This window comes from Paractinoplanes rishiriensis (assembly GCF_016862375.1).
GTDB classification, from domain to species: Bacteria; Actinomycetota; Actinomycetes; order Mycobacteriales; family Micromonosporaceae; genus Actinoplanes; species Actinoplanes rishiriensis.
On the sequence record NZ_BOMV01000034.1, the window covers coordinates 113,875 to 171,545 of the forward strand.

The 57,671-nt window shown below is 70.4% G+C and carries 43 protein-coding genes and 1 pseudogene (2 of these 44 only partly in view); 18 read left to right on the forward strand and 26 right to left on the reverse strand.

Going from position 1 to position 57,671, the window contains the following annotated elements; all coding sequences use genetic code 11:
* Nucleotides 1–1,236, forward strand: the 3' portion of a protein-coding gene (locus tag Ari01nite_RS15480) for a Xaa-Pro dipeptidyl-peptidase (RefSeq protein ID WP_239162778.1). It extends 474 nt beyond the left edge of the window; 1,236 of the gene's 1,710 nt are visible here — the last part of the coding sequence; the start codon falls outside the window, past its left edge; its stop codon occupies nt 1,234–1,236.
* 22 nt (nt 1,237–1,258) lie between these two features.
* Here Ari01nite_RS15480 and Ari01nite_RS15485 read toward each other — a convergent pair whose 3' ends face one another.
* From Ari01nite_RS15485 to Ari01nite_RS15500, 4 genes are all read right to left on the reverse strand, one after another.
* Nucleotides 1,259–3,964 carry a M48 family metalloprotease gene (locus Ari01nite_RS15485; RefSeq protein ID WP_203781932.1) on the reverse strand — a complete coding sequence of 902 codons (2,706 nt, stop codon included), beginning with the start codon at nt 3,962–3,964 and terminating at the stop codon, nt 1,259–1,261.
* Nucleotides 3,961–4,617, reverse strand: a complete 657-nt coding sequence (locus Ari01nite_RS15490; protein WP_203781933.1) for a hypothetical protein — start codon at nt 4,615–4,617, stop codon at nt 3,961–3,963. The genes Ari01nite_RS15485 and Ari01nite_RS15490 overlap by 4 nt, the downstream gene beginning before the upstream one ends.
* Before the next feature lie 19 nt (nt 4,618–4,636).
* Nucleotides 4,637–5,800 carry a glycoside hydrolase family 12 protein gene (locus tag Ari01nite_RS15495; protein ID WP_203781934.1) on the reverse strand — a complete coding sequence of 388 codons (1,164 nt, stop codon included), beginning with the start codon at nt 5,798–5,800 and terminating at the stop codon, nt 4,637–4,639.
* 433 nt (nt 5,801–6,233) lie between these two features.
* On the reverse strand, nt 6,234–7,388 hold the full coding sequence (locus tag Ari01nite_RS15500) for a winged helix DNA-binding domain-containing protein (protein WP_203781935.1): 1,155 nt from the start codon (nt 7,386–7,388) through the stop codon (nt 6,234–6,236).
* Nucleotides 7,389–7,479: 91 nt separating this feature from the next.
* On the opposite strand from Ari01nite_RS15500, the gene Ari01nite_RS15505 reads away from it, so the two are divergent.
* Nucleotides 7,480–8,847 (forward strand): TrpB-like pyridoxal phosphate-dependent enzyme, encoded by a 1,368-nt coding sequence (locus Ari01nite_RS15505; RefSeq protein ID WP_203781936.1) that lies wholly within the window; start codon nt 7,480–7,482, stop codon nt 8,845–8,847.
* A gap of 20 nt (nt 8,848–8,867) precedes the next feature.
* Nucleotides 8,868–10,754 (forward strand): alpha-glucuronidase, encoded by a 1,887-nt coding sequence (locus tag Ari01nite_RS15510; RefSeq protein WP_203781937.1) that lies wholly within the window; start codon nt 8,868–8,870, stop codon nt 10,752–10,754.
* On the opposite strand, the gene Ari01nite_RS15515 is transcribed toward Ari01nite_RS15510, so the two are convergent.
* From Ari01nite_RS15515 to Ari01nite_RS50910, 14 genes are all read right to left on the reverse strand, one after another.
* Nucleotides 10,748–12,745, reverse strand: a complete 1,998-nt coding sequence (locus tag Ari01nite_RS15515) for a beta-galactosidase (protein ID WP_239162779.1) — start codon at nt 12,743–12,745, stop codon at nt 10,748–10,750. The two genes, Ari01nite_RS15510 and Ari01nite_RS15515, sit on opposite strands and share 7 nt — an antisense overlap.
* Nucleotides 12,742–13,407 (reverse strand): hypothetical protein, encoded by a 666-nt coding sequence (locus Ari01nite_RS15520; protein ID WP_203781938.1) that lies wholly within the window; start codon nt 13,405–13,407, stop codon nt 12,742–12,744. The genes Ari01nite_RS15515 and Ari01nite_RS15520 overlap by 4 nt, the downstream gene beginning before the upstream one ends.
* Before the next feature lies 1 nt (nt 13,408).
* Nucleotides 13,409–15,055 (reverse strand): ABC transporter substrate-binding protein, encoded by a 1,647-nt coding sequence (locus Ari01nite_RS15525; RefSeq protein WP_203781939.1) that lies wholly within the window; start codon nt 15,053–15,055, stop codon nt 13,409–13,411.
* A gap of 44 nt (nt 15,056–15,099) precedes the next feature.
* Nucleotides 15,100–16,008 (reverse strand): carbohydrate ABC transporter permease, encoded by a 909-nt coding sequence (locus Ari01nite_RS15530; protein ID WP_239162780.1) that lies wholly within the window; start codon nt 16,006–16,008, stop codon nt 15,100–15,102.
* Nucleotides 16,005–16,994: an ABC transporter permease gene (locus tag Ari01nite_RS15535; RefSeq protein ID WP_203781941.1), complete on the reverse strand. Its 990-nt coding sequence runs from the start codon at nt 16,992–16,994 to the stop codon at nt 16,005–16,007. Before Ari01nite_RS15535 ends, Ari01nite_RS15530 begins: the two co-directional genes overlap by 4 nt.
* 223 nt (nt 16,995–17,217) lie before the next feature.
* Complete coding sequence (locus tag Ari01nite_RS15540) at nt 17,218–19,563, reverse strand: beta-L-arabinofuranosidase domain-containing protein (RefSeq protein WP_203781942.1); 2,346 nt, start codon at nt 19,561–19,563, stop codon at nt 17,218–17,220.
* A gap of 155 nt (nt 19,564–19,718) precedes the next feature.
* Complete coding sequence (locus tag Ari01nite_RS15545) at nt 19,719–21,401, reverse strand: CotH kinase family protein (protein ID WP_203781943.1); 1,683 nt, start codon at nt 21,399–21,401, stop codon at nt 19,719–19,721.
* Nucleotides 21,401–22,078 (reverse strand): DUF4956 domain-containing protein, encoded by a 678-nt coding sequence (locus Ari01nite_RS15550; RefSeq protein WP_203781944.1) that lies wholly within the window; start codon nt 22,076–22,078, stop codon nt 21,401–21,403. Before Ari01nite_RS15550 ends, Ari01nite_RS15545 begins: the two co-directional genes overlap by 1 nt.
* Before the next feature lie 4 nt (nt 22,079–22,082).
* The gene (locus Ari01nite_RS15555) at nt 22,083–22,886 is read right to left on the reverse strand and encodes a polyphosphate polymerase domain-containing protein (RefSeq protein WP_239162781.1); all 804 of its coding nucleotides are present in this window, start codon (nt 22,884–22,886) and stop codon (nt 22,083–22,085) included.
* Nucleotides 22,887–23,055: 169 nt separating this feature from the next.
* A complete protein-coding gene (locus tag Ari01nite_RS15560; RefSeq protein WP_203781946.1) occupies nt 23,056–25,305 on the reverse strand; it encodes a M4 family metallopeptidase in 2,250 nt (749 codons plus the stop codon).
* 114 nt (nt 25,306–25,419) lie between these two features.
* Nucleotides 25,420–26,853 (reverse strand): RICIN domain-containing protein, encoded by a 1,434-nt coding sequence (locus Ari01nite_RS15565; RefSeq protein ID WP_203781947.1) that lies wholly within the window; start codon nt 26,851–26,853, stop codon nt 25,420–25,422.
* 138 nt (nt 26,854–26,991) lie between these two features.
* Nucleotides 26,992–28,044 (reverse strand): tartrate dehydrogenase, encoded by a 1,053-nt coding sequence (locus Ari01nite_RS15570; protein WP_203781948.1) that lies wholly within the window; start codon nt 28,042–28,044, stop codon nt 26,992–26,994.
* A gap of 4 nt (nt 28,045–28,048) precedes the next feature.
* Nucleotides 28,049–29,656, reverse strand: a complete 1,608-nt coding sequence (locus Ari01nite_RS15575) for an SLC13 family permease (RefSeq protein ID WP_203781949.1) — start codon at nt 29,654–29,656, stop codon at nt 28,049–28,051.
* A gap of 100 nt (nt 29,657–29,756) precedes the next feature.
* Nucleotides 29,757–32,015: a rhamnogalacturonan lyase gene (locus Ari01nite_RS50910; RefSeq protein ID WP_203781950.1), complete on the reverse strand. Its 2,259-nt coding sequence runs from the start codon at nt 32,013–32,015 to the stop codon at nt 29,757–29,759.
* A 184-nt stretch (nt 32,016–32,199) separates the two neighbouring features.
* On the opposite strand from Ari01nite_RS50910, the gene Ari01nite_RS15585 reads away from it, so the two are divergent.
* On the forward strand, nt 32,200–32,955 hold the full coding sequence (locus Ari01nite_RS15585) for an SDR family NAD(P)-dependent oxidoreductase (RefSeq protein WP_203781951.1): 756 nt from the start codon (nt 32,200–32,202) through the stop codon (nt 32,953–32,955).
* Here Ari01nite_RS15585 and Ari01nite_RS15590 read toward each other — a convergent pair.
* From Ari01nite_RS15590 to Ari01nite_RS15600, 3 genes are all read right to left on the reverse strand, one after another.
* Nucleotides 32,952–33,875: a hypothetical protein gene (locus Ari01nite_RS15590; protein WP_203781952.1), complete on the reverse strand. Its 924-nt coding sequence runs from the start codon at nt 33,873–33,875 to the stop codon at nt 32,952–32,954. The two genes, Ari01nite_RS15585 and Ari01nite_RS15590, sit on opposite strands and share 4 nt — an antisense overlap.
* A 129-nt stretch (nt 33,876–34,004) precedes the next feature.
* A complete protein-coding gene (locus Ari01nite_RS15595; protein ID WP_203781953.1) occupies nt 34,005–35,444 on the reverse strand; it encodes a family 43 glycosylhydrolase in 1,440 nt (479 codons plus the stop codon).
* A gap of 13 nt (nt 35,445–35,457) precedes the next feature.
* Nucleotides 35,458–36,807, reverse strand: a complete 1,350-nt coding sequence (locus Ari01nite_RS15600) for a glycoside hydrolase family 43 protein (protein ID WP_239162782.1) — start codon at nt 36,805–36,807, stop codon at nt 35,458–35,460.
* A gap of 127 nt (nt 36,808–36,934) precedes the next feature.
* On the opposite strand from Ari01nite_RS15600, the gene Ari01nite_RS15605 reads away from it, so the two are divergent.
* Both Ari01nite_RS15605 and Ari01nite_RS15610 read left to right on the forward strand, forming a co-directional pair.
* Nucleotides 36,935–37,594, forward strand: a complete 660-nt coding sequence (locus tag Ari01nite_RS15605) for a response regulator transcription factor (protein ID WP_203781954.1) — start codon at nt 36,935–36,937, stop codon at nt 37,592–37,594.
* Between the two features lie 19 nt (nt 37,595–37,613).
* Nucleotides 37,614–39,020, forward strand: a complete 1,407-nt coding sequence (locus Ari01nite_RS15610) for a sensor histidine kinase (protein WP_203781955.1) — start codon at nt 37,614–37,616, stop codon at nt 39,018–39,020.
* Here Ari01nite_RS15610 and Ari01nite_RS15615 read toward each other — a convergent pair.
* Nucleotides 39,010–39,957, reverse strand: a complete 948-nt coding sequence (locus tag Ari01nite_RS15615) for a TAXI family TRAP transporter solute-binding subunit (RefSeq protein ID WP_275410853.1) — start codon at nt 39,955–39,957, stop codon at nt 39,010–39,012. The genes Ari01nite_RS15610 and Ari01nite_RS15615 overlap by 11 nt on opposite strands.
* A 124-nt stretch (nt 39,958–40,081) precedes the next feature.
* On the opposite strand from Ari01nite_RS15615, the gene Ari01nite_RS15620 reads away from it, so the two are divergent.
* From Ari01nite_RS15620 to Ari01nite_RS15650, 7 genes are all read left to right on the forward strand, one after another.
* Complete coding sequence (locus Ari01nite_RS15620) at nt 40,082–40,711, forward strand: hypothetical protein (RefSeq protein ID WP_203781956.1); 630 nt, start codon at nt 40,082–40,084, stop codon at nt 40,709–40,711.
* Nucleotides 40,712–40,875: 164 nt separating this feature from the next.
* Entirely contained in the window at nt 40,876–42,063 is a 1,188-nt protein-coding gene (locus tag Ari01nite_RS15625) for an ABC transporter substrate-binding protein (RefSeq protein WP_203781957.1), read from the forward strand.
* Between the two features lies 1 nt (nt 42,064).
* Complete coding sequence (locus Ari01nite_RS15630; protein WP_203781958.1) at nt 42,065–42,835, forward strand: ABC transporter ATP-binding protein; 771 nt, start codon at nt 42,065–42,067, stop codon at nt 42,833–42,835.
* Nucleotides 42,832–43,497 (forward strand): ABC transporter ATP-binding protein, encoded by a 666-nt coding sequence (locus Ari01nite_RS15635; RefSeq protein WP_203781959.1) that lies wholly within the window; start codon nt 42,832–42,834, stop codon nt 43,495–43,497. Before Ari01nite_RS15630 ends, Ari01nite_RS15635 begins: the two co-directional genes overlap by 4 nt.
* Complete coding sequence (locus tag Ari01nite_RS15640) at nt 43,497–44,336, forward strand: branched-chain amino acid ABC transporter permease (RefSeq protein WP_203781960.1); 840 nt, start codon at nt 43,497–43,499, stop codon at nt 44,334–44,336. The genes Ari01nite_RS15635 and Ari01nite_RS15640 overlap by 1 nt, the downstream gene beginning before the upstream one ends.
* Nucleotides 44,336–45,289 (forward strand): branched-chain amino acid ABC transporter permease, encoded by a 954-nt coding sequence (locus tag Ari01nite_RS15645; protein ID WP_203781961.1) that lies wholly within the window; start codon nt 44,336–44,338, stop codon nt 45,287–45,289. The genes Ari01nite_RS15640 and Ari01nite_RS15645 overlap by 1 nt, the downstream gene beginning before the upstream one ends.
* Nucleotides 45,290–45,291: 2 nt before the next feature.
* Nucleotides 45,292–46,773, forward strand: a complete 1,482-nt coding sequence (locus Ari01nite_RS15650; RefSeq protein ID WP_203781962.1) for an acyl-CoA synthetase — start codon at nt 45,292–45,294, stop codon at nt 46,771–46,773.
* Nucleotides 46,774–47,218: 445 nt separating this feature from the next.
* Here Ari01nite_RS15650 and Ari01nite_RS15655 read toward each other — a convergent pair whose 3' ends face one another.
* A complete protein-coding gene (locus Ari01nite_RS15655) occupies nt 47,219–48,247 on the reverse strand; it encodes a polyprenyl synthetase family protein (protein WP_203781963.1) in 1,029 nt (342 codons plus the stop codon).
* On the reverse strand, nt 48,244–49,539 hold the full coding sequence (locus Ari01nite_RS15660) for a ThuA domain-containing protein (protein WP_203781964.1): 1,296 nt from the start codon (nt 49,537–49,539) through the stop codon (nt 48,244–48,246). Before Ari01nite_RS15660 ends, Ari01nite_RS15655 begins: the two co-directional genes overlap by 4 nt.
* Before the next feature lie 23 nt (nt 49,540–49,562).
* On the opposite strand from Ari01nite_RS15660, the gene Ari01nite_RS15665 reads away from it, so the two are divergent.
* From Ari01nite_RS15665 to Ari01nite_RS15685, 5 genes and pseudogenes are all read left to right on the forward strand, one after another.
* Complete coding sequence (locus Ari01nite_RS15665; RefSeq protein ID WP_203781965.1) at nt 49,563–50,306, forward strand: AAA family ATPase; 744 nt, start codon at nt 49,563–49,565, stop codon at nt 50,304–50,306.
* A gap of 410 nt (nt 50,307–50,716) precedes the next feature.
* Nucleotides 50,717–51,979, forward strand: a pseudogene (locus Ari01nite_RS15670) (M14 family metallopeptidase); the annotation flags it as partial.
* A gap of 117 nt (nt 51,980–52,096) precedes the next feature.
* On the forward strand, nt 52,097–52,660 hold the full coding sequence (locus Ari01nite_RS15675) for an AMIN-like domain-containing (lipo)protein (RefSeq protein ID WP_203781967.1): 564 nt from the start codon (nt 52,097–52,099) through the stop codon (nt 52,658–52,660).
* A gap of 37 nt (nt 52,661–52,697) precedes the next feature.
* Nucleotides 52,698–53,168 carry a TspO/MBR family protein gene (locus Ari01nite_RS15680; protein ID WP_203781968.1) on the forward strand — a complete coding sequence of 157 codons (471 nt, stop codon included), beginning with the start codon at nt 52,698–52,700 and terminating at the stop codon, nt 53,166–53,168.
* Nucleotides 53,169–53,272: 104 nt separating this feature from the next.
* Entirely contained in the window at nt 53,273–53,554 is a 282-nt protein-coding gene (locus Ari01nite_RS15685; protein WP_239162786.1) for a hypothetical protein, read from the forward strand.
* Here Ari01nite_RS15685 and Ari01nite_RS15690 read toward each other — a convergent pair.
* Both Ari01nite_RS15690 and Ari01nite_RS15695 read right to left on the reverse strand, forming a co-directional pair.
* Nucleotides 53,551–54,675 (reverse strand): Kelch repeat-containing protein, encoded by a 1,125-nt coding sequence (locus Ari01nite_RS15690; protein WP_203781970.1) that lies wholly within the window; start codon nt 54,673–54,675, stop codon nt 53,551–53,553. The genes Ari01nite_RS15685 and Ari01nite_RS15690 overlap by 4 nt on opposite strands.
* An 83-nt stretch (nt 54,676–54,758) precedes the next feature.
* Nucleotides 54,759–57,671: the 3' portion of an AfsR/SARP family transcriptional regulator gene (locus Ari01nite_RS15695; protein ID WP_203781971.1), read on the reverse strand. 54 nt of this gene lie beyond the right edge of the window; only the last 2,913 of its 2,967 coding nucleotides appear in the window; its start codon lies beyond the right edge, outside the window; its stop codon occupies nt 54,759–54,761.

A 57,671-nucleotide genomic window follows, 5' to 3' on the forward strand; every position in this document is an offset into this window, starting at 1 on the left:
TCGACCGGGCGTACCGGAATGATCGGGGTTTCCTACAACGGCACCCTGCCCAACGCGGTGGCCGCCACCGGGGTCGAGGGGCTCGAGACGATCGTGCCGATCGCGGCGGTGTCCAACTGGTACGACTATTACCGTGCCAACGGTGGCGTCGTGGCGCCGGGCGGCTACCAGGGCGAGGACACCGACGTGATGGCGCGGGCCGTGCTGACCCGGGCGACGCCTGAGATCTGCGCCGAGGTGATGGCCGGGCTGACGCGCAGCCAGGACCGGGCGACCGGTGACTACAACGACTACTGGGCCGAGCGGAACTACCTGAACGGCGCCGGCTCGGTTCGGGCCAGCGTGTTCCTGGTGCACGGGCTGCACGACGACAACGTGCGCACCCAGCAGACCGGGCAGTGGTGGGAGGCGCTGGCGGCGCACAACGTACCGCGCAAGATCTGGCTGCACCAGGCCGGGCACACCGATCCGTTCGCGGTGCGGCGGGACGCCTGGCTCGACGCCCTGCACCGGTGGTTCGACCAATGGCTGTACGGGATCGACACCGGGATCATGAACGAGCCGATGGCCGACGTGGAGACCGCCCCGAACCAGTGGCGGACCGCGGACACCTGGCCGGTGCCGGGGACGCGGCGGGTCGTGCAGCCGCTCGGGTGGGGGCGCACGCGGCAGACCTTCGTCGACAATCCGTCGCGTACGGCCGCGCAGTTGGTGGCGAACGGCACCCAGGCCGACCCGAACCGGCTGGCCTATCTCTCGCCGCCGCTGGCCAAGGAGACCCGGCTGTCCGGCACCGCCGAGGTGACCATCCGCGCCGACATCCGCGGTGAGTCGCCCTACCTGACCGCGTTGCTCGTCGACTACGGCACCGGCGTGCGCTACGCCGGGACCCGGGCGCTGGCCGAGCAGGACTGCGTCGGTCCGAGCGTCTCCGGCGATTCGGGCTGTTTCAGCAAGCAGGAGTACGCGACCACGACCACACCGTACGAAATAGTCACCCGCGGCTGGCTGGACGTGCGCAACCGGCTCTCGCTCTCGCGCTCGTCGCAGGTGGTGCCCGGCCGCGCGTACACGTTCCGCTGGAAGCTGCAGCCCACCGACTACGTTTTCGCGCCGGGGCACCGGATCGGGCTGGTGCTGCTGTCCACCGAGCGCGACCACACGCTGCGCTACCCGGGCGGCACGGTGATCGGGGTGCGGCCCGGCGGCTCGTCGCTCACGCTGCCGCTGTCCTGACGAGGCGGGAAGTTCGTGGCCGCTATGACATCCGGGTCAATATCGTCTCGTCGGTATTGCCCGGATCGTCCTGCTGCGTCAGTCTCAGCGAGTCGCCCGAGCAGTGCGCGGTCTCTTTCCTGGGTACCCGCGGCGTGTGCCGTTCCGGACTCGTCTTGTCCCCGATGATGACGTCGTACCAGGCGTCGGCGTTCGGTCTCCCGTACCGGATCAAGCCGTTGTCGTGTTCGAAGCGGACGACGACCGCGCCGTGGTGCACGAGGCGGAGCTTCCCGCCGTTGATCGGGACGGCCGTCCGTTCCGGATCCGAGGCCACTACCACGGCGACCGCCGACTCGACGGTCGACTCACCGAAGTCGACGACTGCCATTCCGTCGGCGCGGAACTCGTGCACGACGCCCTCCCGGCGAAGTTCCACGACCAGACCTTCGACAGGGAGGAAGGAGCGGTGTGCGGTCTCCCGCCATTTGCCGAGGAGACAGTCGGTCCGCCGGTTGGGGCTGGCATCGCCGGCGAGCACCAGCCAGTTGGTGTGGTTGAGCGTGGCCGCGGCGCCGAGCGTGCCGATCAGTGCCACTCTGGCCACCACCTGGCGAAACTCGTGGAAGCGCATCGTGGAGGTGGCTCGTCGTTTCGTTCGACGACCGCGTACCAGGTGGCCGGCCGCGCGCCCGACGAGCATCGCAGGTATCGCCGCGACCGTGCCGAGCACGACGCTGAAATGCCAGAAAGTCTGCGAGGCCTGCATGTCGACCGGCTGCCAGCAGCCGATCGACAGGAAGGCGGCGCAGTAACCCGGAGCCGACCCGAATGTCACGATGACCGTGCTGATTGTCGACGTGACGCAGAGCGCTGCTACCGCGTGCACCACGCGCATCCGGCCGGCGACTGCCATTGCCGTGGCGGCGGCCAGCGCCCCGACGGCCACGGTGACCGCGAGAAAGACGTCCGGGCCGCTTCGCATCCACTCGTCGATCGCGTCATTGCCGCGATCGGGCTGGTAGGCCGAGTGGATCGCGGCGAAGTGCAGGCCGAAGCAGAGAGCGAAGGCCGCCGCTCCCGCGAGGCCGAACCGGACCCCGCGGCGGCCCGGCGGCCGGGCCAGCATCAGCGGAGCCACCGCGGCGAGCAGGATGCCGAGGACAACCCAGGGATACGACCAGGTGGCGACGAAAAACAGCTGGCTGCGCGGCCACAGCGCAACCGCTTGGAGGAACTCGACCGCGTTGGCGTACCACCGGCCGGCCTCCCCCGGGAGTGGCGCAACAGTGAGCGCCGGGCGCCCGAGAAACCCCTCCACGGACAGGGCCATGCGGCCACCGCGGAGGGTGAACCACATATTCAACCAGGGCGTCGCCGCGACGGCGGCCACGGCGGTGACCACGTACCACGTGCTGCGGGCGTGCAACGGCACGCCGGTAGCCGCCGATCGGGCCCAGGCGGTCACCAGCAGAGCGCCGATGATCAGCGGAATAGCGGTAACGACGAGGTCTGCCACGGACGGCGAGTCCTGACGGAAACCGAGAAGTACCCAGCCGTCCCCGGACGTGTTGACGAGCGCCACCGCGTCACCCACCAGGAAGCCCGCCATGAGCACGAGGGGATACGTCGCCGTCCGCAGCGGTGACCGGTCGCCGAGCAGCTGCGCCCGGAACACCGCGTACACCAGGGCCAGACACATGAAGCCGGCGACGAACAGCACATTCGTCAGATCCGCGAGGTGGGTGGCTCCGGGCATCGCGATGAAGAAGAAGATGGAGTTGTTCTGGAGGCAGACCGCCGCCGCGATACCGACACCGAAAAGTTGACCGAGTCTCGGCCGGGACACCTGCGCGGGGTCGTCGAGGACGGCGATCCTGGCCTTCGGTTTCGGATGTTTCGACGTCAGCAGGTCGACCACGGCAAGCCGGCCGCGGTCACGCTTGCCGGCCTGGTCGAACAACTCGTGCAACGCAGATCGGGCCGCTGGGTCGAGCGTGCCCTGCCTCGACTCCCATTCGGCCGAGAGGATGTCGGCGTGGTGTTCCCGGAGCCTCAGGATCGCGTTGCGGGTCAGAAACACGAGCAGCGTCAGAACGACGAATGAGACGGTGTTAGGGACGGCCTCGGCCAGCTCTGCCGCCAGGCCATGCCGGCCGACCACGATCGACAGGGTCGTCATCGCGACCATCAGCGGCAGGGCGGTCACGGTGAAGGCACGCCAGATCGCGACGGTCCACATGGCGATGTCCACGTCCCGGTGCCGGAGGTGCGCGAGCTCGTGCAGGACGACGGCCCGGAACGTCGCCGGAGTCAGCACGCTCGCCTTGGCCAGTCCGGCGTTGACCTGCACATAGCGGCGGCCGGCGTGCCCGAACGCGACGGCCCGGGTGCTCTGCCGCCGGGCCGCGAGGAGGAACACCGGCGTGCGCACGCCGGCGACGTCGCAGAGACCCTGCAGATCCTCGATCAGCTCCGGGGCGCTGGACGCATCGATCCGGCGGAGCCTGCGGCGGCGGCGTATCCACCACGGAGCCGCCAGGTACAGCAGGCCCGCCACACCGAACACCGCGAGCAGGCCGCCCGCGACGGTCTCGGTCCTGGTCAGGTTGAGGTCGAGAAACGTCTCGCGGACAGCGAGGAACTGTATCGAAGAGGTCGCGCTGACCGCCGTGACGAGCAGGACGAACAGGGAGGTCGTCCCGGCCGGTCCGGTGTTCCGGCCGTCGGGAGGCACCGCCGTGGTCATGCTTTCGGCGCGTCCTCGTTCGCCCCGGCCCCGATCGTGAGGTCCGTGATCATGCGGATCATGTCCTCCGACACCTGCCCTTTCACCGAGATCTCGGTGACGATCCGGCGGACGGTGACCTCGGTGCCGGGCGGGAGGTCCAGAACGGGTGTCTGGTCCGCGGCAGTCTTGCGAGGTCTGATCATACGCTGGACGGCGGCCCGGGCGGCGTCGAGCGAACGGTTCGCCGCCGCCTGGACGACGCTGTCGCTGAGGTATCTGACGACCTCGGCAGAGATGGCCAGCACGATCGGGGTCACCACCGGCAGCACATCCCCGACCCCGATGCCGAGCATGTCGTCGCTGTCACCGTCGAGCCGGAAGGCGTTCCTCGGATCCTCGAAATACTCGTCCGCCTGGAGCGAGAACATCCGCAGCTCCTCGGGCGCCACCGCGGCTACGATCTCCTTCGCGAGGGTGCGGACGGCCGTCTCGTCGATGTCTCCACGCATGGCACGGAACTTAAACACATGGGGGGTACGCGCTGACGTCGCTCGCGGTGTCTGGTTTCGGTCAGGCCGGCGGTCGAACCCGGACAGTGGCCCGTTCGTCGGATGCGTGACCGGGCAGACGACGCGCCGCCCGGCCGGCGAGCCGGACGGCGCGTCATTCACACCGTTTCTCGGGAGAGCCCTAGCTGACGTTCAGCGTGTAGTTGTTGACGGTGAAGTTGGACTGACCGGCGGTGCCGGAGATCTCGAAGCCGTACTGCAGCTCACCGACCGTCACGTCGCCCCACCAACCGGCGGTGTTCCGCAGCCAGTTCATGAGCGCCAGCAGGTCGATGTTGCCGGAGTTGGTGTCGCTGGTGCGCAGGAACGAGAACACCGCGTTGGCGCCGTTGGAGCCGCGGTAGACGTTCCAGGTGTGCCCGCCCAGGTTGACGTTGCGGTAGTTGGGCACGGCGCCGTTGGCGTCGTAGGACTCGGCGATCGGGCCGACGTTGCCCTGGTAGTTGGTCCAGATCATGACCTCGTACGCGTGGTTGTTGGCCCAGATGTCGTAGGTGGCGGAGAAGTCGCCGTCGCCGGGGACGGTGGTGTTGAACGAGCCGGTGACCGAGCCGAGGGAGCTGAGGGTGCGGTTGAGCGTACGGCTGACGTTGGGGTAGGTCTTGACTCCGCTGGTGCGCGGGTGGTTCGCCTCGACGCCCCAGTTCTGCCAGCTGCGGGCCCAGATGGTCTGGGATCCGGCGCCGCCGCCCCACAGGTTGTTGTAGAGCGTGTAGTTGCCGCTGGTCCAGTTGTCCCACTGGCCGGAGGCGACCCAGACCGCATCCGACGGCACGCCGTTGGTGGGCGGCGGGGTGGTCGGGTTGCCGGTCGGCGGCGGGCTGGTGGTGGGCCGGGTGGTCGGCGGCGTGGTGGTCGGGCCGGTGGTCGGCGAGACGCCGCCGGTGCAGGTGGTGCCGTTGACCGCGAAGCTGGACGGCACCGGGTTGCTGCCGGTCCACGAGCCGTTGAAGCCGAACGACGCGGTGCCGTTGGTGGCGATCGAGCCGTTGTAGCCGGCGTTGCGGGCGGTGACGGCCGAGCCGCTCTGGGTCACGGTGGCGTTCCAGGCCTGGGTCACCGTCTGGCCGGCCGAGTAGGACCAGGTCAGCGTCCATGAGCTGAGCGGGTCGCCGACGTTGGTGATGGTGACGTTGGCGCCGAAGCCGCCCGGCCAGGTGCTGCTGATGGTGTAGGCGACCCGGCAACCGGCAGCGGCGGACGCCGGGAGGGCGGTGAGGACGCCGGCCGCGGCTGTGATGGCCGTCGTAGTCACCAGGGCGAGCGCGAGATTACGTCTGCGCATGTCGGTCCAATCTGGAGGGCTGTCCACATCGCGGTCATCGAAGCGCTTCGACGGTGGCATCGCGGAGTTCATGAACGTCAATGTGGTATTGCGCAGATGTTAAGAGCCGCCGCTGCGAAATCGCAACATCCCGATTAACTCGACTTCGGCCATCTTCCGAGTTGTGCCATTCCCGGGTGCCGCTCTCCCGGGACACTGGTTTCCGCCGATCAGCCACCATTGCCGGCGGCCGGTCCCCCCGCACCTCCCACCCTGCTAAACGCCGTCGAACGCTCATTACGAGTGCCTGGTTAGAGGTACTTTTCGGATATGTTCCGGGTGGGTTGCCGCATCGCGGGACAGTGGGGTCAAGGGCTGAGATGGTGAGCCGCCATCGGGTCGCGGCGATGCCAGGAGTCTGACAAATCGCCCACCGCGACGGCTGGGTGCTCCACTATTGCGGATGGCTCACGACCACCTTGCCGGGTCCGGTGTGCCAGGCCAGGAGGCACTCGCCCTCGGCCACCGCGGCGTCGACCTGCTCCGGCGCCGGCCGGGTGAGCAGATCGATCCGAAGTTCCGGCGAGGCCGCGTCGATGGTCCAGGTGCCCGCCACCCGGCCGTCGATCAGCAGGAACCGGGCGCCCGCCACGCTGAGCGAGCGGTGTGCGTCGCCGATGATCCGGCTGCGGTCGTCAAAACCCAGGACCGCATTGTCGAACGCCGGCAGGAAGCGCGGCGGTACCGCGATGTCCGGATCGGGCAGCACCCCGTCCGGAATGTCGAACAATTCCCGGCCGCGCAAATCCCGGAATGTCCGCAATTGAGGCCGCAGCCGGTTAAAGGATTCGCGCAGTCCGGACAACCCCGACCACGCGCGCATATCGGAGCTGGTAGCCGGCCCAAATGCCGCTAAATAGCGCAATAAAAGCTCGTCCATTACGGCCGAAAGGGATGGGCTCAGGGCGGCGGAGGGCGCGGCGGTGTCGGAAGGCGCGGTGTCGGCTGCCGGCGGCGGCGTTGTGGGGGCGAGGGCCGGGGCGGTGCCGAGCCAGGCTTCGATGGTGGTGTTGCGGGCCGGGGCCTTCTGACCCCAGACCCCGCGCGGGGGCACCTGCACCAGCGGCACCAGGGAGCTCAGCGCGTCGCCGAGCACCCGGGCCGGCACGTCCGGCCAGCGGTCGCCGACCGCGCGGCCCACCTCGGACAACGTGCTCGGCGTGCGCGCGAAATGCGGACGCCCGGCGGCGGTCAGCTCGGCCGGGTCGACGCCGGTCAGGTCGCGCTTCAGCACCGCGAGCATCCGGGCGGCCAGCATCGGCTGGTGCAGTTCGCGCAGTGCCAGGCAGTCGGCCGCGGTGACCAGGTGCAGCGTGCGCCGCATCAGCAGGGTCCGCACCGCCCGCCGTCCTTCGAGTTCCGCGACCAGGTCGTCCGGGCGGAATCCGGTCAACCGGCTCCAGAGACCCACGTACGGCTCCATCGGCTCTTGGGCTTGCAGGCCGACCAGGTGGGTGAGCGCGCCGGCCACCGGCAACTCGCGGCGTGAGAGGAGCAGCTGGCGGTGCATCAGTGCCCGGTTCAGGGTGCGGTTGTCCAGGACGGTCATCCGGTCAAGTTATCCGCCATTGCGGTCAAGAACCGACCGCTATCGGCGGAATATGTGGAGCGGGACGGCCCGTGTGCTCCATGATCGGGCCATGACCGCCGACGCGACCAAGATCCTGTTGTCCGAATCGGAGATGCCCCGGCGCTGGTACAACATCGTGCCGGACCTGCCGAGCCCGCCACCGCCGCCGCTGCACCCGGGCACGCTCCAGCCGGTGGGCCCGGACGACCTGGCCCCGCTGTTTCCGATGGCCCTCATCGAGCAGGAGGTGACCGCCGAGCGGTACGTCGACATCCCGGACGAGGTGCAGGAGGTCTACCGCCTGTGGCGCCCGTCGCCGCTGTACCGGGCGCACCGCCTGGAAAAGGCGCTCGGCACCCCCGCAAAGATCTTTTACAAGTACGAGGGGGTGTCGCCGGCGGGTTCGCACAAGCCGAACACCGCGGTGCCGCAGGCGTACTACAACGCGGCCGCCGGTGTCCGCCGGCTCACCACCGAGACCGGCGCCGGGCAGTGGGGCACCGCGTTGGCGTTCGCGTCCGCGCAGTTCGGCCTCGAGTGCGAGATCTGGCAGGTGCGGGCGTCGTACGACCAGAAGCCGTACCGCAAAATCATGATCGAGACCTTCGGCGGCACCATCCACCCGTCGCCGTCCGAGCTCACCGAGGCCGGCCGCCGGGTGCTGGCCGCCGACCCGGACTCGCCGGGCTCCCTGGGCATCGCGATCAGCGAGGCGGTCGAGGTGGCCGCCCAGCACGCCGACACCAACTACGCGCTCGGCAGCGTGCTCAACCACGTGCTGCTGCACCAGACCGTGATCGGCGAGGAGGCGATCGCCCAGCTGGCCAAGGTGGGCGCGACCCCGGACGTGATCGTGGGCTGCACCGGCGGCGGCTCCAACTTCGCGGGGCTGGCCTTCCCGTTCCTGCGCGAGAAGCTGGCCGGCACCATGAACCCGGTGATCCGCGCGGTCGAGCCGGCCTCCTGCCCGTCGCTCACCCAGGGGAAATACGCGTACGACTTCGGCGACACCGCCGGGATGACCCCGCTGATGAAGATGCACACCCTCGGCCACGACTTCATCCCGGACCCGATCCACGCCGGTGGCCTGCGCTACCACGGCATGTCCCCGCTCATCTCACACGTCTACGAGCTGGGTCTGATCGAGGCGGTGGCCAAGAACCAGAAGGAGTGCTTCGAGGCCGGCGTCACTTTCGCCCGCAGCGAGGGCATCATCCCGGCGCCGGAGCCGACGCACGCGCTGGCCGCCTGCATCGAGGAGGCGTTGCGCTGCAAGGAATCCGGCGAGGAGAAGGTCATCCTCACCGCGCTGTGCGGGCACGGCCACCTCGACCTGGCCGCGTACGGGCGCTACCTGGCCGGCGACATGGTCGACCACGAGTTGTCGGCGGACGCGGTCGCGGCCGCCATGGCCGGGCTGCCGAAGGTGCCCGCGTGACGGGCTGACAGACTGGACAAGTGAAGATCGTCGATGCCGCTTGGCTGCCGTCCGAGGCCTGGCGGCCGATCGGGAGCCGCCGGGTCCGGGTGACCGGATCCGGCGCGCTGGTGGACACCGTCCGGGACGAGATCCGCGCGGCCGGCGGCAGCCTCGACCCGGACGGCGATCTGGTGTTCACGCTCGGCGGCGACCCGGACCGGCTCGGCGAGGAGGGTTTCGAGGTCGACGGCGACGTGGTCCGGGCGGCTGCCCCGCACGGGCTGCTGCACGGCCTCTTCCACATGCTTCGTGGCGGCACCGCGGGCACCCAGAAGCCCGCGTTGGCCCGGCGGATGCTGGACCACTGGGACAACGTCGACGTGCACCCGGTGATGGGCCAGGTCGAGCGGGGTTATTCCGGCGGCTCGCTGTTCTGGCAGGACGGCGAGCCCCGGCGCGACCTGACCCGGGTCCGCGCCTACGCCCGGCTGCTGGCCGCGTCCGGCATCAACGCGGTCGCGCTCAACAACGTGAACGTGCACGCCACCGAGGCGCACCTGCTTACCGACCGGCTCGGCGAGGTGGCCGAGCTTGCCGGAGTGTTCCGCCGATACGGCATCCGGGTGCACCTCTCGGTGTCGTTCGCCGCGCCCGTGCACCATGGGCTGGGGACCGCCGACCCGCTCGAGGACGAGGTTCGGGAGTGGTGGTCGAAGGCGACCGCGAACGTCTACGCGACCATCCCGGACTTCGGCGGCTACCTGGTCAAGGCCGACTCCGAGGGTCAGCCCGGCCCGTTCAGCTACGGCCGTTCGCACGCCGACGGGGCGAATCTGCTGGCTGCGGCCCTGGCCCAGTATGGCGGCGTGGTGCACTGGCGGGCCTTCGTCTACAACCACCGGCAGGACTGGCGGGACCGCAGCGTGGACCGGGCCCGGGCCGCCTACGACCATTTCACCCCGCTGGACGGCACCTTCGCGGACAACGTCGTGCTGCAGGTCAAGCACGGTCCGCTCGACTTCCAGCCGCGCGAACCGGTGTCGCCGCTGATCACCGCGCTGCCCGGCACCCGGCTCGCGGTCGAGTTCCAGGTGACCCAGGAGTACACCGGCCAGCAGCGGCACGTCTGCTACCTGGCCCCGATGTGGAGCGAGCTGCTGCGCGGCACCGGCGGCCCGGCCATCGCCGAGCACGCTGCCGAGCTGGTCGCGGTGGCGAACACCGGCGACGACCCGTTCTGGACCGGGCACCCGCTCGCGCAGGCCAACCTGTACGCGTTCGGCCGCCTCGCCTGGGACCCGGCCGCCGACCCGCTCGCCGTGCTCGACGAGTGGATCACGCTGACCTTCCCGGCCGCGCCCGGGCTGCTGCGGGACACCCTGCACGAGATCATGGACGGGTCCTGGCGCAGCTACGAGCGCTATACCGCGCCGCTCGGCGTCGGCTTCATGGTGCGGCCCGGCCACCACTACGGCCCGGACGTGGACGGCTACGAGTACACGCCGTGGGGCACCTACCACTTCGCCGACCGGGACGGGGTGGGCGTGGACCGCACGGTGGCCACCGGCACCGGGTTCGCCGGGCAGTACCCGTCGCCCTGGTCGCAGACCTACGAGTCGCCCGGCAGCTGCCCGGACGAGCTGGCCCTGTTCTTCCACCACCTGCCGTACGGCCACGTCCTGCACAGCGGCCGCACGGTGATCCAGCACATCTACGACACGCACTTCGCCGGCGCGCGGGAGGCCGCCGCCATGCGCGAGGCGTGGCGGCGGGTGTCCGGCGTCGTCGCGCTGGACCGGTACGAGCGGGTCGCCGCCCTCCTCGACGAGCAGGTGCGCTCGGCCGAGGAGTGGCGCGACCAGGTCAACGCTTACTTCTTCCGCAAGTCCGGGGTGCCGGACTGGGAGGGTCGCCGGATTTACTGAAGGAGCAGTACGTCCTTCGGCGCCAGCCGGATCGTGCTGCCCCGGGTGACCCGGTCTCCGGTCAGCAGGTCGGTGGCGTCGGCGCGGGCCACCAGCTCGGCCGGCTCGGACCCGTGGTTCAGCAGGAAGGTGAACCGCCGGCCGTCCGGGGCGACCCGTTCGGCCACCTCGACGCCCGGGACCGGCGGGAACGGGCCGCGCAGCCCGTGCCGGTCCAGCACCTGACCCACCACCCGGTCCACACCGGGCTGGTCCAGCCGGGTGGCCACGTACCAGGCCTCGCCCTCGCCGAACCGGTTGCGGGTGACCGCGGGAGATCCGGCATAAAAATCATGGGTGTACGTGGCGACCGTCTCGGCGCCCTGCGGGATCACGATCTCGAAGACCAGCGAGCCGCCGGCGGTGGTGTCGTCGCCGAACCGGACCGGGTTGATGACCTCGGCCGGCCGGGCGTCCCACTCGTCCACCCGGATGCCCAGCAGCTCACCGAGCGGCCCCGGCACGTCGGCCAGGAATGCGTTGTCGTCCTCGTCGACCCGGCCGGACAGGAATGTGGTGAGCACCGTGCCGCCGCGCCGGGCCACCTCGGCGAGCCGGGCCGCCAGGTCGCCCTTCACCATGTGCAGCACCGGGGCCACCACGACCTCGTACCCGGAAAGGTCGGCGGTCACCGGCAGCACGTCGACGCCGACCCCGGCCGTCCACAGCGCCCGGTAGTAGTCCAGCACCACCTGGTGGTAGCGGACCAGCCGGGACGGACCGTCCGAGATCTCCAGGGCCCACCAGCTGTCCCAGTCGAACAGCACCGCGACCCGGGCCGGGGTACGCGCGCCGAGGATCGCGTCGCCGGCCTGCTCCAGCTCGGCGCCCAGCTCGGCCACCTCGCGGAAGACCCGGGTGTCGTCCCGGCCGGCGTGCCCGATGACCGCGCCGTGGTATTTCTCGCTGGCGCCCTTGCCGGCCCGCATCTGGAAGAACAGCACCGCGTCGGCACCGTGCGCCACCGCCTGCCAGCTCCACAGCCGCATCACGCCGGGCCGCTTCAGCGGGTTTACGTCCCGGCAGGCGGTGGTGCTCGGGGTCTGCTCCATCAGCCAGAACGGTGCGCCGCCCTTGATGCCGCGGATCAGGTCGTGCCAGAACGCCATCCACTCCGGCAGGTCGTCGCCGGGCGGGTAGTTGTCCCAGGACGCGAAGTCCAGGTCGGCGGCCCAGCGGTGGTAGTCGATCGGGCGGTACACGCCCATGAAGTTGGTGGTGACCGGGGTGTCCGGGTCGGACTCGCGGATCGCGGCCTTCTCGTCCCGGAAGTTGGTCAGCATCGCCTCCGACATGAACCGCAGATAGTCCAGCGTGATGCCCTGAAAGGCGGTGTGGTCGGGGCCGCGCCAGTGCTCGGTGAGCGCGGACGGCGGTTCGATCTCGTCCCAGTCGCCGAACGTGTGCGACCAGAACGTGGTGTACCAGGCCTTGTTGAGCCGTTCCAGCGAGCCGTACCGGTCGCGCAGCCAGATCCGGAACGCGGCCGCGCAGTGCTCGCAGTAGCAGGCGCCGCCGTACTCGTTGCCGACGTGCCAGGCGACGACCGCCGGATGGCCGGCGTAGCGGGCGGCGAGCCGGCGGGCCATCTCGGCGGACAGCCGGCGGAAGACCGGCGAGCTGGGGCAGGAGTTGTGCCGCTGGCCGTAGCGGTGTCTGCGGCCCTCGAAGTCGACCCGGGTCACCTCGGGATGTTTCCTGGCCAGCCAGGCCGGGTGCGCGCCGGTGCCGGTGGCCAGGCAGATCTGGCGGCCCTCAGCGGCGGCCCGCTCGACGATCCGGTCCAGGATCGTGAAGTCGTACGTGTCCTCGGCCGGCTGGGTGAGTCCCCAGGTGAACACCCCGACCGTGAGCGTGTCGATCCGGGCCGCCCCGAACAGCCGGTGGTCGTCGTCCCAGACCTTCTCGGGCCACTGCTCCGGGTTGTAGTCCCCGCCGTACCGCAGCTTCAACGGACGAACCTCTCCTCGATCTCGGTGCGCATCGGCCGGCAGGTGCGCAGCAACGCCGCCGCGAACCCGGCGGCGGCCAGCGTCAGCACGGCCTCGGACCAGAACAGCACGACGGCGACGGCGGCGACCGCGAGGCCTGCGACGCCCAGGGTCTGCACCAACCTGCGCAGCAGGAAATACCCGGCCAGGCGGGCGGTGTCGCGGGCGCGGAACTCGTACAGCGACGCGATCACCAGGGCGTTGGCCTGCCACAGCGCGGCCAGCACGGCGAGCGTCACGACCGGGACCGGCCACCAGCCGTGCGCCAGATTGACCCCGAGGACCGTCTCCCAGGCCAGCCACGGCACCCAGAGCTTGAGCACGCCGGCCGCGTTCATCCGGTAGCCGCGCAGGAACTGCCGGGCCGGGGTCAGGTCGGTCAGGTCGGTGCTGCGGTGCCGCAGCGCGTACACGGCCGCGGACAGGGCCGGCCCGACCGGGACCGCGCACAGCGCGACCAGCGGCAGGTTGCTGACGTCCCGGTCGAGCAGCACGAGCGGGATCAGGCCGGCCGCCCCGGTGGCCAGGAACAGCACCTGGACCACCAGGAGCGTGTGCACCAGGGCGGCCGCCCGGGCGAGCGGTCCGTTGCCGAACCGCTGCCCGGTTTCGATCGCGGTCATCTCACTTGTTGCCCTTGAACCGCTCGTGCGCCTTGTTCATGGTGTCGAGGTACTTGTCCATGTTCTTGCCCTGCAGTTCCTTGACGTACGCGTCCCACTCGCTGAGCGGGCGCTGGCCCAGGATGAACCGCAGCGTCTGCTGGTTGACGTGGTCCTTGAGCGCGGTGCCCCAGAGCGTCATCTGCTCGCGCTCCTCGACGGTCAGCGGCGCGGGCGGGTCCACCGGGCGGGTCTGCCGCTTGTTCATCTCGGCCTGGAACGCCTTCTCCTCGTCGGAGAACTGCGAGTTGAGCATCGCGGTGCTGCCGCCGTACGCGAAAACGCCGTTGAAGAAGCCGTAGTCGACCTGCAGGTCCTTGGGCGCGCCCGGGTTGAGGCCGGCCCACTTGATCTGCGGGTTGAGTTTGAACGAGCCGTCCTCGACCTTCCCGGTGTAGGTGTCGCCCTCGATGCCCCACTTGCTGAACATCAGGCCGGCGTCGGAGTACCAGAGCCAGTCGATGAACTGCATCATGGCCACGAAGTTCTTGCTCTCCAGTGCCGCCTTCGAGATCATCACGCCGTTCTCCAGGCGGGAGTCGCCGGACAGCGTCGGTCCCATCGGCCCGGTCGGCAGGATCATCTTGGCCACGGTGGCGCCGGGGATCTTGGCGATGTCCTTGCGGGCCTCGTTCACCACGGTCTGGGCGTTGGCGCTGATCACGAACGACTTGCCGTTGGCGAACTTCTGCCGGGCGATGTCGTCGGTCTGGGTGAAGCTCTCCGGGTCGAGCAGCTTCTCGGTCACCAGCGTGTTCAGGTAGGTGAGCATCTGCCGGTACGCGTCGGACGCGCCGGGGAAGACGAACTTGTTCGCGGTCGCGTCCCAGCTCTGGTTGCGGTAGGCCCAGCCGGCGTAGGTGCCGTACGCCGTGCTGAGGATGCCGAGCAGGTTGTTGGCGCCCGGCTGCGGCGGGGTGCTCCACCGGTCCGAGAACGGGTACACGGCGGGGTACGCCTTCTTCATCTCGCGCAGCACCGTGGTGAGGTCGTCCCAGGTGGCCGGGCTCTGCAGGCCGAGCTTGGTCATGATGTCGGTGCGCACCGCGAGCGAGTAGTCCTGCCAGGGACCCTCGTGCAGGCCGGGCAGCAGGTAGTACTTGCCGTCCTGCTGCTTGTAGCCGTCCAGGTTGCCCTGCAGGTTCCAGCGGGCCACCTTGTCCTTGTAGTGCGGCATGAGGTCGATGTAGTCGCTGACCGCGATGATCGCGCCGCCGGCGATGTACGCCTCCTCGTCCGGGTGGTAGGTCTTGGGGATGATGAACGGCGCGTTGCCGGCGCTCACCATGACGCTGCGCTTCTGGTTGTAGTCGCTGCCCGGGATGGCGGTGGCCTCGAGCGTCACGTTGGTGCGCTTGGTCAGCTCGGCCAGCATCGGCCAGTCCGCCTTGTACGGGTAGGCCTGGTTGCTCAGCATCATGATCGAGAACTTCAGCGGCTCGGTGGCCTTGAACTGGTCACCGGCCTTGAAGGACTCCATCGCGCCGGCCTTCTTGTCGTCCAGGCCGGCACCGCCTTCGGAGCCGTCGTCGCCACAGCCGGCCGCCAGGCCGGCCACGGACGCGGCGCCGGCCGCGGCGAGTAAGGAACGTCGGGACAACTGAACCATGGGGAACACTCCTGTGAGGATGGGGAGGACAGGCTCACCGGCGGTCAGCCCTTGACGGCGCCGAGCATCACGCCGGAGACGAAAAATCGCTGGATGAACGGGTAGACGAGCATGATCGGCAGCATGGTGAGCACGATCGTGACGGCCTGGATGTTCGCCGCGATCTGCAGCGCGGCCTCGCTCGTGGCGGTGTTGTCCGTGCCGCCGGTGGCACCGGCGATCAGGTTGCGCAGGTACACGGTGACCGGGAACAGTTCCTGCTTGTCCATGTAGAGGAAGCCGGCGAACCACGAGTTCCAGAACGCGACCGCGTAGAACAGCAGCATGGTGGCGAGCACCGCCTTCGACAGCGGCAGCACGATGCGCCACAGGGTCCCGTACGTGCCCATGCCGTCGACCGCGGCGGCCTCCTCCAACTCGGTCGGCAGGCTCTCGAAGAAGGCCTTCATGACCAGCAGGTTGAAGACGTTGATCGCGTTCGGCAGCACGATCGCCCACAGCGAGTTGCGCAGGCCGAGCGAGCTGACCAGCACGTAGTTCGGGATCAGGCCGCCGTTGAAGAACATCGTGAAGACCGCGATCCCGACCAGCAGGCTGCGGCCCTTGAGCTGGCGTTTCGAGAGCACGTACGCGTAGCAGGTGGTCAGCACGAGGGCGATGGCGGTGGCGACCACGGTGTAGATCACGGTGTTCTGGTAGTTGGTCCAGAACATCGCGTCGGTCATGACCTTCTCGTACGTGGTCAGGTTGAACCCGCGCGGGACCAGCGTGACCTGCCCCGACCGGATCTCCTGCTCACCCGAGAACGAGCGGGCCACGATGTTGACGAACGGGAACAGCGTCACCAGCACCACGCCGGTCAGCACCACGGCGTTGAACACCTGGAAGGCGCGGTATGCGCGGGTCGGCTTCGGGCCGCGGGGGCGGGTCTTCCCGGTTTCCAGCAGGGTCACCACAGGCTCGTTCCCACCGCGCGCCGGGACAGGTAGTTGGCACTGAGCACCAGGGTCAGGCCGATGACCGACTCGAACAGGCCGATCGCGGTGGCGTAGCTGAAGCTGCCCGACACGATGCCGACCCGGTAGAGGTAGGTGGAGATGACGTCCGCGGTCGGGAAGGTCAGCGGGTTGTAGAGCAGCAGCACCTTCTCGAAGCCGACCGCCAGGAACGCGCCGATGTTCAGGATCAGCAGCGTGATCATCGTGGGCCGGATGCCCGGCAGCGTCACGTGCCAGGTCTGCCGCAGCCGTCCCGCGCCGTCCACCCGGGCCTGCTGGTACAGGTCGTCGTCGATGGTGGTGAGCGCGGCCAGGTAGAGGATCGTGCCCCAGCCGACGGTCTGCCAGATCTCGGACGAGACGTAGATGGTGCGGAACCAGCCGGGCTCCTGGATGAAGGAGATCGGGTCGTTGCCGACCGCCCGCAGCGCCTGGTTGATCACGCCGTCGACCGAGACGGTCTGCAGCACCAGGCCGGCCACCACCACGATGGACAGGAAGTGCGGCATGTACGAGATGGTCTGCACCGCGCCCTTGAGCCAGCGGGTGCGCACCTCGTTGAGCAGCAGGGCCAGCACGATCGGCAGCGGGAAGCAGAACAGCAGGGTCAACCCGCCCAGAATGATCGTGTTGCCGAAGACCTGCCAGAAGGTCGGGTCGGCGAGGAACATCCTGAAGTAGTGCAGGCCCACCCAGTACTCGCCGAACAGGCTGCCGCCGGGCTGGAAGCGCCGGAACGCGATGACGTTCCCGAACATCGGCAAATACCGGAAAATCGCAAAAAACAGCAGGGGTACGACGGCCAGCGAGTACAACTGCCAGTCCCGGCGCACGGCCTCGCGCCAGGTCCGCTTGCGGGGCCGCAACGGTGGCGCGGACGGGGCGGCGGCCGGGTCCGGCGGCGGCACGGCGACCGAGTCCATCGTGCTGGGCAGGGTCATCTCGCCGTTCCCTTCCGTGACGCACGCCGACGACCAACCGAACGAAAGTTTCGGTTGCGCTGGCTATCTTCCGGAAAGCTAGGGGTAATATTCACACCTGTCAACCCCTTGACTGTTGCTCGGGGCTGCGCTTTCCCGGCCTGTTGCGGGATCGATACCAACAAGAAGCCCGGCCGACCGCTGCCGAAAATTTCGGGCGGCCGACCGGGCGGGATTTTCGGTATCAGCTGACCGCGACGAGGCGCCAGTTGTTGTCGGCGCTGCCGTTGTCGGCGTCCTGCACGACCTGGGCGCCCCAGGTGCTGGAGGCGTTGAGGATGCCCAGGAGCTTGCCGCTGTTGACGTTGCGGATGCGGTAGGTGCCGTTGCCGTTGTCGATCAGGGTCCAGCGGTGGTCGGCCGTGCCGGTGTCGCCCCACTGGAGAACCCGGGCGTTGTCGGCGGTGGACATGTTCTCCACGCCGAGGACCTTGCCGCTGTTGCCGTTGCGGAACCGGACGTTGCTGCCGTCGGTGATGCGCTCCCAGCGGTGGTCGGCGGTGCCGGTGTCGCCCCAGCCGACGGCCAGGCCGCCGTCGGCGGTGGACATGTCCCGGATGCCGAGGACCAGCCCGGTGCCGACGTTGACCAGCTTGTAGTAGGTGCCGCCACCGCCGGTGCTGCCGGCCGCGTTCCAGTAGACGGTGTAGTTGTAGCCGTGCGCGTCGGAGAACGGCGCCAGGTTGACCGTGCTGCCGCCGGCGGTGGCCGTGAAGGTGAGCGCCGACGTGCTGGTCCGGGTGATCGACGAGACGGTCAGCGACGGCAGGGCGGACAGGCTCGTGTTGCCGTAGTTGCCGGCCAGCACGCTGGGCCCGTACGTGATCGCCTGAATGGAACTGTTGTCGTTGGCGGCCTGCATGATCACTCGCATCGGCAGCCGGACGGCGATCGTGTCACCGGCGGCCCAGGTGCGGGTGACCGTGGCGTAGCTGCCCGGCGTCGCGGTGACCGACTGCGCGGTGCCGTTGACGCTGATCGTGGCGCCGGTGGTCCAGGACGGGATCCGGAACCGGATGCTCCACGAGCCGCTCATGCTGCCGGAGAGGGTCAGCGTGGTGGTGTCGCTCGCCGGGTAGGAGGTGGCCTGGGTGACCGTGATGCCGCGCTGGGTCCAGGACAGCGTGGACGGCACGTACAGGTTCACGGTCAGCGTGGTGCCGTTGTAGAAGTAGATCGAGTCCATCAGCTTGGTGTTGGTCTCGATGCCGGTGCCCTGGCAGCACCAGAAGCTGTTGTAGTCGGTCGACCAGGTGCCGCCGCCCCACGCCGGTCCCACGCCGCGCCGGCCGCCGGCCCGCAGCGGGGTGAAGTAGGTGATGTGCCCGTGGCTGCTGCCCGGGTCCTGCGCGCCGATCATGTGGTTGAGCAGCGCCCGCTCGTAGAAGTCGAAGTAGTTGGCCCGGTCCGGGTAGAGCAGCCACAGCTCCCGGGTCAGCTTCAGCATGTTGTACGTGTTGCACTGCTCGCACGTGTCGTTGGTGAGGTACCCGGCGATGGCGTTCGGCGGCCGGAAGTGCTCGGCCTGGCTGTTGCCGCCGATCACATAGGTGTGCGCGTTGACGGTGATGTTCCAGGCGTTCGCCGCGATGTCCCGGTAGCGGGTCGTGCCGGTGGCCTTGTACTCGCGGGCGGCGCCGATCCACTTCGGCACCTGGGTGTTGGCGTGCAGGCCGTTGAGCTGGTCGGAGTTCGAGGCGAGCGGGTTGAACACCGAGGCGTGGTCGAAGCGCTGCGCCACGGTCAGCCAGCGCTGGTCGCCGGTCTGCTGGTAGATGTCGGCCATGACCTCGTTCATGCCGCCGAACTCGGTGCCCAGCATCGCCTGCATCTGCGCCGACGACAGCCGGGAGGTGCGGGTGTCGACCCAGCCGGCGAGCGCCAGCAGGACGGTGCGGGCCTGGTCGTTGCCGATGTAGCGCCAGGCGTCCAGCAGCCCGGCGAGCGTCTTGTGGATGCAGTAGTACGGCACGTTGCCGTTGGACAGCGTGCGATTTTCCACCGCGGTGATGTCGGCCTCCGGGAAACCGGACAGGTAACCCGCGGTGAACCCGGCCGCGCTGTTGTTGGCCTGGCACTTGGCGAGCTCGGCGACCATCTGGTTGGCCTTGTCCCGGCACGTGGTGTCACCGAGCACCGCCCACGCCTGCGCCCACGCGGTCAGGAAGTGCCCCTGCATGTGCGAGCGGAACGGGAACGTGGGCGCGTCCCAGCCTCCGTTCGCGGTGGCGCCGTTGGTGGACAGGCGGTGGTTGGCGCGGAACACGTAGAGCAGCCGGTTGACGTCGACGAACCGCAGGTAGGTGAGCGTGCGGTTCTGGTTGTCGAGGAACCGCCCGGAGTTGAGCCGCACCTGACCGAACGTGAAGGGGAACGCCGCGGCGCCGATGTCGGACCGGGCCGGGGGAATGATCGCGGCGCCGGCTGCGGTCGAGGTGGCGAGAACGGTGCCGCCGGCGGTGGCGGCTATCGCGCCGGCGCCGGTGACCTGCAGGAGGCGACGGCGACTGATGGGGGAGGAGGACGACATGAAACGCTCCGGATCCGAAGGGTGTTGTCGTCCGGCCGCGGGGAGTGGCGCGATGGGGAGGCGCGGCGCAGTCGGAAAACGATTTCCTCCGCATCCTGCCAGACCGTTTCAAGGCGTTTCAAGAGCGCGCCGCCGCCGTCCCAAGTTACGGTTTTTCAGCCCCCGATCAGCGGCTCCGCGGCGAGTGCGGCCCGCCGCTCGGCCACCAGCGTCCGCAGGCCCGCGGCGTCACTGTCCAGAGCGGCCGCGTCACCCCCCGCCGCCTTGGCCATGGCGGCGATCCGATCCACGGCCGCGGCGGCCGTGCCGTCGCCATAGATTTTCTGGTACAGCTCCCGGTAGGCGTCGTCGTAGGTCTTGGTGAACGCCGCCGACGCCAGGAAACGCTCCTTGAGCTTGTGCCCACTCATCCCACGGAAACCCGCGCCGCCCTGCCGCCACCCACCGGGCGGCGCCGGCTCGCCCTCCGGCACCTGCACGACGGGCGCCTGGCCCCCCGGCGCCTGGCCCCCGGGCACCTCCCCAGCGGGCGCCTCGCCGGGCGGCTGCGCACCCGGGCCTTGCGCACCCGGGCCTTGCGCACCCGGGCCTTGCCCGCCCGGTGGCTGCCCGCCCGGGACCTGACCGCCGCCGTCCGCCCGGCGACGGAAGCCGCCGAAGCCGCCCGCCTCCCGCGGTCCCTGGCTAGCGTCGCCGCTCAGGGCCAGGTTGAGGTCCCAGGTGAGCACGCTGAATTTGGTGGTGTCCAGGTTGTAGTACAAATAGTAATTGCGGCCCGGGCCGGACATGTCGTCAAAATTCAGGAGCAGGTTTTGCAGGGCTGCATATTTGGCGAATGATTCCACGTCCAGGCGGTCGGCCAGGCCGGCGGCGAACTCAGCGTCGGAGGCGTTTTCGACCCAGCGGATCAGATCGATCACCGGTTGCAGGTCCTGGCTGCCCTTGCGGTTGATCTGGTCGAAGTCGTCCTGGTAGGCGGTCTGGTCGGCGCCCTGGTCGGTGAACTGGCCGCCGGCCAGCGACTTGTACAGCACGCCGTCGCCGGTCAGGTCCTTGGCGTACTCCTGGTCGGGGTGCTCGACCAGGAGGCGGGTCACCGTGGGACGGTCGTTGACGGTGAACGAGGAATAGCTGAACCGCTGGCTCGGCTCGCCGGACCGGGCCACCAGCGCCAGCGCCACCGCTTCGTTCAGCCCGGTGGTGCTGGCCATGCTGGTCGCCGGGCGCACCGCGATCTCGGAGCGGCCCTGATAGCGGCGCCCGTCCACGAACTCGTCGAAGCTGATCAGCCAGGGCAGGTTCTCCGGTTCCTCCGCCTTGAGGTTCGACATGCCGCCCGGACCGCGGCCGCCGCCCTCGATGACCCGGAAGTTGTCCTCCGCGCCGGGGGGCGGCCGCTCGATCCGCCGCCCGCCGCCCTCGTTGCCGGTCGCGCGCTGCCCGTTGCGGGTCAGCCCGCCCAGCGTCGAGTTGCCCTTGAGCCGGATGCCGACGTCGTCAATGCGGGTGCCGTCGAGCACCAGGTCGGCCTGGAGCCAGTCCTTGCCGCCCTCGGTGAAGTATTCGTCCAGCATCCGGTTGTAGTCGTCGGCCGCATAGGTGAGCGTGATCGTGTGCGGCTGCGAGGTGTCGAACAGGTCGGTCCGCCCGGCGACGTCCACCGTCACGTCGTCGGACTCGGCCCGCTGGTCGCTGGTCACGAACGGGGTGATCCGGCTGGTGCCGACCATGCCGACCAGCACCGCGAAGAACACGCCGGAAGCCGCCACCACGCGCCAGTGGTGCCGCAGGCGTACCGGAATCCGGTGTTTTAAAGCCCGGCCTTTTAGAGTTGGCATCAGAGGTCGGTCTGGTCGTAGCCGGTGAGGATGGTGACCCGCTGCCCGGAGGTGCGCTCGCGCAGTGCCCCGATCAGCGCCGATGGTTCGACGCCCTTGCGCAGCTTCACCGTGTACATCAACTCGGTGAGCGCGCCGCCCTGTATCGACTCCATGCTGACCAGTTCGAACTCGCTGGTGTGCCGGATCAGCACGTCCTGGATGCCGTCGCTGTAGTCGTCGTCGGCCGGCACCTGCACCTTGACCACCTGGCGCTGCACGTTGAGCTGGAACCAGTTGAACCGCTGCATGACCACCACGACCAGGCAGATCGCCACGGTCGCGATGACGGCCAGCAGATAGAACCGGGTGCCGCAGGCCATCCCGATGCCCATCACCAGGAAGATGAACCCGACGTCGCGGGTCTCCTTGATGGCGTTCCGGAACCGGATCACCGACAGCGCGCCGACCAGCGCGAACGCCCGCGCGATGTTGGAGCCGACAACCAGCATGATGAGCGAGATGATCATGCCGAGGATGACCAGTGTCTGCACGTACGACTGGCTGTACGAGACGTTGCGGTGGGTGGCCCGGTAGACCCAGCCGATCGCCGCGCTGAGCACGAACGACAACGACAGCGCGATGGCGATGTCGCCGACGCTGAACGTGCCGGAGAGGTCCTGAACGTTGAGGTCCATGCGGTCAGCGCTCCGTGAGTGTTTCGGGGACGTGGTGTACCGACCGGGGTGCCCGGCCGAAGGCCTCGATGCTCTGGCAGTACTTGGAGACCCGGACCACCGAGAGGTTGCGCCGGGCGGTGAGGTCGGTGAGCCAGTACGGCACCCGCTCGTTGGCCTTGACCTCGAGCACCGCGAGATGGGGCGGGATGATGAAGCGGTTCTGCGCGTGCGGGTCACCGAGATACAGGTCGCGGTCCCGGCCGCGCACCCGGTGGTCCAGGGTCACCCGCAGGCCGACGTCGGCATTCCGGCCGATGTACGCCTCCCGCCGGTAACCGGTCATCGAGACCGGCCGCAGTTCCAGCCCGCCGACCAGGCCGAGCACCTCTTCCAGGAAGGCGCGCCCGGACCCGCCGTACTCGATCATCTGTCGCTCGTCGCAGAGCCGGCGCGCCTCGCGGTAGGGCACGGTGACCCGGCGTTTCTGGGTGACCCGGTTGACCCGCTGCTTGATCTCGACGAACACCGGGGTGTCGTCGTCGGCGTGGTCGCCGTACAGCCGCAACCGAAGCTTCCGGCGGAAGCGCAAGCCCTCGATCTTCTCCCAGTAGAACCGCAGGTGCGGGGTGTCGTAGTAGACGCTCCACACGCTGTAGCCGCCCTGGCCGGCGAACTCGTCGACGTCGAGACGGTGGCGGAACTCGGCGCGCAACTCGTCGACCAGCGAGCGGTCGACCAGGTACTTGATCTCGTACCGGTTGAACGCGTGCAGCCGGCTGGGCGCGCGCAGGGCATGACCGGCCTCCGCCGCCGGTTCCGCGATCAAGGCCGTCTCCGGCGATGGCCGCCGCGCTCGTCTGAACACACCCACAGCCAACCCGCCCCGGCTCGGAACAAACTCAAAAGAAGTGGGGAACAACCTGGTAAACGGGAGCTGAACAAACAAACGTCCCGCCCGGCCATCATGACCGGGCGGGACAGTACTGCGGAATCGCCTAGAGCGACAGCTTCCAACCCTCCAGCGCGCCGCTGTCCAGCGTGGCGGCGTCGCGCACCTGGAGGGTCCAGGTGCCGTTCGCGGTCTCGCTGCTCAGATCGACCGTGAACGTCTGGTTGATGTTGTCGTTCGTGCCGCCCGATCGGTTGTGCAGGACGTAGCCGGTGCCGTCCGGGGCGAGCAGGGTGACCGCCAGGTCGCCGATGTAGGTGTGCCGGATGTTGACCGTCACGGCGCTGGTGGCCGACGGCGGCCCGTCGCACCCGCTGACGGTGATCGGGCTGGTCACCGTCGCGTTGTCCGGGACCGTCACGGTCTGCAGGTTGCTGCCGTTGCAGCCCGGCCCGCTGTTGGTGGTGACGGTCAGGGTGGCCGAGCGGGTCATCGACGCCGCGGTCGCGGTGATCGTGATCGGGGCCACCCCGGCGTCGATCCCGTCGGCCGCGGTGACCGTGACGGTGCTGGGCTCACCGGCGGTGACGGTCGGCGGGTCGAACGACACCGTGACGCCGGTGGGCGTGCTGCCGGCCGAGAACGTCACGGTTTCCGCCGTGCCGTTGACCACCGCGGTGGTCGCGGTGAGGGTGACCGACGCGCCCGGGTCGACCGCGGTGTTCGGGGCGCTCAGCGTCAGCGAGAAGTCGTTGCCGGCCGAGCAGACGTCGTTGCCGGCCACGTTCACCGAGGTCCAGGCGGCGCGCACGGCCTTGTACTCGGTGCCGCACAGGCCGTACAGGTCGGCGGCCGCGGCCAGCGTGTACGCCCGCGCCGTGTTGCCCGGGTTCGCCGTGTTCACGTAGCCGGTGTTGGACACGAAGTAGGTGTCCAGCGCCCGGAACCAGATCTTCGCCGCCTTGTCCCGGCCGATGCCGACGACCGCCTCGGCGGAGCCGCAGACCGGCGAGGTGCCGAACGCGGTGGCGCCGGTGCCCTCGGCCAGGTTGAAGAAGAAGTGGTTGGCGACGCCCGACGAGTAGTGCACGTCGATGCTGCGGGTGGTGCTCGACCAGCAGCCGTGCGACGAGCCGTCCAGGGTCGGGTTGTACATGTAGCGCAGCGGCTTGCCGGTGCCGGCCAGGCCCAGCTCCTCGCCGATGCCGTAGTCGCCCGGGTCCTCCGCGGTGTTCGCGTGGAACTCGACCAGGCTGCCGAAGATGTCGCTGGTGGCCTCGTTCAGCCCGCCGGACTCGCCGGAGTAGGTCAGGCCGCCCGGCACCACGGCGTCGGTGACACCGTGCGACATCTCGTGCCCGGCCACGTCCAGCGACACCAGCGGCTTGGTGTTGCCGGCGCCGTCGCCGTAGGTCATCTGCCGGCCGTCCCAGAACGCGTTCACGTACGCGTTGCCGTAGTGCACCCGGGACGGCACGCCCTGGCCGTTGCCGAAGATGCCGTTGCGACCGTGCACGTTCTTGAAGTAGTCGAAGGTCACCGCCGCGCCGAAGTGCGCGTCCACCGCGGCCGACTGCCGGTCGGTGGCGGCGCCGTTGCCCCAGGTGTTGTCGGCGTCGGTCAGCACCGCGCAGGTGCCGGACGTCCGGTTCTGCATGTCGCAGGTGGAGCCGTTGCCGCGCAGGGGGTCGGTGAGGCTGTACGTGCTGCCGGACAGCGTGGTCTCGATCGGCACCTGGCCGGAGTACACGCTGTTGCCGGTGCCCGCGACGCTGTGGATCTCGTCGTGCGAGCCGACGACCGCGCCGCTGGTCGCGTCGGTGATCACGTGCAGGCGGGACGGGGTCTGCCCGTCCGGCTGCCAGCCGCTGACCAGCGTGTCGTAGGACAGCTTGCCGGTGCCGCTGCTCGCGTCGACGAAGAGTTCGGGCGTACCGGTCGAGGTGACCTTGCCCTCGAACTCCGCGGTCGCGGTCCTGGCGGCCTGGGCCGCGACCACCGTGGGCTTGGTGGCCAGCGACAGCGGTTTGGTGAGGCCGACCGAACTGCCGGCGTAGTCGCCGTTCGCCTTGGTGCGGACCACCAGGTCGCCGCCGTACACCCGCAGGCCCTGGTAGGTCCGGGTGTAGCGGACCGTGCCCCGGCCCTCGCGGTCGGTCTTGCTGCTGTACACGCGGTATTCGTCCTGCGCCGAGGTGCGCAGGGTGGCGGCGTTGTTCTTCAACGCCTCGCCGGCGTCCGCGATCAGCGACGACCCGGGTGTGTCGGGCGTAGCGGCCGACGCGATCTGGGTCGCCGCGATAACGCCCCCGCCGGCCAGTGCGATCGCCCCGACCAGCGCGATTGCTGTTCTCACTCGTTCCTCCCCACGATGACGGAAAAAGATATCCGTCGATATGAGGAATGATCCTGGACCTCGCGTCGCCCAGGTTCAAGACCTGGGCGGCGCGGGGTTGGAAACTGGGATGGATCAAACCTGGGTGCGCGACCACTGCTGGTTGTTGCCGCTCCCGCACGTGTACTGCTGAATGTCGGCGCCGTCCGCGGTGTTCGCGTTGACCACGTCCAGGCATTTGCCGCTGTGCCGGGCCTTGATCTGGAAGTAGCTGCCGATCGCGGCCCACTGCCACTGCTGGTTGGTGCCGCTGCCGCAGGCGTACTGGATGATGTTGGCGCCGTCGGCGGTCGACGACGAGGCCACGTCCAGGCACTTGTTGCTGGTCTGGTTGACGATCCGGAAGTACCCGCCGCCGGCGTCCTGGAAGGTCCACTTCTGGTTGCCGCCGCCGTTCCAGGCGTACTGCTTGATCTCGGCGTTGTTGGCCTGCGAGCTGCTCACCAGGTCCATCACCTTGCCGCTGTTGCGGTTGTTGATCCGGTAGTAGGTGGCGGCGTTGCCGGTGACCGTGCCGGCCGCGGTGTCGATCGTGATCGACGGGTACCAGGTCAGGCTCATGCTGGTGTTGCTCGGGAACGAGATCGGCAGCCAGACGTAGGACGAGTCGTTGACCGGCCCGCTCCACGCGCCGGCCCAGCGGTCGCCCATGTAAAGGTAACTGGTGCCGTTCGAGCCCTGGATCGGCAGCACGTAGGTGGGCTGCGAGCCGAAGGTGGTGCCGTCGCCGACGTTGGTCCATCCGGTCCACGGGCCGGAGATGCTCGACGCGGTCGCGTACTTGGCCTGGTTGGGGCTCCAGCCGGTGGCGCCCGAGGTCAGCATGAAGTAGGTGCTGCCCCGCTTGAACAGGGCCGGCGCCTCCCGGTGCCCGCCGTCCCAGAAGTTGCCGACCACGCTCGCGACGTTCAGGTAGTCGCTGGTCAGCCGGTAGATCATCAGGTCGTAGTTCTCGTCGGCCGCCGAGATCATGTATGCCGTGCCGCCGTCGTTGTACAGCGTGATGTCCCGCGACATGTACGAGTTCTGCGGCCGGAAGCTGCCGTGATAGGTGTACGCGCCGTCGACCGTCGCCGACGACGCCACGGCCGCGCGCGCCTCGCCGTAGTCGCTGGCGTTCTCCTTGTGCATCCACATCACGTAGCGCCCGGTCGAGGCGTTGTAGATCACCTTCGGCCGTTCGATCTTGGCGCTGCCCAGGTCGCTCGCGGACGACTGGGTGAGCACGTTGTTGCGGAATTCCCAGGTCTTGAGGTCCGTGGAGCGATAGACCGACACGGCCCGGAAGGTGTCGTTGCTGTTCCGGTTCTCGCCGAACCAGTAGTAGTAGCTGCCGACCTGGAGGACGCCGCCGCCGTGCGCGTGCACGACGCCGCCGCTCGTGTCGGTGAACTGGGTGCCGTTGGTCACGGTGACCGGTGCCGCCTGGGCGGGCGTGCCGGCGACCGCCACCACACCGACGGCAACCATTACCGCAATCCCGAGCGACAGGATCGGCCTGGCTCTCATGATCGTCGTCCTTTCCTGCGGGTGCCCCGCCGATGACCATCGACCACCGGCGATGGCTGGGGGTAACACATTGGTAATGGATCCGGAACAGTTGTGAACAGCGCCGGAACACACTCATCCGCGAACGAAAGGAAACGATCAGCTTCCGGAAAGGTGGCCCACGACGGCCCGTACCGCAGCCGCCGTGTCCGCCTCGCCGCCCAGGTCACGTGTGCGGCCGGCCGGGTCGGCCAGCGACCGTTCCACGGCCCGCAGCACGTCAGCGGCCGCGGCCGGGTGCCCCAGATGTTCCAGCATCAGGGCGGCTGACCAGATGGCACCGACCGGGTTGGCCAGACCCTGGCCGGCGATGTCCGGCGCCGAACCGTGCACCGGCTCGAACATCGACGGGAAGGTCCGGGTCGGGTCCAGGTTGGCCGACGGGGCGATGCCGATACTGCCGGCCACCGCGGCGGCCAGGTCGCTGAGGATGTCACCGAAGAGGTTGGACGCCACGATCACGTCGAACCGGCCCGGCTGCAGCACCAGCTTGGCGGCGAGCGCGTCGATGTGCTCCCGGTCGGTGCGCACGTCCGGGAAGGCCGCGGCGCGCTCGGCCAGCACCTCGTCCCAGAACGGCATGGTGTGCACGATGCCGTTCGACTTGGTGGCCCAGGTCAGGTACGAGCGGCGGCCGCGGGCGAGGGTGAGCGCGTAGTCCGCGATCCGGCTTACCCCGGCCCGGGTGAAGACCGACTCCTGCACCGCCATCTCGTCCGGGAAACCGCGGTTGAACCGGCCGCCGATCTCGCTGTACTCGCCCTCGACGTTTTCCCGCACCACGACGAAGTCGACGGCTCCGGCGTCGCGCAGCGGCGACCCGACACCCTCGAAGACCCGGATCGGCCGCAGGTTCACGTACTGGCGGAAGGTGCGGCGGATCGGGATGAGCAGGCCCCACAGCGACACGTGGTCCGGTACGCCCGGCCAGCCGACCGCCCCGAGCAGGATGGCGTCGTAGGGCCGCAACTGCTCCAGGCCGCCGTCCGGCATCATCGCGCCGTGCTCCAGGTACCGCCGGCAGGACCAGTCGAAGTCGTCGTAGGCCAGCTCGATGCCGTGCCGGCGGGTGACCGCGTCGAGGACGGTGCGGGCGGCCGCGGTCACCTCCGTGCCGATGCCGTCGCCGGGCAGCACCGCGATCCGCTGCATCGGCTCAGCCCAGCCCGACGGCGGCCACCATGAGCGGCAACAGCAGCAGGATGAGGATCGCGCCCAGCACGTCGAAGGACGCCCCGGACCGGATCATCGTGGTGATCGGTACGACGCCGGACCCGTACACGATCGCATTCTGAGGTGTGGAGACCGGGAGCATGAAGCCGAACGATGCCGCGAACGTGGCGGCCAGCGCCGGGACCAGCGGGTTGATGCCGGCCGCCACCGCGATCGGGATGATGATCGGCACCACCACGGCGGCCGACGCGGTGTTGCTCGTGGTCTCCGACACCAGGATGGCCAGGACCACGGCGAACGCGGTGATCAGGAAGACGCTGCTCAGGCCGAGGGCCTCGGCGCTGGAGGTGCCGATCGTCTCGGCCAGGCCGGTGTCGGCCAGCAGCGAGCCGAAGATGATGCCGGTGCCGAACAGGATGATGGTGCCCCAGTCGATGCGGGCCGCGTCGCTCCAGTTCAGCGTGAACTCCCGGTCCCGCCACGAGGTGGGCAGCAGGAACAGCAGGGCCGCGCCGAACACCGCCACGACACCCTCGTCGAGGCGGTCGCTGATCGTCTCGTAGACGCCGGAGTCGGTGCCGGCGATCAGGGCGACGATGCCGGGAAAGATCCACAGGGTGACCGTGACGGCGAAGGCGATCACGGTGTTGCGCTCGGCGGGGGAGAACTTGCCGAGCTTGGCGCGCTCTGCCGCCACGTACTGTTCGACACCCTCGATCCGGCGGATCTCGGGCTTGTTGAGCAGCAGCAGGATCAGCGCCAGGACGACGAACATGCCCAGGCAGATCGGGGCCGCCATGGCCATCCACTGGGCGAACGAGATCCGCTCCCCGGTGGCCTCCTCGATCAGGCCGCGGCCGATCAGGTTGGGCGGGCTGCCGACCGGCGTCAGCAGGCCACCGACGCTGGCACCGTACGCCAGCATCAACATCAGCGCCGCACCCACCCGCAGCCGCGTCGGATCGAAGCCCTCGGCCACCAGGCCGCGGTCCTGCATCATCCGGGCGATCACCACGAGGATGCCGAGCGCGGTGGGCAGCAGCATGGCGACCGTCGCGGTGTTGGAGACGAACGCCGAGAGCAGGCAGGTGATGACGCCGAACGCGACGATCACCCGGGTGGTCGACTTGCCGACGCCGGGCAGGGACAGGATCCGGAACGCGAACCGGCGCGCGACGCCGTGCTTGAGCATGGCCTGGGCGAGGATGAACGCGCCGATGAACGTGAAGACGGTCGACGAGCCGAACGGTTCGAGCACGTCGTCGGCCGGCGCCACGCCGAAGATCACGATGAGCGCCACGCCGATCAGGCCGCCGATCGGGATCGGCACCGCCTCGGTCACCCACAGCACGATGACGCCGATCAGCAGGCCGCCGAGGACCTGCTGGCTGGGCGGGATGCTGAGCGGCAGGGCCAGGAAGATCAGCGTGATTACGGGGGCGAGGAACAACCCGACCGTGCGGCGGCCGCGCTCGAAGCGTTCCTCGGCCGGCGAAAGCTGTTGCTCGCCGAGGCTGCGGTAGGTGCCGCCGCCGAGCAGCCGGCGCTCGACGTCGCTGCGGGTGTCGGGTGCTCCCTCGGTGGTGGACATCGGCCCCTCCTCGCCAGTGACGCAGGTCACTCTCTTCACTGGCGAGCCTAAGGCCAAGGTCAGGGGGCCGCATCCGGACGGATACGGCCCCCGTCGCTTTCTAACGCAGTGGCACGCGCGCCCAGTCGGTGTCCGTCGCCAGGTAGAAGCTCGGGTACGACGGCTGGTTGTACGTGGTCTGCTGCCGCGCCACCTCGACCCGGTACTGCGGGTCGTGCATCAGCGTGTACAGCTTGTGCGCGGTCACCTCGGTGCTCAGGTAGATCCGGATCGCGGACGAGTCCGCGGTTCGCACCAGCAGTTCTTCGCGCCAGTCGCCGAAGATGTCGGCGATCAGGCCCGCATTGCCCTTGGTGCCGTTGTTGCTGCGGGTGCCCTCGGCGATCAGCAGGTTGCCCCGCTTCCAGTCGTCGATGGTCGGGGTGACCTCGAGCGCGCCGTTGAGGATCTGCGTGGTCAGGTCGGCCGCCCAGCGGATGCTCTGGTTGGTGCCGGGGATCGTGGTGGTCACCACCTCGCCCTTGGCGGTGTGCAGGCCGAGCGCCTCGGAGCCGCCGGGCATGCTCGCCCAGGACTCGATGCCGCGGTGCTCCGGCAGCACGTCGCCGACCATGGCGCGGCCGGTGTCCCGGCCCGAGTAGGTGCCGAACAGCACCTCGCCGGTGCGGGCGTCGCGCATGGCCATGCCGTACGGGGCGTAGGTGCCGCCCTCGTGCGACGTGAAGATCTCCAGGCCCGGGCGGTCCGGGTCGATGTCGGTGACGTGCATGGCGTCGCCGTGGCCGAGCCGTGCCGACTGGCCCGGGGTGGCGCTGCCCTCGGGCATCGTGGCGAACGAGGAGTAGAGCAGGCTGCCGTCGTCGTCCAGGGTGGCGCTGCCGTACACGATCTCCTGGCGGCCGTCCGCGTCCACGTCGGCGACGCTCAGCGAGTGGTCGCCCTGGGTGGTGATGGTGCCCCACTCCGGGCTGGTGCCGTCCCGGCCGTGCGGGCCGTCGTTGAACGGGTTGGTCATCGGCGTCCAGCCGCTGTCCACGAACCAGTTCTCGACCAGGCGGTGCCCGTTCCAGCGGTACGCGACCAGCGTGGTGCGGGTGTAGTAGCCGCGGGCGAAGATCGCCGACGGGTTGCGGCCGTCGAGGTAGGCCACGCCGGACAGGAACCGGTCGACCCGGTTGCCGGGCTCGATCCGGGCCATCGCGTAGTCGCCCCACATGAGGCCGTCGTCGTGCCGGCCGGGCTTGTAGTTGATGGTCTGCAACTCGCGGCCGGAGGCGCCGTCGAAGACGCTCAGGTACTCCGGCCCGTCCACGATGAAGCCCTGGAAGTTGCGCAGGACGTTGCGGGCGCTGCGGGCTGGCGCGTACACGTCCATGAAGTAGTCGGTGAGCGCCGCGGCGTCGGTGCGGCTCAGCGGGTACTGGTACTGCGGCGCGATGCCGAAGGCCTCCTCGATGGTCTTGGGCCAGCGGCCGGCCACCACCTCGGGGTGCTTGTCCCAGCCGAGGAACATCTCGACCACGTGTTCGTAGTAGCCGGCCGCGCTGAGCCGGTAGTCGTCGGCGTGCTTGACGCCGGCCTTCACGTCCGCCCGGGGCAGCGTGATGAACTTCTCGGACACCACCTTGCCGCTCTTCGCGTACCTGGTGATCTTGGTGCCGGGCGCGGTCTTGAACATCATCTCCGAGCGGCCGTCGCCGTCGAAGTCGTAGACCAGGAACTGCGTGTAGTGCGCGCCGGCCCGCACGTTGACGCCCAGGTCGATGCGGTGCAGCAGGGTTCCGTCCAGGCGGTACGTGTCGATGTACACGTTGCCGGTGTAGCCCACCTGGGAGACGTCCTTGGCGTTCGACGGGTCCCACTTGACGATGTATTCGTACTGGCCGTCGCCGTCCACGTCGCCGACGCTCATGTCGTTGGCCGAATATGTGTACGCCTCGCCGACCGGGGTGACGCCGTCCGCGGGCTTCTTCAGCGGCAGGTCGTAGTGCCCCGCGGCGGCCCAGGCGGTCACCGAGGCGCTGCGGGTGACCTCGCGGCCGCGGACCACCGAGGTGACCCGGTACTTCGCGCCGGCGGTGCCGCTCTTGTCCAGGTAGTTGGTGCTGTCGGTGACCGTGGCGATCTTCTTGCCGTCCCGGTAGACGTTGAAGTTCGCGCCGGTCAGCCCGGTGGCCGAGGACCCGGTGGCCTCGTGCTTGAGCAGCCGCCAGCTGAGGAACGTGCCCTCGCTGGTGCCGGTGGCGACCAGGCCGCGGTCGAGCTTCTCGAGTTCGATGCCGTGCCGGCCGCCGAACTCGGGCGCCGGTGCGGCGCTGGCTGCCGGCCCGGTGGCCAGCAGGGCGCCGACGCATGCCACGGCGAGGCATGCCTTCGGTAAGCGTGTATTACGAGGACGCATCTCGGGGTTCTCCTCGTCGAGGATTACATGGCGGTTCGAGGGCGCCTAGGAAAGCGCTTGCCGCAGAGTTTGTATCGACCAGGTTCTCTGGTCAACGGTTTCCGGCGAGTAAATGGATCGTTTCAGAGAATCGAGGACCGTCATGCGAGGACTGCGAGGAAAGCGCATTCTGGTGGCCGGTGCGGCAACCGGCATCGGCGCGGCCACGGCCGCCCGCCTGGCCGAGGAGGGCGTCCGGCTCTTTCTGGGCGACATCAACGAGGAGGGGGTACGCGGGACAGCCGAGCGAACCGATGCCGGCGTGGCCCGGTTCGACCTGGCCGACGCCGATTCGGTAGCCGCGCTGGTGGCAGCCGCCGTCGAGCACCTCGGCGGCCTGGACGGGGTGGCCAACGTGGCCGCCGACCTGTCGCCCGGCACGCTCGGCAACGACACGGCACTGGTGGACCTCGACGTGGCGGTCTGGGAGCAGACGCTGCGGGCCAACCTGCTCGGCTTCGCCCTGGTCGGCAAGCACGCGATCCCGCACCTGATCGCGGCCGGCGGCGGTGCCGTGGTGAACACGTCGTCCGCGGCGTCGTGGGCCGGCGAGCCGGTGCGCCCCGCGTACGCGGCCTCGAAAGCCGGCATCAACGCACTCACCCGGCACATCGCCAGTGCCTACGGCAAGGACGGAGTCCGCGCCAACAGCGTCAGCCCCGGCGCGGTGCTCAGCGAGACCGCGCTGGCCACGATGAGCGCCGAGTTCCAGGCCCGGATGCTGGCCGCGGTGACCGTGCCCCGGCTGGGCCAGCCGGACGACCTGGCCGCGACCATCTGCTACCTGCTCAGCGACGACGCGTCCTGGGTGAGCGGCCAGGTGTGGACCGTCAACGGCGGCGGCGGGTTCCGCGATTAGTTCCACACCGGCAGCGGCTGGCCGGGGACCTTGCGTTCCAGGTATTGCAGGACCTTGCGGCAGTCCAGGTTGGGGGAGTTGTAGTCGTTGCCCTGCACCGCCTCCAGCAGCGGGCGGCCGCCGGCCAGCTGGTCGTCCTCGTGGTGGCAGGTCAGCCGGGTGTCGACGGCGGACTGCGGGATGCGCATGAGGTAGCGGGTGTCGGCGTGCAGCACCGTCACCCACTCCTCGGTCTCGGCGATCGGATAGCCGACGAACCGGCTCTCCGGCACCACCCGCAGCTGGTTGCGGTCGTCGGTCATCCGCTGGGTGTAGGAAACCGCGGGCGTGTTGAGCAGGAACGCCTGCGCCGACACCCACGGTGCGTCCAGGCTGTGCATGAACTGGAACGCCAGCGCGGCCGTGCCCAGGTACACGACGGACAGGCCCTGCCAGCCGGCCAGCGTCTGCCGGCGTCGCACCACCTGTTCGTCGGTGGACCGGGCCCACCGGCGCCGGTAGCGCCGGACCACCATCTCCACGCCGATCGCGAGCAGCACCACGGCCAGCCCGCGTTTCAGGTAGGTGAAGGGCGACGCCAGCGCCGTCACCACCACGACGATGATGACCAGCGGCCACAGCGCCGGCTGGATGCGCGCCCGGTACCGGACCGCGAACCAGACGGCGCCCAGCGCCACCGCCGGCAGCACGTAGTAGGCGTAGATGGTCACGGTGCCGAGCGCCACCTGCACCGGCGTCGCGGCCAGCAGCCCGGTCGTGGTGGTCAGCGAGTAGTGCGCGACGCCGTAGATCTTGATGAGGAACAGCAGCAGGAGCAGCGCCGAGCCGACCGCCAGCACCTCCCGGGTGCTGACCCGGCCGGCCGGGGCCGGGGGTGCGGGCTCCTCCACCGGGCGCGGGACCTCGGCCCGGTTGGTCACGACGTGTGGACGGGAACGCCTTTTCGGTTGCGCCATCGCGGGTGCAGCCCTTCGGTGAGGTTCGCCGCCCTCAGCGTAGGGACGAGACGCAACGGGGCGCCCGCGGCGGGCGCCCCGTTGCCGACGGGCTTATTCGAGGATGAAGGTGGCGTCGGCGCGGCCCACGTCGTCCGATACGGCCTGTAGCTGCACCAGGTTGCTGGCGTGCCGGATGTAGCGGCCGGCGAAGTTGACCGACTCGAACGAGACCGCGGAGCTGGAGGCCAGGCCGGCCCGGCGCATGAAGCTGGCGTCGGCGCGGAACAGCGCGGTGTTGTCGTTGCGCTCGACCCACATCTCGTTGTTCTTGTGGCGCAGGTAGTAGCCGGGGAAGTTGGTCGACTCCAGCGAGACGCTGCCGCCGCCGTTGAGGCCGGTGACGATCTTGAACTGCGAGTCGGCCAGGGTGGCCACGTTGGCCTCCAGCCGGGCCCGGTACTCCCAGTGCCGGATGAACTGGGTCGGGTAGTTGTACGACTTGAGCCGCACCGGGTGCGCGCCGTCGGGGACCGGGATGCCGAAGTTCGGGGTGCCGTCGGCGTTCCAGTACAGCTTCTGGATCCGGGTGCGCCGGTTCGGGTCCTTCAGCGGGTCGCCGCTGATGTTCTGGTAGCTGCGGTCGTGGTAGACCAGGATGTCGCTCTGGCCGTCCTCGGAGACGGTGAACGAGTTGTGCCCGGGGCCCCACTGGCCGGTGTTCGCGTTGCTGACGAAGACCGGCGTCGGGGTCTTGGTCCAGGAGGACGCGCTGAGCAGGTTGGCGGTGCTGCTCGCGGTGAGCAGGCCGAGGCAGTAGTTGGCGTCGGTGGCGCTCGCCGAATACGTCATGAAGATCCGGTTGTTGCGCTGGATGACGATCGGGCCCTCGTTGACCTTGACGCCACCGCGCATCTCCCAGTCGAGGGTCGGCACCGCGAGCCGGACCGGGGTGCCGGTGATCGTCCACGGGTTGGTCATCCGGGCGATGTAGATGTTGGAGTTGGTGGCGATGCCCGGCTCGGACTGGGCCCAGATCAGGTAGCGCACGCCGTTGGCCACGAAGGTCGAGGCGTCCAGCGAGAACGTCTCCCAGGCGGTCCTGATCTGGCCCCGCTCGGTCCAGGTGGCGGTCAGCGGGTTTGATCCGGTGCCCTCCAGCACGTACATCCGGATCGCCCAGATGTTGTTGGTGGCGCCGGCGGCGAAGTACACGTACCACTTGCCGTCGATGAAGTGGATCTCCGGCGCCCAGATGTGCGCGCCCATGATGCCGCTGGAGTGCTTACGCCAGATCACCGTCTCGGCGGCGCTGGACAGGCCCTGCAGCGTGGTGGACCGGCGTAGCACCAGCCGGTCGTACTCCGGCACCGTCGCGGTCATGTAGTAGTAGCCGTCGGTGTGCTTGTAGATGTGTGTGTCGGCCCGCTGGCTGACCAGCGAGTTCGTGTACGAGACGGCGGGTGAGGCGGCGGCCGGCGGGATGAACAGCAGACTGGCGACGAGCGCCGAGACGAGTGTCCCGGCGAGGAGCCAGGCGCGGCGGAAACGCATGGGTTCAGGCCTTTCAGGCAAGCGGGGAGGCGACGGTGAAGGAGGCGTCCGAGTTGAACGTGGAGCTGTTTTCGCGCAGGTCGATCCGCAGCTCGTAGTTGTAGTGCCGCAGGTACCGGCCCGGGTGGTTGTACGACTCGAAGGAAACCGTGGAGCCGCCGGCCAGCCCGGTGCGGCCGCAGAATGTGGCGTCACCGCGGAAGATGGCCGAGTTGTCGTTCGCGGCCAGGCCGACCCGCATGTTCGCGTGGCGCAGGTACGAGTTGGTGAAGTTGACCGACCGGAACGAGTAGCAGTTCGCGTTGGCCAGCCCGGCCACCACGGTGAACGTGGCGTCCTGGCGGGCGGCGGCGGCGCTGGTGCTGCTCACCACCTCGACGTAGCCGAGGCTGTTGCGGTGCCGCACGTAGCGGTCCGGGAAGTTCGCCGACCGGAACGACCGGTTGCCGGTGGGCACGGCGTACGTGTCACCGGCGTTCTCGCGCAGCACCGTGAAGTGCCGTGCGCTGCCGGACAGGCCGCTGCCCAGCTCGACCTTGGCGCCGAACGTGTTCAGGTTGCTGCTGTCGGCGTAGTAGTAGCGGCCCGCGCCGTACTGGTCGAAGTAGAGCCGCCAGTTCCCGTTCGGCAGCTGGGTGACCGCGGGACCCTCGAGACCCGAGCCCCAGCCGGCCCAGTTGCCGGTGCCGGTGAACGTCCACGGCCCGGTCAGCGAGGTCGCGGTGGCGTGCTCGATGTACTTGGTGGTCTCGTTCTTGAGGAAGTTGTGGTAGGTCGAGCCGAGCTTGACCACGTGGCTGTCGATGTAGTTGGCCGGGATGCCGAGCAGCGCCGGGGAACTCCAGGCGGACAGCGCGCTGTCGGTCGCGGTGATCCGGTACGGCCGGAACTGTCCCGCGGTGCCGGTGGTCGACGCCGAGAAGATCACGTGCACGCTGCCGTCGGAGTCCCGGAACCACTCGGGCGCCCAGGTGCTGCCGGTCGAGCCGTTCAGCCCGACCGTGACGTTGCGCAGGAAGGTCCAGGTCACGTAGTCGGCGCTGCGGGCGAAGCCGATCGTGTTGCCGGTCCAGTTCGTGGTGTAGACGAGGTAGTAGTAGCCGTCGGTGTGCCGCAGCACGCTGGGGTCGCGCACCAGGCCGCTCGGCGGGGTGTAGGCGTTGCTGCGGACCAGGTTCCACGAGGTCGCGTCGGATGACGTGTAGACGTACATGTTCGATTCGCTGCTGTTGGTGAACGCCGTCATCACGTAGTGCGGCGCGGGCCCCGCGGCGTGCGCGGCGGTGGGTGCGAGGACGACGGAGGCGGCTGCGGTGACGCCGGCGAGGAGGAGAGCGGCACCGTATCTGCGGGTTCTGGTCACTGGGGGGCGGACCTTTCCGGCGGCCTGGTTGTTAACGTTAACAAACCAGTGGTGAAGCTGAATTCTTCACATGCGTGCAACGAGCTGTCAACACCTTCGTATTCAGCACCATGGGTTACTGTGCGGCGTGCGGATTCTGCTCGTGGAGGACGACCTCCGGGTGGCCACGGTCATGGTCTCGATGCTGCAAAGACGGGGGTACGACGTGGAGCACGCGGCCACCGCGACCGCGGCGCTCGAGGCCGCGCCGTGCGACCTCGTCCTGCTCGACCTGAACCTGCCCGACGGCGACGGCCTCGACGTGTGCCGCACCCTGCGGGCCCGCAGCGACCAGCTGGGCATCATCGCGGTGACCGCCCGGGCCGAGGAACGCGACCGGGTGGCCGGCCTGCGCATCGGCGCCGACGACTACGTGGTCAAGCCGTTCTCGATGGCCGAGCTGGAGGCCCGGATCGAGGCGCTGCTGCGGCGCAGCGTGCGGCACTCCCGGCCGGCCGGCGACGTGGTCGAGGTCGGCCCGCTGCGCATCGACCACGGCGCCCGCACGGTCCGGCTGGACGGCGAGCCGGTCGCGCTGACCCGCAAGGAGTTCGACATCCTCGCCTCGCTGGCCCGGCAGCCCGGCGCCGCGCTGACCCGCGAGCGGATCATGCTGGACGTCTGGCAGACCACCTGGTCCGGCAAGCACACCCTGGAGGTCCACGTGGCCGCGCTGCGCGCCAAGCTCGGGCGGCCCGAGCTGGTGCAGACGGTGCGCGGCGTGGGCTACCGTTTGCACACCGGTTGATCGGTGGCAGGGGGCGGTCGTGCGCAGGCGGCTGGTGAGCACGTACCTCCTCTTGCTGTGCATGGTGCTGGTCGCCCTCGAGGTGCCGCTCGCGGTCGCGCTGACCAACCGGGAGACCGAGCGGGCGGTGGCCGACCGGCTCGCCGACGCCACCCGCTTCGCGTCGCTCGCGGCGCCGGCCATCCGCAGCGGCGAGCGCGCCGCCCTCACCGACGAGCTGCGCCGCTATCACGAGCTGTACGGCATCGGCGTGCTGCTGGTCGACCAGGACCAGCAGGTGCTCAGCGAATTCGGCAGCCCGGTGCCCGACCCGGACGTGACCGCCGCGGCGATCCGGGTCGCGCTGGCCGGCCGCCAGGTGGCCACCCCCGAGACGCTCTGGCCGTGGCAGCAGGATCCGCTGGTGGTGGCGGCGCCGGTCAACGACGGCGGCGCGGTGCTCGGGGTGGTGCTGACCGCCTCGCCGACCGACCGCAACCGCCGCGCCGTGGTCGCCGACTGGCTGATCCTGACCCTGGTCGGGGTGGTCGCGGTGGCCGCCTGCCTGACCGCGGCGCACCGGCTGGCCGGCTGGGTGCTGCGCCCGGTGACCACGCTCGACGGAGCCGCGCACGAGATCGCGGCCGGCGACGACGGTGCCCGGGTGCCGCCCGGCCTCGGCCCACCCGAGTTACGCCGGCTGTCGGCGAGCTTCAACGAGATGGCCGACGCGGTGGCGACAGCCATGGAGCGGCAGCGCTCGTTCGTGGCGCACGCCAGTCACCAGTTGCGCACCCCGCTCACCGTGCTGCGGCTGCGCATCGAAGACCTGGGCAGCCGGCTGCCGGAGGGCGACCTGCGCGACGACCACGAGGGTGCGCTGGCCGAGACCGACCGGCTGGCCGACGTGTTGAACGGCCTGCTCGCGCTGGCCCGGGCCGAACGCGGCAAGCACCAGGTCGTGGTGGTGGACGCCGCGGCGCTGGCCCGCGAGCGCGCCGACGCCTGGACCCCGCTGACCGCGCGGCGCGGGATCGCCCTGAGCACCGACCTGCCGGACCGGCCGATGCCGGCCCGGCTGGTGGCGACCGCGCTCGACCAGGCGCTGGACGCCCTGCTCGACAACGCGCTCAAGTTCACCCCGGCCGGCGGCCGGGTCGAGGTGTGCGTCGCGGCCCGCGACGGTGGGGTCGAGGTGACCGTCCGGGACGACGGTCCGGGCCTGAGCGTCGAGCAGTGTGCCCTGGCCACCGAACGGTTCTGGCGGGCGCCGACCGCGCAGAATGTGGACGGCGCCGGGCTCGGCCTGTCGATCGTCGCGGTGCTGGTGGAGGCGTCCGGCGGCTGCTTGACCCTGGAGCCGGCGAGCGCGGCGGGCGGCCTCGCGGCCCGCGTCTGGTTCCCGGCCGCGCCGGCTCAGCTCACCGCCGACCGCGTTACGGTTTGACCGAGCGGTAATACCGGGCCGCGCCCGTATGCAGCGGCACCGGCAGCGTGGCGATCGCCGCCCGCAGGTCGAGCCGTTCGGCCGCCGGATGAGCGGCGGCCAGCGCGTCGCGCCGCTCCAGCAGCAGCCTGGTCAGGTCATACGCCAGGTCGTCGTCCATCTCGGCCGACACCACCAGCAGGTTGGGCACCGCGATGGTGGCCACGGCCGGCATCTGGTAGGCCGAGGTGGGCACGTCGCGCACCACGTACACGTCGCTGTACCGGCTGCGCATGTCGGCCGCCCACCGGGACAGGTCGACGATCCGGAAGGCGCCCAGCTTGGTGAGCTGCTGGATGCCAGCCACCGGCAGCCCGCCGGAGAAGAAGAAGGCGTCGATCTCGCCGCTGTTCAGCGCCCGCACCGAGTCGTCCAGGCTGAGTTCGCGCCGGTCGAGCACGCCGGGCCCGAACAGGCCGGCCACGGTCAGCAGCCGGCCCACCGTGACCACCGTGCCGGAGCCGCGGGCACCCACCGACACCCGCTTGCCGCGCAGGTCGGTCAGCGTCCGGATCGGGCTGTCCGCGGGGACCACCAGGTGCAGCAGGTCGTCGTAGACCCGGGCCAGCGCGACCAGGCCGGTCACCGACTGGTCCTCGATGATCAGCACGTCGGCCTGGGTGAACCCGATCTCGGCGGCGCCTCGGTTGATCAGCTGGACGTTCTCGGCCGAGGCCGCGGTGGACAGCACGCTCGCGTCGGTGCCGGGCAGTTCCTGCTCGATGACGTGGGCGAACGCGGTGCCGACCGCGTAGTAGACGGCGGTGGGGCTGCCGGTCGCGATGCGGATCTGCCGGGAGGGTTCCCGGCCGTCGACACACCCGGTGACGGCCAGCAGCATCACCAGAGCGACGAGGGCCGCGCTGCGCACCCGTCGTCGTCGTGGGTGGAGGGTCACCGTTTTCCCTAAGCAGGCCGGACGCGGTCCGCGCAAGTTTCCCTCAAGTCCGGGCCCCGGGTGTACCCGCCGAACGGTCCGATCGGCGACGGTGTGGGTTACCCGTGGGGAAGGGGAACCGACGATGAACCACGCTCCGGCCCGCACCGTCGTACTCGCCCGGGCGCTGCCCGCGGCCTTCGAAGCGGCGTGCCTGCTGCACTGCGCGGACGTCAGCGCGGCCGGCCGGCGCCGCGCGGAACCGCCTACGCCCACCACCGGCGCCGCCGAATTCGACCAGCCGCCCGCCGCGACCCGGCTGACCTGGCTGCTCACGGCGCTCGGCTACGACGCCACCCAGGAGCAACTCTCCGGGGGCGGCCGGCGCCAGTACCACCTCCAGCGGGTAGTGCTGCCCGACCCGCAGCGGATCCCGGCCGACCGGATGCTGGGCACCGCCTGGCGGCAGGGCCGGCTGGTGCTGCTGCAGGCCGAGACGCTGGGCGCCTCCGCGCTGCGGCACGCCCAGCGGGCCACCCTGGCGCACGCCGCCTGGCGGGCCGCGCTGCTGGCCGGCGGCCGGCGCCGGCGCGCCGACATGATCGGGGTGAGCCTCGGCGACCAGGAGATGGCCGCGGTGCTGGTGCGGGCCGCCCGCCTGGTCGGGGTGACCGCCGAGGTGACCCGGCGACCGGGCTGCCTGATCGTGGCGATCCCGCCGGCCGCGGCGTCCTTCCTGATGGCGACGCGCCTGCCCACCGCGATCCCGGCCTGACGAACGTCCCCGGCGAGCCAGTCACGGGGGCTTGGCTCGCCGGGGGAACTTCGGCTACGCGGACGGTGCCGCAATATTCGGCGAAATATTGACGGCCGTGACGGACAAGCCTAACTTCGGTGACAGCTCCGGCCACACACCGCACTGCGTACACGGAGGTACTCGTGCGTCGTTCTGTGCCGTTCCTCGCCGTCCTCGCCCTCACCATGACCGCCGCCGGGTGCGGCTCCGACGAAGGGTCCGGCACCGGGTCCGAACCCCTCCGCATCGGGCAGATCGTGTCGCTGACCGGCAACTATTCGCCGCTGGGCAGCGAGAACAAGAAGTCCGTCGAGCTCGCCGTGGAGCGGATCAACCAGGCCGGCGGCGTCCTCGGCCGGCAGGTCCAGCTCACCGTCCGCGACGACAAGAGCCAACCGGACCAGTCCGTGCTCGCCTTCAACGACCTCAAGAACGACTCGGTCGCGATCATCGGGTCGCCGTTCTCGAACTCCGCCCTCGCCACCATCCCGCTGGTCGACCGGGAGCGGATCCCCTACGTCTCGCTCACTCCCGCCGATGAGCAGATCAACCCCGTGCACCCGTACGTCTTCGTGGTCCCGGCCACCTCGGCCACCTACGCGGACCGGATCCTCCAGCACTACCAGGCGGCCGGGCAGACCAAGGTTGCCGTCGCCTACGACACCCGCAGCTCGTACGCGGTGGCCGGCTACAAGGGCATGCAGGCCAAGGCCGGCCAGTACGGGATCACGCTGGTCGCCGAGGTGAAGTTCGAGACCACCGCGACCGAGTTCGGCGCGGTCTTCGCCGGCGCGCGGTCGGCGGGCGCGCAGGCGCTGACCGTCTGGGCCACCGGGGCGCCCGCGGTCGCGCTGACCAAGCAGTATGCGGCCACCGGCCGGCCGCTCCCGCTGATGCTCACCGGCGCGCAGGCCAGCAAGCTGTTCCTCGATCCGGCCGGGACGGCGGCCGAGGGCGTGACGGTGGCCAGTTCGATCGGCGTGGTCGGCTCGTACCTGCCGGCCGGGCCGCAGAAGCAGGCCGTCGACGAGCTGACCACGGCGTTCCAGGGAAAGTACGGCTACCCGCCGCCGCAGTTCGCCCAGGACGGCTGGAGTGGCGTGAAGCTGCTGGTCGCGGCCCTGGAGAAGGCCGGCGGCACGGACCGGGACAAGGTCCGCGACGCGCTCGAAGGGCTCGGCCTGACCACGCCGAACGGCAGATATGCGTACTCGGCCACCGATCACAGTGGCCTCAAGGCGGAGTTCATCGCGGTCAACACGGTCACCAAGGGTGCGTTCGTGCCCACCGCCGAGACCCAGAAGCAGCTTGCCGGCCTGACCGGGAACTGACGTGGCGCCGCTGCTCAGCCTGCGCGGGACGACCCGCTCGTTCGGCGGCGTCTACGCCGTCCGCGACGTCGCGCTCGACCTCGCGGACGGCGAGCTGCGCGGCCTCATCGGACCCAACGGCGCCGGCAAGTCCACGCTGTTCAACCTGATCGGCGGCCAGTTGCGCGCCGACCGCGGCACGGTGACGCTGGCCGGCCGCCGGATCGACCGGCTGCCGCCGCACCGCCGGGCCCGGCTCGGCGTCGCGGTGGTGTTCCAGGGCGCCCGGATCTTCCCGGGCCTGACCGCCCGGGAGAACGTGATGGTCGGCGCGCACGCCACCACCCGGGCCGGCTTTGTGGCCGGGGCGCTGCGGCTGCCCGCGCACCGCCGCGAGGAGCGCGAGATCCGGGACCGCGCCGACGAGTGCCTCGACCGGGTCGGCCTGACCGGCTGGGCGGAACGCGCCGCCGAAACCCTGCCACTCGGCCAGCAGCGCGCCCTCCAGCTGGCCCGCGCGCTGTGCGCCCGGCCGCGCCTGCTGCTGCTCGACGAGCCGGCCTCCGGCCTGCGCGCGCCGGAACGGGCCGCGCTCGCCGACCTGGTCACCGCGCTGCGCGCGGACGGCCTGTCGATCATCCTGGTCGAGCACGACGTCGCCCTGGTCACCCGCCTGGCCGACCGGATCACGGTGCTGGACCTGGGCGAGGTGATCGCGGAGGGGACGGCCGGCGAGATCCGCGCCGACCCGCGGGTGATCGAGGCGTACCTGGGCAGCGAGGCGCGGGTATGACCACAGTCCTGGAGATCCACGATCTGGTCGTGCGCTACGGGGCCGCGACGGCACTCGACGGGGTCAGCCTCACGGTGGGTGCGGGCGAGATGGTCGCGCTCGTCGGGCCGAACGGGGCCGGGAAGACCACGCTGGTCAAGACCGTGTCCGGGCTGGTGCGGCCGGCCGCGGGCACGGTGTCGGTGAGCGGCCGGCTGGCGCAGGTGCCCGAGGGGCGGGAGGTGTTCGGCGACCTCAGCGTCGACGACAACCTGCGGCTCGGCGGCTGGCGCAACGGGCGGCGCGGACGGGACACCACCGCCGTCTACGAGCTGCTGCCCGGCCTGCAACGGGTGCGCGGGCAGAAGGCCGGCCGGCTCTCCGGCGGCCAGCAGCAGATGGTCGCGGTCGGCCGGGCGCTGATGGCGCGGCCGACGATCCTGGTCGTCGACGAGCTGTCGCTGGGCCTCGCGCCGGTGGTGGTCGACGACCTGGTGCGGCACCTGGCCGAGCTCAACCGGGAGCAGGGTCTCGCGGTCCTGCTGATCGAGCAGAACGCCCGGCTCGCGCTGCACCTGTGCGGCCGCGCCTACGTGCTGGAGGCGGGCCGGGTGGTGGCCGAGGGTGCCGGCCTGGACCGCGACCACCGGGTGATGGCCGCCTACCTGGGCGGGGCGGCCTGATGCTCGGCTACGTGGTCACCGGGCTCGGCGTCGGTGCCGGCTTCGCGCTGGTCGGCATCGGGCTGGTGGTCATCTACCGGGTCACCAACGTGGTCAACTTCGCCCAGGGCGCGTTCGCGGTGCTCGGCGCCATGCTGGCCGGGTCGCTGCTGTCGGCCGGGCTGCCGCACGGGCTGGCCGAGGTGACCGCGGTGCTGGCACTGGCCGCGATCGGCGCCGGGGTGGGCCTGGTCGCCATCGGGCGGCCCGGCACGGACCCGCGGACCTCGCTCATCGTCACGCTCGGGCTCGGCGTCCTCGCGTACGCCGTCGAGGTTTTGATCTGGGGTGATCAGCCACGGTCCTTCCCGGGGCTGGCCGGCTCGATCGAGATCGCCGGCACCCCGGTGCAGACCCACTATCTGCTGATCATCGGTGTCACGATCCCGGTGTTCCTGCTGGCCGCGCTGTTCTTCGCGCGCACCGACCTGGGCAAGGCGCTGTCCGCGTGCGCCATGAACCCGTACGCCGCCCGGGTGGTCGGCATCGACGTGCGGCGGATGGGGCTGATCGCGTTCGCGCTCGGCGGAGCCTTCGGCGCGCTGGCCGGCGTGCTGGTGACCCCGGTGCAGCAGGTGACGTTCGACAGCGACGTGGTGCTGATCGTGAACGGCTTCGCGGCGGCCATCCTGGGCGGCCTGACCCGGCCGGCGGTGACCCTGGCCGGCGGCCTGCTGCTCGGCGTCGCGCAGACGGTGATCTCCGGTCTCGGCGGCGGCGCGTTCCGGCTCGAGGTGGCGCTGGTGCTGATGCTCGCGGTGATGGTGGCCCAGGCCGGGCGCGCCGGAAGGGTGGCCTGATGCTTCGCCGAGTCGCCCCCATCGGGTTCGTGCTGGTGGCGGCCATCGCGGTGCCGCCGCTGCTGAGCCGCAGCCAGCTGGCCGTTTTCATCCTGCTCGGCGTGGCGGCCACGGTCACCGTCGGGGTCTCACTGCTGATGGGGTACGCCGGGCAGGTCACCCTCGGTCAGGCCGCGTTCCTGGCGATCGGCGCCTACACGGCCGGGCTGCTCGCGGTGCACGGCGTGCCGACCCTGCTCGGGCTCGCCCTGGCGCCGCTGGTCGCCGCGCTGGCCGCGGCCCTGATCGGGGCGCCGCTGCTGCGCCTGCGCGGCCACCACCTGGCCTTCGCCACGCTGGCCGTACAGCTGATCCTGCTCTCGCTGCTGTCCCAGGGGGACTGGGCCGGCGGCGCGATCGGCCTGCAGGGCATTCCGCGGCTGTCCGTGGGCGGCCACGAACTCGCCGGCGACGTCGGTTACGCGTACCTGGCCTGGGGTGCTCTGGTCCTGGTCATGCTGATCACCGCGAACCTGGTGGCCTCCCGCTCCGGTCGTGGCCTGCGAGCCCTGGCCACGGGCGAGATCGCGGCGGCGGCCAGCGGCGTGCCGGTCGGCCGCTACCGGCTGACCGTGTTCGCACTGTCGGCGGCGTTCGCGGGCCTGGCCGGCGGCATCTACGCGTACTACGTCGGCTACCTGGCGCCCGGCTCGTTCCCGGTGCTGCTGTCCATTGAGTACGTGGTGATGGCCGTGGTCGGCGGCCTGGGCACCACTTTCGGCCCGGTGCTCGGCGCCACCGCGGTGGTCCTGCTGGTGCAGGTGCTCAACCACCTCGGCACCCAGCCCGGCATGCCCGGCTACGCACCGGCAGTGTTGTCCTACGCTGTGTATGCGCTGGTCCTGGTGCTGGTGGTGCTCTACCTGCCGCGCGGCGTGGTGCCCGCGCTCACGTCCTGGCGGAAGGGGCGGTAGTCGTGCACAACTGGGGTCTCGGATCCTGGCCGCTGCGCCGGGCGCGGATGTCGCCGGACCGGGTTGCCGTCATCCAGGGCGAGCGCTCATACACGTACCAGGAAATGCTGGAAAGGTCTTTGCGGGTTGCCCACGCGCTGGCCGCCCACGGGGTGCGCGCCGGATCGCGGGTCGCCTACCTGGGACCGAACCACCCGGCCTTCCTCGAGGTGATGTTCGGCGCGGGCCTGCTGGGTGCGATCTTCGTGCCGCTGAACACCCGGCTGGCCGCGCCGGAACTCGACTTCATCCTCGCCGACAGTGGCGCGTCGGTGCTGGTGTGGGCGCCCTCCCACGAGGCGGTGGTGGCGCAGCTCGCCGCGCCGGTAACCCTGCTGCCGCACGGTTTCGCGGCGGACGCCCCGGCGACGCCGCTGGACTCGCCGGTCGGGCCCTCCTCGACGGCGATGATCCTTTACACGTCGGGGACCACCGGGCGGCCCAAGGGCGTCATGCTCACCCACGACAACCTGGCCTGGAACACCGTCAACCTGCTGCTCGACGTGGACCTGACCAGCAGCGAGGTGACGCTGGTGAGTGCGCCGATGTTCCACGTGGCGGCGCTCAACCAGACCGTGCTGCCGACGTTCTGCAAGGGCGGAACGCTGGTGCTGGTCCCGGCGTTCGACCCGGCCGAGACGCTGACGCTGATCGCCCGGCATCGGGTGACGTACCTGTTCGGGGTGCCGGCGATGTTCGCGGCGATCGCCCGCTCACCGGGCTGGTCCAGCGCGGATCTGTCGTCGGTGCGGTCGCTGATCTGCGGGGGAGCGCCGGTGCCGGCACCCCTGATCGAGATCTATCAGCGGCGCGGGCTCACGTTCATGCAGGGGTACGGGCTGACCGAGGCGGCGCCCGGGGTGCTGTTCCTGCGCGCGGACCAGAGCGCGGCGAAGGCGGGTTCCGCGGGGACGCCGGCCTTCTTCACAGACGTGCGGCGGGTGGCGGTGGACGGTTCGGCGGCTCCCTCAGATGCGCCCGGTGAAATCCTGGTGCAGGGGCCGAACGTGATGGCCGGCTACTGGAACCGGCCCGCCGACACGGCCGCAGTCCTGGACGGCGACGGCTGGCTGCGGACCGGCGACATCGCGGTGGCCGATCCGGATGGCTGCCTGTACGTGCGCGACCGGGTCTCCGACATGTTCATCTCGGGCGGCGAAAACGTGTATCCGGCCGAGGTGGAGAGCGCCCTGTTCGAGCATCCCGAGGTGGCGGAGTGCGCGGTGTACGGGGTGCCGGACGAGCGCTGGGGCGAGGTGGGATGCGCGGTGGTGGTCCCACGGCCGGGCTGCTCGCCGGATTCTTCGGGTTTGCTGGCCTTCCTGGATGGCCGGATCGCCCGCTACAAAATCCCGAAGTCGGTGGTGTTCGCAACGGAATTGCCCCGGACGGCGTCGGGCAAGGTGCTTAAGAGCCGCTTGCGGGGCAGCTCCGGCCCCGCCTGAATGCCCGATTTGATCGAGAGTGCAATTCGTCTTAAGTGGCGCCCGGTGGGTGTTTCCAGTTCTCGATATTGTTGAATTGTTGTTCGGTGCGGTCGCGAATTCGACATCATTCCTCGGCGCGCGGGTGGGTGGGTGGTGCGGGGCAGCGTTTCAGGCGCGCGATGGCTCGGGCTCGCCGCTCCAGCCTCGATCCTGCTGATCTGGTGTCTCTGGATGGCGGGTAATCGACGAGATCGGGAAGCTGGGCGCGCTTTTCTGCGATCTTGTCGAACTGGTGTCTTTGGGTGGCGGTATTCGACAGCACGTAGAATGTGATTCGCGCGGTCGAATTTCGGTCCTCTGACTGGGTGGTGAATGGCGGGTAGGCTGATTTCGCCGGGTCGGATCGAATGCGTCCGGGCGTTGCCGGGCCGGGGCGGGGCGCGGTGCGGCGGGGCTGGGCCGGTCAGTGCTCGCGGCTTACTGCGGCTGCGGCCAGGGCGGACAGGGCCTCTCGGACGGGAGGGAGTAGCGGGATCTCGGCCAGGGCGGCTCGGGCCGCCTCGGCGCGGGTGGCGATCATGTGTTCGGTTTGGGAGAGGGCTCCGGTGGCGACGATGATGGTGCGCAGTTCGTCGGCTCCGGTACGGTCCAGGGTGGGGTCGCCGAACAGGGCTTCCAGGCGGGCCTTCTGTGCGGGGGTGGCGGCCTCGCGGGTCAGGGCCATCATCACCGTGGGTTTGCCCTCGCGCAGGTCGTCCAGGGTGGATTTGCCGGTGGTTGCGGGGTCGCCGAAGACGCCCAGGATGTCGTCGCGCAGTTGGAAAGCGTCGCCCAGCGGGTCGCCGAAGGCGGTGAACGCGGCGTCCAGGGCGGGGGAGCCGCCGGCCAGCCTCGCGCCTATCTGGAGTGGCCTCGTCACCGTGTAGCGGGCGGCCTTCATGCGGATCACGGTCAGGGCTCCGGCCACCGAGCCGTCGCCTGCGCCGGAGACCAGGTCCAGGTACTGGCCGCCGATCACCTCGGTGCGCATCCGGGCGAACGTGCCGTAGGCGGCCTGGATACGGCCGGCGGGCAGGCCGCACTCGTGGAACATCTGCTCGGCCCACGCGGCGCACAGGTCGCCGCACAGCAGGGCGGTGTTGCGGCCGAAGGCGGCCGGGTCGCCGCGCCACGCCTGGCGGGTGTGCACGTCGGCGAAGCGGCGGTGCAGGGAGGGTTCGCCGCGGCGGCGGTCGCTGCTGTCGATGATGTCGTCGTGGATCAGGGCGAACGCGTGGAACATCTCCAGCGCGGCGGCCGCGGTCACCACCTCGGGGCAGTCCTCGCCGCCGGCGGCCCGCCAGCCCCAGTAGCAGAACGCCGGGCGCAGGCGCTTGCCGCCGGCCAGCACGAAGCTGCGGACCGTGTCGAGGGCGCCGTCCGGCCACTTCGGGCCCTGGCGGTCCAGGAAGGTGTTCAGTGCGGCGTCTACGCGGTGCCGGAGCGCGGTCATCGGCGGCCGCAGGCGGGCAGTTCGGCGACCCGGATGTTGCGGAAGGCGACCTGGTCGGCGGGGCCGTGGTTCTGCAGGCCGAGGTGGCCGTCCAGGCCGCGGGCCGGGTCGGTGCCGGTGAAGTCGTTGATCAGTACGCCGTTGAGGTAGACCCGCAGACGCGGGCCCTCGACCCGGATCTCGAACGTGTTCCACTCGCCGGGCGGGTTCAGCACCGCGTCCCGGGCCGCCCGGTCGGCCGCCTGGAAGCCGTAGATCGCGCCGGTGGTCCGGTCCGGGGCGTCGCTGGCGTCGATCTGTATCTCGTAACCCTGGTTGACCGCGACCCACGGGTCGTCGCCCGGATCGGGGAAGCCGACGAAGATGCCCGAGTTGCTGTCGTCGGTGACGCGCCAGTCCGCTTTCACCGCGTAATCGGTGAACGGCCTGGTCGCGTACCATAAAAGACCCATGCCACCCACCGAGCTGAAGGTGCCGTCAGTGATGGTGAAACTGCCCGGTCCGGCCTGCCGCCAGCCGTCGGTGAGCGCGGCATAGCCGGTCTCGGGCCGGCAGTCCGCGTGCGCGCGGGCGGCCGCATATCTGATGCCGCCGAGCAGGTGAGAGCGAAAATCCGGTTCCGTGTACGACGCGGCGGTGTGCCCGAATCCGGTGTAGAACGCGCGCCCCCGGTCGACGGTGTGGCACCACGCGATCGGGTGGTCGGCGCCCATCGTGCCGCCGGTGTAGGAGCTCTCGTCGAGCGTGGCCAGCACCTGGACGGCGCTGCGCGGGTTGGTGCGGTAGTTGTACAGCTCGTCGGTGCGGGTCCAGACGCGCGGCAGGTGCGCGGTGGCCGGATGCGCCCGGTTCGTCACGTGCGCGTCGGCCCGCTGGATCTCGGGATGCCCGGCGAACCAGGCACCGACCAGCCGTCCGTAGAACGGCCAGTCATACTCCGTGTCGGCGGCCGCATGAACACCCACAAAACCACCCCCTGTGCGGATGTACGCCTCGAAGGCCGCCTGCTGGTGCACGTCGAGCACATCGCCGCTGGTGCTGAGGAAGACCACGGCCCGGTAGCGCGCCAGGTTGTCCGCCGTGAACGCGCTCGCGTCCGGCGCCTCGGTGACCGTGAACCCGTGCGCGGCGCCCAGGTCGCGGATGGCCTGCACGCCGGCCGGGATCGACTCGTGTCGGTACCCTGTGGTCTTGGTGAAGACGAGGACGGCATAGTCGCTGCCCGCGCCCGCGGCCGGTATCGCTCCGGCGGCGAGGCCGATCGAGACAGCGCCGGCGAGAAGTCTGCGCATGAGTAGAGCGTATGTTCGGCGGCGTGGAAGTGCGGAGTAGCGCGAGGACCGCCGGCGCCCGGCCGGTACGCCGGATCGAGCGCGACCCGGCCGCCGAGTGGGACGACAGTGCCTGGTGGGCGCGCATTCCGGCGATCCGGACGGTGCTCGGCACGGGACTCGATCTACCGGCCGGCGTGACATTCCTGGTGGGCGAGAACGGCTCCGGCAAGTCGACGCTGATCGAGGGACTGGCGCAGGCGTACGGCCTCAACCCGGAGGGCGGCTCCCGCGGCGCCATGCACCGCACCCGCCCGACCGAGTCACCGCTGGGCGGCGTGCTGCGGCTGGTGCGCACGCCCGGCCGGCCCACGAACGCGTACTTCCTGCGGGCGGAGACCACCCACGGGCTCTACACCTACCTGGAGGATCTGCCCGAGTCGCCGGACCAGGACCTGCACGACCGCAGCCACGGCGAGGGTTTCCTGGCTTTACTGGAACGCAAATTCCGGCGGCCGGGGTTCTACCTGCTGGACGAGCCGGAGTCGGCGCTGTCGTTCACGTCGACGCTCCGGCTGATGACACGGTTGTCGGAGCTGGCCGCGGCGGGTGCGCAGGTGGTGGTGGCTACTCACTCGCCGGTTTTGACGGCGTTGCCGGGGGCGGCGGTGCTGGAACTGGGGGAGGAAGGGATTCGGCGGCGGGAGTGGGGGGAGCTTGCGGTGGTGGATCACTTCCGGCGGTTCCTGGCGCGGCCGGAGAGGTATCTGGGTCACGTGCTGGACTGACCGGGGACGCGGAACTCGAACAGGTGAAGGCCGGCGTGGCCGCCCACGGCGAGCAGCCGCCCGCAAGGGCTCCAGGCGCAGGTGCGCGCCTCCGCCGCGATCCGCATGTGGGCGAGAGCCTCGCCCCGTGCCGGCAGCGCGAATCGTGGCCGACCGTCCCGGACCGGTCCAGGCGGAGCCGGCCACCGCCGCCACCACGAACAGCGCATTCCGCAGCCATCGATGCACGCGTACCGCCAAGGCCTTGAATCCATGGAAGCGGAGCACCGCAATGCCGGGAATCGACTGAACCGGGGAGGCTCATCACACCGAAATGAGGTATCCATTGGCATGGCCGAATTGATTGCTCTCGAAACACGGCGGGTGGTGGGGTGGTAGCACCAACATCCCCCCTTCTGCGGAGGTCGTTCATGAGACGACGCACCACCGTGGCCCTCGCCGTCCTGCTGCTCGCCGCGACCGCCGGGCTCACCGGCACCGGGACGGCCAGCGCCGCGCCCGCCGGCGAGCAGACCGCCGGCCAGTATGAGGTGCTCGACGTACGCAGCCTGGCGAAGCGGAACGCGATCGCCCGCACCGGCGTGGCGATCGACGGTGTCGAGCACGGCATCGCCACGATCACCGCGACCAGCGCCGAGGTCCGGTCGCTGCAGCGGCTCGGCTTCACGGTGCAGCCGGTGCTGACCACGCTGGACTTCCCGCCGGCCGACGCGGCGTTCCACAACTACAGCGAGATGGTCACGGCGGTGAACCAGGCCGTCGCGGCGTATCCGTCGATCGCCCGCAAGATTTCCGTGGGGCGCTCGCACGAGGGCCGGGACATCGTGGGCGTGAAGATCTCCGACAACGTGGCCACCGACGAGGCCGAACCCGAGGTGCTGTACGACGCCGGGCACCACGCCCGCGAGCACCTCACCGTGGAGCAGTCGATCTACCTGCTGAAGCTGTTCACCGGCAGCTACGCGACCGACAGCCGGGTCAAGAGCATCGTGGACAGCCGGGAGATCTGGATCATCCCGCAGGTCAACCCGGACGGCTCCGAGTACGACATCGCGACCGGCAGCTACCGGTCGTGGCGCAAGAACCGGCAGCCGAACAGCGGCTCGTCGAACGTGGGCACCGACCTGAACCGTAACTACGGCTACCGCTGGGGCTGCTGCGGCGGCTCGTCCGGCACCACCTCGTCGGCGACCTACCGCGGTCCGTCGGCGTTCTCGGCGCCGGAGACCCGGGCGATCCGGGACTTCGTGAACAGCCGGGTCGTCGGCGGCGTGCAGCAGATCAAGGCGGCCATCGACTTCCACAGCTACTCGCAGCTGGTGCTGTGGCCGTTCGGGCACACCACGGCCAACACCACGACCGGGATGACCGCGGACCAGTACAACGTGTTCTCGACGTTCGGCCGGCAGATGGCGGCGACCAACGGCTACACGCCGGAGCAGTCCAGCGACCTGTACATCACCGACGGGGACTCGCTCGACTGGCTGTGGGGCACCCACAAGATCTTCGCGTACACGTTCGAGTTGTACCCGGGCAGCGCGTCGGGCGGCGGCTTCTACCCGCCGGCCAGCGTGATCAACCGGGAGACCTCGCGCAACCGGGAGGCAGCCCTGTTGCTGGCCGAGGTGGCCGACTGCCCGTACAAGGTGATCGGCAAGCAGAGCACGTACTGCTGAACCGGGCCGGACGGGATGGTGGGAAACCGCCATCCCGTCCGTTCGTTTCCGAATCGGCGCCCTGTGCACCGCCCTTGACCTGCGCTTCTAGCGTCTAGGGCCAGGAGGTGCGAGATGCGTGTCTCAATCGGCAGAACCCTGCTCACCATCACCCTCGGGCTCGCGCTCGTCGCGTGTGGAACCCCCGCCCCGGTGGCGGCGGCTGCGGCCCCCTATTGCGGCATCACCTGGGGGAGCGGCGACAAGTCCGCGGCCCCGATGAGCACCGCCCCGCTGCTCACCGCCGAAACCGGCCGGCACGAATGCTGGGACCGGGTGGTCTTCGAGTTCGGCGGCTCGGCGCAGGGCTACGCGGTGCGGTACAGCACCGAGGTCCTCACCGACGGCGAGGGCGTCGACCTGGTCCCGTACACGGCCGGCGGTGCCCACCTCGGGGTGACCCTCCGGGCGCCCGCGTACGACGACAACCACAGCGCCACGTTCGACGCGCGCGTCGGCGAGCACGTGGCGAACGTGCTGCGCTACGACACCCTGCGCGACGTCGTCTTCGGCGGCTCGTTCGAGGGCTACACCACGTTCGCGGTCGGCGTCCGGGCCCGGCTGCCGTTCCGGGTCTTCCTGCTGGCCGGCCCGGGCACGCACAGCCGGATCGTGGTCGACGTCGCGCACCGCTGGTGACCGTTTGCCCCGGCCCGACCGGGGCAAAGGTAACCGCATGACTCGCTCGCACCACCGCTGGTGGGCCCTGGCCGTCTTCGCGTTCGCGGTCTTCGTCGCCGCGGCGATCGGCGGCCTGGGCGTGCGCGGCACCACCGCCGAGTACGCCGGGCTGGAGCAGCCGTCCTGGGCGCCGCCGTCCGCGGTGTTCGGCCCGGTCTGGACGGTGCTCTACGCGATGATCGCGGTGTCCGGCTGGCTGGTCTGGCGCCGGGTGGGTTTCACCACGCCGCTGTGGTGGTACGCCGCCCAGCTCGTGCTGAACGCGATCTGGACTCCGCTGTTCTTCGGCGCCGGCCGGTACGGGCTGGCGTTCGCCGACATCGTGGCGCTGTGGCTGCTGATCGGCGTGACCGTGCTGCTGTTCTGGCGGGTGCACCGGGTCGCCGCGGCGCTGCTGCTGCCGTACTGGGCCTGGGTGACCTTCGCGACCGCCCTGAACTTCTCGATCTGGCAGCTGAACGCCTAGGGTCGGGATGCCCACGCGAGGGTTCCCGTTCGACCCGGAGGACTGACGTGCCCGACCGCCCTGAGATCGTCTGCATCTGTGGGTCTACCCGCTTCGTGGACGAGATGAGCGCGGCAAACCGTGATCTGACCTTCGCAGGTGTCATCGTCGTGGCGCCGGGCGTCTTCCGGCGCGCCGAGGAGCACGAAGCAGACGAGTTGCTCACCAACGAGCAGAAGACCGCGCTGGACGCCCTCCACCTCCGCAAGATCGACCTGGCTGATCGAGTTCTGGTCGTCAACCCAGGCGGGTATATCGGCGAGTCCACGAGCCGGGAGATCGCCTACGCCCGCGCCACCGGCAAGCCGGTCTCGTTCACCGATCCCTCCTTTGGTGAAACGCCCTAGGCGGGCGACCAGTACCAGGTCTTGCCGGTCAGTTTGTCGCGGGAGATCGCGCCGCCGAACACCACGAGGCCGGTGCCGGCCGCCACCACGGTGTGACCGCCGGGGTCGGCGCCGGGCAGCAGCGGCAGCTCCTCCCACTTGCCGGTGGCCGCGTTGAGGACCAGGCCGTCGATGCCGAGGTAGGCGGCGGACGCCGGGCCGTAGCCGCCGGCCGACCGGGCGCCCTCGAACGGCGGCGCCGGCAGCGCCGACCACGTCCCGGTCGACGGGTCCAGGATGCCGCCGTCCGGGTAGGTCCGGCCCCAGTTGCCGACCTCGCCGCCGTCGGCGCCGCCCAGGATCGGGTTGACCAGCTTGCCGTCCGACACGAACCAGGGCTCGCTGGACAGGATCTGCGAGGCCGGCAGGGTCCGCCACTTTCCCGTGGCCAGGTCGAGCGCCGCCGCCCGGACCACCGACGGACCCTCCGCGCCCGGGTTGGGGATCAGCTCGTGGTCGAACAGCACCATCTCGCGGCCGTCCCAGACCATCATCCGGCCGAAGGCCCGGCCGAGCGGGTCGTCCGGCAGCGGCGTCCAGCGTCCCGCCTCGAACAGGTAGTCCGGGGCGGTCCCGTTCTCGTCGCTGGTCAGCACGGCGACCAGGCGGTCGCCGGCGGCGACCAGGTGGTAGGGGAGCTCCGGGTCGAACGGCACGGAACGGCGTTCCCACCGGTCCTGGTCGATCCGGTACGCGAGCAGGACGTCCTGCTTCGGGTAGGGCGGCCGCACGTACGCCGTCCCGGCGACCACGACGCCCTGGGCGAAGGTGAACCCGACCGGCGTGTCGGCGATCTTGCGCCAGGTGCCGGTTGCCGGGTTGAGCGCGGCGCCGTCGGTCAGCGGGGTGGGATCGGGCGGGCAGTCCGCGTTCGGCGGGCACGGCTTGTCGTCGCTGCCGCCGATCAGCAGCACCTCACTGCCGGTCCACAGGCCCAACGTCTGTTCACGCGGGCTGAGCGGTGATCCGGTCATCTCGCGCCAGGAGGCCGAGGCGGACGAGGGCGGGGATGGGAAGGACACCGAGGCGCAGCCGCCGAGCAGCAGAAGCCCGCAGGCCGTGATCCGCCAGAAAGTTCGCATGCCAGCTTCGACGCCGTTCCGGCCGGATGGTTCCGAGCCGGGCGCCGCCGAACAGGATGCCGCCGACCCGGGCGGCGGCGAAGTCACGCCGTCTCGAGCGCGGCCAGGCCCGCGAACGACTGCCGCAGCGAGGCGGCCTCCGGCACGCCCATGTCGGTGAAGATCTCCAATGCCTGCCGGAGGTGCCGGTACGCCGCGGCCGGGTCGGTGTCGCGCAGCGCGCCCGCCATGCCGGCGTGCGCGTGCGCCCGCTCGTACCGGTTGTGCACCGGCCCGAGCAGGTCGAGGGCCCGCCGGTGGGCGGCCAGCGCCTCGCCCCGGTCGCCGTGCCGGGCCAGGGTCCGGCCGTAGTGGTTGAGCACCGACGGCGCCGAGTGGTGTTCGTCCGCCACCAGGTCCAGCGCCTGCCGGTGGTACTCGAACGCCTCGTCGGCGTGGCCCTGCAAGCCGTAGATCTCGCCGAGCGTGCTCAGCACCGTGGCGGTCCCGCCACGGTTGCCCTCGGCCTGTTTCATCGCCATCGCCCGCTGGAGCAGCGGCAGCGCGGTGGCGTGGTCGCCGGCATCCGCGTGCACCCCGCCCAGCTCGCCCAGGATCAGGCTGGTCCAGGCCTTCTCGCCGACCCGGGCGAAGCCGTCGAGCGCCAGGTGCAGCTGGGCCCGGGCGTCGTCGTGCCGGCCGAGTATCCGGTACGTCATCCCGAGTGTCCGGGCGCACAGGTAGGTCTCGTGCTCGGCGCCGATGCTCTCGGCCAGCTCGCGGGCCTCGAGCAGGCTGGCCACCGCCTGCTGCGGCTGCCCGGCCGCGTACAGCTGCAGCATGGCCAGGTTGTTCAGCGCCGTGACGATGCCGCGGTGGTCGCCGGTCCGGCGCAGCGCGGCGAACCGCTCCCGCAGGTGCCGCTCGGTGTCGTCGTACCGCCGCAGGTTGGCGTAGCCGGCCGCGAGGCAGCTGTGGATGGCGGCCTCGGCGGTGTCGTCACCGAGCCGGTGCGCCGCCGCCAGCGCCCGGGTGTGGCTGTCCACCAGTTCGGCGCTGTGGCCGTTGCGGTAGAGGTACGGCCACAGCGCGCGAGCGATCCGCCAGGTGTACGTGTCGAGTCCCCGGCGCTCGGCCAGCCCGGCCGCGGCCAGCGCGGAGCGCCAGTTCCGGTCCAGCCAGGTGACCGCGCGTCCGGTGTCGGGGAACGCGGGCCCGGCCGGCGGCGGGTCGTCCAGGGTCAGCGCGGTGCGGACCGCCGGGCGTTCGAAGTGCGCGGTCGCCGCCGCGGCCGCGTGCAGGTAGTGCGCGATCAGCCGGTGCTCGGCCGCGGCCAGGTCCGCCGGCGGGTCACCGGCCAGCAGCTGCGCCGCGTAGTCGTGCACCAGGTCGTGCAGCCGGTACCAGCCGGCCGCCGGTGTCTCCAGCAGGTATGCGTCGACCAGGTCGTCGAGCAGCTCGTCGGCCGAGGTCACGTCCATGCCGGCCAGCGCGGCCGCAGCGTGCCGGTCGAAACCGTGCCGGCCGTGCCCGCCGAGCGCCCGGAACATCCGCCGGACCGGGTCGTCGAGCTGCTGGTAGGACAGGTCGAGGGCGGCACTGACCGCGCGGTCCTCGGCGGCCAGCTGACCGAGCCGGGCCGGCGCCTCGCGGAGCCGTTCGGCCAGGTCGGCGACCCGCCACGCGGAGCGGCGCACCAGCCGGGCCGCGGCCAGCCGCAGGGCCAGCGGCAGGTGACCGCACAGCCGGGCCAGCTCCGCGGTCGCCTCCGGTTCCTCGGCGGCCCGGGCACCGACGATCCGGCGCAGCAGCTCGGCCGACTCGTTCTCGGGCAGCGCGCCGAGCGACACCGACCGCACCCCGTCCAGACCGGCCAGCAGGCGCCGGCTCGTCACGATCACCAGCGTGCCGGCGGCCCCGGCCAGCAGCGGCGCGACCTGTCGGCTGCCGGCCGCGTTGTCGAGCAGCACCAGCATCCGCCGGCCGGCCAGCTCGGTGCGCCACAGCGCGGCCCGGTCGTCGGCCGACTCCGGCACCCGGGTGGCCGGCACGCCCAGCTGGCGCAGCAGCACGCCGAGCACGGTGCCCGGGTCGGCCGGCGCGCGATCGGCGTGCCCGTGCAGCTCGGCGTGCAGCTGCCCGTCCGGGTACCGGTCGATCAGCCGGTGCGCCAGGTGCACGGCCAGGGCCGTCTTGCCGACGCCGGCCATGCCCGCGATCGACACCACGGTCGGCGTGCCGGCGGCCGCCAGCAGGCTGGTCAGCGTCGCCGACCGGCCGACGAAGTCGGGGACTGCGCGGGGCAGGTGGCACGGGCCCGGCTCGCGGCTCGGCGCCGGTTCCGGGCCGCTGGTCAGCAGTTCGGTGTAGACGCGCTGCAACGCCGCGCCCGGGTCGACGCCCAGCTCGTCGGCCAGCACCGAGCGCAGCCGGTGGTAGGTCTGCATGGCGTCGGCCTGCCGGCCGGACCGGAACAGGGCCAGCATGAGCTGACCGACCAGCCGTTCGCGCAGCGGGTTGGCCTCGACCAGCGCGGTGAGCTCGGGCAGCAGCGACGCCTGCCGGCCCAGCGCCAGTTCCAGGTCGGCGCACTCCTCGACGGCCGCGAGGCGCTGGTCGTTCAGTCCGGTCGCGACCGCCTCGACCATCCGGCCGGCGAGGCCGAACAGGGCCGGACCGCGCCACAGCCGCAGCGCCGACCGGTATTCGGCCGCGGCGTCCGCGGACCGGCCGGCGGCCGTCAGCTCGTGCGCGCGCGCCAGGTGCCGGGCGAACAGGCGTACGTCCACCTCGTCCTCGCCCGCGGCGAGGCGGTAGCCCGGACCCTCGGTGACGATGAAGTTGTCGCCGGGCACCAGGCGGCGCAGCGCCGCCACGCAGTTCTGGATCTGCCGGCGCGCGGTCGGCGGCGGGTCGTCGTCCCACACCGCCTCGAACAGGTGCTCCCAGGACACCACCGCGGGTGCGTTGGCCACCAGCAAGGCGAGGATGGTGCGCTGCTTACGGCCGCTGAGCGC

What these genes read in the sequence shown, in the direction of transcription:
- Ari01nite_RS15485 (WP_203781932.1), bottom strand. Translation starts at nt 3,964, where the DNA reads ATGACCACGGCGGTGCCTCCCGACGGCCGGAACACCGGACCGGCCGGG.
- Ari01nite_RS15495 (WP_203781934.1), bottom strand. Translation starts at nt 5,800, where the DNA reads ATGCGCAGACGTAATCTCGCGCTCGCCCTGGTGACTACGACGGCCATC.
- Ari01nite_RS15500 (WP_203781935.1), bottom strand. Translation starts at nt 7,388, where the DNA reads ATGACCGTCCTGGACAACCGCACCCTGAACCGGGCACTGATGCACCGC.
- Ari01nite_RS15505 (WP_203781936.1), top strand. Translation starts at nt 7,480, where the DNA reads ATGACCGCCGACGCGACCAAGATCCTGTTGTCCGAATCGGAGATGCCC.
- Ari01nite_RS15520 (WP_203781938.1), bottom strand. Translation starts at nt 13,407, where the DNA reads ATGACCGCGATCGAAACCGGGCAGCGGTTCGGCAACGGACCGCTCGCC.
- Ari01nite_RS15525 (WP_203781939.1), bottom strand. Translation starts at nt 15,055, where the DNA reads ATGGTTCAGTTGTCCCGACGTTCCTTACTCGCCGCGGCCGGCGCCGCG.
- Ari01nite_RS15535 (WP_203781941.1), bottom strand. Translation starts at nt 16,994, where the DNA reads ATGACCCTGCCCAGCACGATGGACTCGGTCGCCGTGCCGCCGCCGGAC.
- Ari01nite_RS15540 (WP_203781942.1), bottom strand. Translation starts at nt 19,563, where the DNA reads ATGTCGTCCTCCTCCCCCATCAGTCGCCGTCGCCTCCTGCAGGTCACC.
- Ari01nite_RS15545 (WP_203781943.1), bottom strand. Translation starts at nt 21,401, where the DNA reads ATGCCAACTCTAAAAGGCCGGGCTTTAAAACACCGGATTCCGGTACGC.
- Ari01nite_RS15550 (WP_203781944.1), bottom strand. Translation starts at nt 22,078, where the DNA reads ATGGACCTCAACGTTCAGGACCTCTCCGGCACGTTCAGCGTCGGCGAC.
- Ari01nite_RS15565 (WP_203781947.1), bottom strand. Translation starts at nt 26,853, where the DNA reads ATGAGAGCCAGGCCGATCCTGTCGCTCGGGATTGCGGTAATGGTTGCC.
- Ari01nite_RS15570 (WP_203781948.1), bottom strand. Translation starts at nt 28,044, where the DNA reads ATGCAGCGGATCGCGGTGCTGCCCGGCGACGGCATCGGCACGGAGGTG.
- Ari01nite_RS15575 (WP_203781949.1), bottom strand. Translation starts at nt 29,656, where the DNA reads ATGTCCACCACCGAGGGAGCACCCGACACCCGCAGCGACGTCGAGCGC.
- Ari01nite_RS15585 (WP_203781951.1), top strand. Translation starts at nt 32,200, where the DNA reads ATGCGAGGACTGCGAGGAAAGCGCATTCTGGTGGCCGGTGCGGCAACC.
- Ari01nite_RS15595 (WP_203781953.1), bottom strand. Translation starts at nt 35,444, where the DNA reads ATGCGTTTCCGCCGCGCCTGGCTCCTCGCCGGGACACTCGTCTCGGCG.
- Ari01nite_RS15620 (WP_203781956.1), top strand. Translation starts at nt 40,082, where the DNA reads ATGAACCACGCTCCGGCCCGCACCGTCGTACTCGCCCGGGCGCTGCCC.
- Ari01nite_RS15635 (WP_203781959.1), top strand. Translation starts at nt 42,832, where the DNA reads ATGACCACAGTCCTGGAGATCCACGATCTGGTCGTGCGCTACGGGGCC.
- Ari01nite_RS15640 (WP_203781960.1), top strand. Translation starts at nt 43,497, where the DNA reads ATGCTCGGCTACGTGGTCACCGGGCTCGGCGTCGGTGCCGGCTTCGCG.
- Ari01nite_RS15645 (WP_203781961.1), top strand. Translation starts at nt 44,336, where the DNA reads ATGCTTCGCCGAGTCGCCCCCATCGGGTTCGTGCTGGTGGCGGCCATC.
- Ari01nite_RS15655 (WP_203781963.1), bottom strand. Translation starts at nt 48,247, where the DNA reads ATGACCGCGCTCCGGCACCGCGTAGACGCCGCACTGAACACCTTCCTG.
- Ari01nite_RS15660 (WP_203781964.1), bottom strand. Translation starts at nt 49,539, where the DNA reads ATGCGCAGACTTCTCGCCGGCGCTGTCTCGATCGGCCTCGCCGCCGGA.
- Ari01nite_RS15675 (WP_203781967.1), top strand. Translation starts at nt 52,097, where the DNA reads ATGCGTGTCTCAATCGGCAGAACCCTGCTCACCATCACCCTCGGGCTC.
- Ari01nite_RS15680 (WP_203781968.1), top strand. Translation starts at nt 52,698, where the DNA reads ATGACTCGCTCGCACCACCGCTGGTGGGCCCTGGCCGTCTTCGCGTTC.
- Ari01nite_RS15685 (WP_239162786.1), top strand. Translation starts at nt 53,273, where the DNA reads ATGAGCGCGGCAAACCGTGATCTGACCTTCGCAGGTGTCATCGTCGTG.
- Ari01nite_RS15690 (WP_203781970.1), bottom strand. Translation starts at nt 54,675, where the DNA reads ATGCGAACTTTCTGGCGGATCACGGCCTGCGGGCTTCTGCTGCTCGGC.